This window comes from Tenacibaculum litopenaei (genome assembly GCF_964514025.1).
GTDB classification, from domain to species: Bacteria; Bacteroidota; Bacteroidia; order Flavobacteriales; family Flavobacteriaceae; genus Polaribacter; species Polaribacter litopenaei.
In genome coordinates, this window is the sequence record NZ_CAZEQT010000007.1 from 475,313 (window position 1) to 532,983 (window position 57,671).

A 57,671-nucleotide genomic window follows, 5' to 3' on the forward strand; every position below is an offset into this window, starting at 1 on the left:
TAAATCTGCCATTTTAATTGTTTTTTAAAAATTTTATTATTTTAGTTTATTAGTGCGCTATTTTATTTTTCTGATAAGGTCTTTAAGATACCAGCCAACTTACCTCCACCTGATTGAAGTGCTGAAACAACATTCTTCGCAGGCGATTGTAATAATCCAACGATATCACCGATAAGTTCTTCTCTAGACTTGATGTTAACAAGAGCGTCTAATTGGTCATCTCCAACATAAACAGCTTCCTCAACATAAGCACCTTTTAATAAAGGCTTGTCTGATTTTTTTCTGAACTCTTTAATAACCTTTGCTGGAGCGTTAGACGCCTCAGCGATTAACATTGAAGTGTTACCTTTCAATACGTCTTGTAACTCTCCAAATTCTTTATCAGAAGCTTCCATTGCCTTAGCAAGCAATGTGTTCTTTACAACAGCCAATTGTACGTTAGCTTTAAAACAAGCTCTACGTAAGTTAGATGTAGTGACTGCATCTAAACCAGAAATATCTGCTAAATAGATCGTGTTAGTATCTGCTAATTGTGCTGTTAAATCTTGTATTACTTGTGATTTTTCTTCTCTAGTCATGATAAAAAAGTTTTAACTGCCTTACGATACAGATTTTACATCTACTGCAATACTAGGACTCATAGTAGAAGACATAAAGATGCTCTTCATGTAAGTTCCCTTAGCTGCAGTTGGCTTTAATTTGATAAGTGTTTGAATTAACTCATTTGCATTTTCTTCAATCTTCTTAGCATCGAAAGATACTTTTCCGATTGCAGCGTGTACAATACCAGTTTTGTCAACTTTAAAGTCAATTTTACCAGCTTTAACTTCTTGTACTGCCTTTGCAACATCCATCGTTACTGTACCAGTCTTAGGGTTTGGCATTAAACCTCTTGGTCCTAAAATACGACCTAAAGGACCTAATTTACCCATAACACTAGGCATAGTGATGATTACATCAACATCAGTCCACCCTCCTTTAATCTTTTGTAGGTATTCATCTAATCCTACGTAGTCAGCTCCAGCTTCTTTAGCTTCTGCTTCCTTATCTGGAGTTACTAATGCCAATACTTTTACATCTTTACCTGTTCCGTGTGGTAATGTTACAACCCCACGTACCATTTGATTTGCTTTACGAGGATCTACTCCTAAACGCACAGCTACATCCACTGATGCATCAAACTTAACGGTAGTAATATCTTTTACTAACGCTGATGCTTCTGCTAAACCATAAACTTTAGAGCTATCAATTTTAGCGCGAGCCTCTTTTTGTTTTTTAGTCAATTTTGCCATTTTCTAAAACGCTTTAAAATTTATTCAGGAGCATCACCTGTTACTGTTAATCCCATTGAGCGAGCCGTTCCTGCAATCATTCTTGCTGCTGAAGCGATTTCGAAAGCGTTTAAATCTGCCATCTTATCTTCTGCAATTGCAATACATTGATCCCAAGTAACGCTAGCTACTTTTTTCCTATTAGGTTCTCCAGAACCTTTCTTAATCTTGGCCGCTTCTAATAATTGTACTGCAGCTGGTGGTGTTTTTACAACAAACTCGAAAGATTTGTCTGTATAAACTGTGATAACAACAGGTAATACTTTACCTTGTTTGTCCTGTGTACGAGCATTAAACTGCTTACAGAACTCCATGATGTTAACACCGGCAGCACCTAAAGCGGGTCCAACTGGTGGCGACGGATTCGCAGCACCTCCCCTAACTTGTAGTTTTACTAATTTACTTACTTCTTTTGCCATTGTTTAAGATTTAATGATGTGCTGTTTAGTGGAAGCTAACAGCCATCTTTAATATAGGTGTAACAATTAAATTTTCTCTACTTGCATATAGTTAAGCTCCAATGGTGTTTTTCTACCAAAGATCTTAACCATAACTTCTAGCTTACGCTTTTCTTCATTTACATTTTCAACCGTTCCGTCGAATCCGTTAAATGGTCCGTCAATAACTTTGACAGTTTCTCCAACGTTGTAAGGAATCGCAACGTTCTCATCTTTTACAGACAATTCGTCTACCTTACCTAACATACGATTTACTTCTGATTTACGCATTGGAACAGGATCACCTCCTTTAGTTTCACCTAAAAACCCGATAACTCCAGTTACCGATTTAATTACGTGAGGAACCTCTCCGGCTAAATTAGCTTCAACCATAACGTATCCTGGAAAATAAACGCGTTCGCGGTTTATCTTTTTCCCATTGCGTACTTGAATAACCTTTTCCGTAGGAACAATAACTTGGTTTACATAATCCGCTAACCCATGACGAGCAATTTCAGTCTCGATATACGTCTTTACTTTATTCTCTTGGCCACCAATTGCTCTCACAACGTACCACTTCATCACCGTTTCTGCCATTACTGAGCGATCATGTTAAAAAAGTTATCTAATCCCATCTGAAAAACTTTATCTATGCCAGCTACTACTACAGCGAATATAACTGTAAATGCAGCAACAATTACCGTAGACTTTTGCGCTTCTTCACGAGTTGCCCAGGTCATATTTGTATTTAATTCTTCAAAAGAATCCTTAATGTATTGTACAAAGTTATTCATGATTTAATCCTTTTAACGAGTTACAGTAAGAAACCATAACTCGTTTAGTTTTGCACGGGTTGAGAGACTCGAACTCCCGACACCTGGTTTTGGAGACCAGTGCTCTACCAACTGAGCTAAACCCGTATTTGTTTTATTTGAAAAGAGTCTCCGTCTCGACAGAGACTCTTTTTTTTATATAGGTAAATTATTAGTCTAATAATTCAGTTACCTGACCAGCTCCTACTGTTCTACCTCCTTCACGGATAGCGAACTGTAAACCTACGTTTAATGCGATAGGTTGGATTAAGTCAACAGTAATAGTTAAGTTATCACCAGGCATTACCATTTCAACTCCATCAGGAAGCGCGATGTTTCCAGTTACGTCAGTTGTACGTACGTAGAACTGTGGACGGTAGTTGTTGTGGAATGGAGTGTGACGTCCACCTTCTTCTTTTTTCAAGATATATACCTCAGCTTTAAACTTAGCGTGTGGAGTTACAGAACCTGGCTTACAGATTACCATTCCTCTCTTGATATCATTCTTGTCAATACCTCTTAATAAGATACCAGCGTTATCACCAGCTTCTCCTCTATCTAAGATTTGACGGAACATTTCAATACCAGTTACAGTAGAAGTTAATTTCTCCTCACCCATACCGATGATATCTACAGCATCTCCAGTGTTGATGATACCAGTTTCGATACGTCCAGTTGCAACAGTACCACGACCAGTAATAGAGAATACATCCTCGATAGGCATTAAGAAATCTTTCTCAGTATCTCTTGGTGGCTCCTCGATCCAAGTATCAACAGCCTCCATTAATTCTAATACTGTGTTCACCCACTTCTCTTCACCGTTTAAGGCACCTAAAGCTGAACCAGCGATTACAGGACCATTATCTCCATCGTACTCGTAGAAAGATAATAAATCTCTAACTTCCATTTCTACTAACTCTAATAACTCCTCATCGTCAACCATATCAACTTTGTTTAAGAAAACAACGATACGTGGAATACCTACCTGACGACCTAATAAGATGTGTTCACGAGTTTGTGGCATTGGACCATCAGTAGCAGCAACTACTAAGATAGCACCATCCATTTGTGCAGCACCAGTTACCATGTTCTTTACGTAATCGGCGTGACCTGGACAGTCAACGTGAGCATAGTGACGATTAGCTGTAGCATACTCTACGTGAGAAGAGTTAATTGTAATACCTCTTTCTTTCTCTTCTGGAGCGTTATCAATTTGATCAAATGCTCTTTGCTCAGAGTATCCTGCATCTGCTAAAACTTTAGTGATTGCAGCAGTTAAAGTAGTTTTACCGTGATCTACGTGACCGATAGTACCTACGTTTAAGTGCGGTTTCGAACGATCATAAGTTCCTTTTGCCATGATTATTAATTTTAATTCTTAGTTAAATATATTTAGTGTTACTTTAAAACCTAATTTTTTAAAAAACTCTAAAAGAGCCAATGACGGGACTTGAACCCGTGACCTCATCCCTACCAAGGATGCGCTCTACCAGCTGAGCTACACCGGCTTTAAAATGATTTAGAGCGGGAGACCGGGTTCGAACCGGCGACATTCAGCTTGGAAGGCTGACGCTCTACCAACTGAGCTACTCCCGCTTTAAAATTTAAAAAATATAGTGGGGAGAGCAGGATTCGAACCTGCGAAGTCGAAAGACAACGGAGTTACAGTCCGTCCCATTTGGCCGCTCTGGAATCTCCCCAAATACTTTTTACTATTTTAATGAACTTTTTTTGAGCCGATGGAGGGACTCGAACCCACGACCTGCTGATTACAAATCAGCTGCTCTAGCCAGCTGAGCTACATCGGCTTTCCCTGTATAAAAACAGTCCGCTATTTCTAACGGACTGCAAATGTAAAAAGTTATTTCGAATATTTAAAACTTTTTTTGAATATTTTTTTTTAAACAACGGTTGCCCTCAGTTTTTCTTTGGATTTTCGCAACTGTCTTTTTAGAGATTCCACGCTGATACTCACGCCCTCTTCAAAGGTTTTACACTGTTTTTTTACCATCAATTCATTTCCTGGAATATTTATCTTAACTTCCGTAATCTTATTTTCCTTTTCACTCGTATTTTGAACTTTTAAATAGACTTCTACATCTACAATCTTGTCGTGAAACTTTTCTAAACATCCAACTTTCTTCTCGATGTAGTTGATTAATTTCTTGTCCGCGGTGAAGTTAACAGATTGTGTAAATACCTTCATAATCTTCCTATTTATTTCGACCCCCTAGGGTGAGCCATGTTAAACACTTTTTTAATTTCTTCCAAGTCGTTGTGTGTATAAACTTGGGTAGCGGCTAAACTTTCATGCCCTAGCAATTCCTTAACCGAATTTAATGACGCGCCATGGTTCAGTAAATGGGTCGCAAAAGCATGTCGCAGCATATGCGGACTTTTTTTTACCTTACTTGACACCCTACTAAAATACGAATTAATTATGCGATAAACAAGCGTTTCATACACTTTAACACCGCGCTTGGTCAGAAACAAGTAAGGACTCTCTCCTCGCTCTAAAACAACTTCTTTTCTCTTTGTCAAATACTTATCAAGTACCTCTTCTACAAAAGGCAATAGCAAAACCAAGCGCTCTTTATTTCGCTTGCCCTTTATTTTTATCGTTTTCTTAACAAGATCCATGGATTCCAGCTGTATCCCTATCAGTTCAGATCGCCTGATTCCCGTGGCGTAAAACAATGAAACAATCAAGTGATTGCGAACAGCTTCAAAGTCGTCTCCTTTTCCCAAAAGACGCAAGGCCTCTGTCACTTCTGCTTCCGTAAAGGGCGTGTGCACCTGGCGCTGCATTTTTAGGGATTTGTGTTTGGCCAAAGGGTGTACAGAAACATCTCCTGTTTTCTGGAGAAAATTGTAAAAAGATCTCAGACTGCTGGTCTTTCTATTTACCGACCTGTTGGAAATACCTGAATCTACCAATTCAATCACCCATGCACGCACCTGCACATAGCTTACAACACGTAAGTCATCCACTTCATAAACTTCCTTACAAAACCGCTCAAAACGCTCTAAATCGTTTTTATATGCAAGAACAGTATGCGGCGAGTACTTTTTTTCTATCTCCAAATAATCTAAAAATGCCTGTATCATGGTTATCGTATATCGTTAACGCAAACTAAACTAACAAAAAAACCCATATTGCTAGGCAATATGGGTTCATTTATTGTGTGAAATAGCTTATCCTATTTCTTCTTGTGTTCTTAATCTCTGAACGTAAGCTGCTTTGATTCGCTGAGCTCTGTTCGCTACTGAAGGCTTGGTGAATTGCTTTCTACTACGCAATTGTCTCATTGTCTTCGTACGATCGAATTTACGCTTATAACGCTTTAACGCTCTGTCGATATTCTCTCCTTCTTTAACTGGAATGATTAACATATGTTTGCACCTCCTTTCATTGTAGTATTCTATATTTTAGACGCTTCCCACATCGCTGTGCTTATAGGATCGCGGTTTATTCTATTTTTTCGGTGTGCAAAGATACAGAGAGTTTTATAAATAACAACTTAATTTTAAATTATTTTGGCGCCCACACAGAATAGCTCTTTGGCGGTACTTGAATCTTCACCCATTTTCCTCCTTGAGTTACAGGTTCCCAGCCAGAATGCCCTGTAAAATCCTTAATTCTAGTATTCGACCAGTTGGTTTCAACCCATCGCTCTTGCCAATGATTCGCATTGTTGATATACACAATTAACCCCGCATTGTTATGTCCGTTTCGTTTGGCGATGTATTCATCATTGTCTGTATAGAGTATGTTTGTACTACCTCCGGCCAGATTGTTATGGATCCAAATAAGGTTATTTAGTCGTTCTTTGTTTAACCATTCTTCGTAGTCTCTATAAAATATAGTCGGATACCCTTCATGCGTCAGTATGTAGGCATAAGCCAACATTTTTCCGTGATAAATTTCATTGGTGTCGTGATTGGTTACGAAGGTTACCGCACGTGATGCATTGCGCTTCCAAAGCATATCGTCTTTCAATTTATTGAGGTTATTACCATCAAAAGCATCTCTCATACGGTAATAGCAAGCAAAATCAAAAGCACTGGCCTCTGCTTGACCTGACCACCAGTCTAAGGTCCCAGCATTTCCATCCCAGTATTCTCCTACTGTAAATCCACCGACTTCATTTTTCCAATCTTTAACCACCCATGGTTCGAATCCTTTTACGTAATCGAAACGCCAACCGTCAAAGCCTATGACATTTTTGTAGTACTTAGCTACCGATTCTGGATTTTTCCACAATTCGTTTTGCACGCGTACCTGTTTGTGACTCAAATCAGGGAATCCTCCAAAAACTCCCGTATCACTTTGATAATTACTATTGGGATGGAAGTCTTCGAACGTTCGAATAAATCGTCCGGATTTCGGCTGAAACTTCGTCCAGTAATTTTTACCGCTTACCGGATTAAATTCACTCTGTCCTCCACTGTTGTGATTGATAACAATATCTGCGATAACGCTAAGTTTTGAACCGTGAGCAGCGCTGATCAAGTTCTTTAATTCCGATTCTGACCCAAAACGCGTTTCTACGCTTCCCATCTGATCGTATTTTCCGAAGTCAAAATAATCAAAAGGATCATACCCCATAGACAGGGCTCCATTTTGAGCTTTTGTCGCAGGAGGTAGCCAAATGGCATCAATCCCAGCATTGCTCCAATCTTGTACCTTAGAACGTACCGTATTCCACCAAGTACCTCCAGCGGGAACATCCCAATAGAAGGCCTGCATCATAACTCCTGATCCGATGGGTTTCAATCCAGGGCGTTGATCTGATACGGTTTTTACCTGTCGTTCTTTAGTAGCGATTTGTTCTACCGGATCTTCCGAAGAACAACTCATAAAAAAAGGTGCGGTTGCCAAAAGCAATCCACAAGTATTTAGAAGAGTTTTCATGTGTATAATTTTTAATTCGTAAGGAAATTAGTAAGAGTTCCTGACACTGCGAAATCGTTATCGAAACGAAAACGATTTCGTGTTGAAAACTTATTAAATTCGCAGGATTAGAATCGAAAAATAACACAGTTTACAAAAAAAGCCTTTCGAAATTCGAAAGGCTTTAATCTGTTATATCATTTACCGATTTAGGTTGCCGGCTTGTATTCTTTTTTGTCAATCACCATTTTTGCGATGATCTCCTTTAGGATCTCAGAAGTTCCTCCTCCAATAGGCCCTAATCTACTATCGCGTAGTAACCTCGCCATTGGGTATTCTTCCATATATCCATAACCTCCTAATAACTGCAGTGCATCATAGATAACCTCATCAGCCATTTTAGTTGATAATAACTTACTCATACTCGCTTCTTTTACCACGTACTGCCCATCGTTAAGACGCTTGGTAATGGAGTAGTTATATTCTTTGCACATATCAACACGGCTTGCCATCTCAGCGATTTTATGACGTAAAGCTTGAAACTCATTGAGGTTTTTACCAAAAGCTTGGCGTTCGCTCATGTATTGTAATGCGTAATCTACGGCGTATTCTGCACGCGCATGTGCATTGATTCCCATCACCAATCGTTCAAGAGCAAAGTGTTGCATGATATAAGAAAAACCAAGTCCTTCTTCTCCCATCAAGTTTTCTTTCGGCACTTTAACATTGTCAAAAGCAATTTCTGCTGTATCTGATGCACGCCAACCTAACTTATCGAGTTTTGTCGATGAAATCCCTGGAGTATCTCTATCTACTACAAAAATACTCATTCCTTTGTGCTTTGCATCAGGATCTGTTTTTGCAGCAACTACCAAATAATCCGAATACACTCCATTGGTGATAAATGTTTTTGAACCATTGATTACGTAGTGATCTCCTTCTTTGAGTGCAGTTGTTCTCATCCCGGCAACGTCGCTTCCTCCAAAAGGCTCCGAAATACACAAACACCCTACTTTATCTCCTTCAATACTCGGTGTCAAATAGGCTTTTTTGATTCTGTCATCCCCTTCTTTATTTAAGTGCGTCATCGCTAAATACGCATGCGCCCACATGTTTGCAGCAAACCCTCCAGAATTAACTTTCTGTAGCTCTTCAAGAAATATAACTGTATAGAAAAGATCTAATCCTAGTCCTCCGTACTCCTCAGGTTGGTTTAACCCAAAATATCCCATCTCACCAAACTTCTTCCAAATGAATCTCTCCACGGTACCGTCTTTCTCCCATTTATCAACGTGTGGTACTACTTCTTTTTGTAAGAAATCCCTAAAACTTTGACGAAAAGACTCATGCTCTTCGCTAAAATACATACTATTCATTGACTTTATTTTAGTTGTTGTTTTATTCAGCTAACAAATATAAGACTATTCTATTGTATTTTTTCATAGGGAAATTGCTAATATTTTGCAAATCCTCAATATTTTGAATCTCAGCAACCTCTTCTTTATAGTCCAGAATCATTTTTGCCGTTTTATAATCTACATAGGGAATCCGTAATAGTTCTCTAAAAGTCAAGTCATTTACATTCTTCTTTTCAATATACGGTGGATGTTTTAAGGAGAACACCGTCCATATTTGCTCACAATTAATTTTACTCAGGCCCCACACCTCCTCCAATTGCGACTTGTAAGTAAATCCTATTATTTTACGGCGATAATTTACAATTCTCTTTGCCAAATCTGCTTCGAGTCCTAATGCCCGGATGAAGTCATTGGCTGAAGCTCTGTTAATACTGGTCTCTGCGGGCAAGTAGCGTTTTATCACCCCCCTGGTAGTTCTGGGCTTCTTCTTCGCTGATTGGGTTTGAGCTTCATACTGTTTTCTGCTCGTGAAATACGAATAGGATTGGAGGTATCGCGCCAAACTATCCGTCAATTTAGCTACCGTTTTAAATTGCTGAAATGAATGCAGGTAGCCCCCTTCTTTTCGAAAGGTTTGTAAACGCTCCCATTGCGACAGTGAAAGTCCCCAAAAATACGCACTGCCTTCGTTTAGGTAATTTGGATTAAACGGGTACAACGTCCTTTTTACGCTTGTTTTCAATTGCGACAAACTATCTAACTGCCGTCTTATACGGATCAGCTCTGAAGAATTCGTACTGTCCGTTACCTCTTGAGGGTTTCCGATACTGTAGTAATACCCCTGTAGTACCATAACGAGGAGTACCAAAGCAAAAATCCCATTTCTGTGACGTTTAGAGTACCAGAAATGGGATTTGAATATTTTCATGTTGTTAACCTTTAGCCTCGAATCGCGTCTAAATAGCGTTTGAGTTGTTTTTTAACCACTGGCATCAAGAAGTAGAGTCCTACCATATTCGGGAATACCATTGCGAAAATCATCGCATCTGAGAAGGCCCAAATAGAATTCATACTTGCTGCGGCACCGATTACCACAAAAGTCAAGAACATAATCTTATACACCAAATCAGCAGTCTTACCTCTTCCAAACAAGAACTTCCAAGACTGTAATCCGTAATACGACCATGAAATCATAGTTGAAACGGCAAACAAAACTACTGCGATTGTCAAGAACACATTTGAAAAAGGAATGTATTGTGCAAAAGCTTTTGATGTAATCCCTGCTCCTTCAACACGGATACCGTCAATCAAAACTCCACCAGTTCCATCACCACCGTATTCGAAGAATCCTCCAAAATTGAAGATAATGATCACTAAAGCAGTCATACTACAAATAACTACGGTATCGATAAATGGCTCCAATAAGGCTACTAACCCTTCAGAGGCAGAATATTTCGTTTTTACTGCAGAGTGTGCAATTGAGGCAGAACCAGCACCTGCTTCATTCGAGAAAGCTGCTCTTTTAAATCCTACCAATAAAACACCGATAACTCCACCAACTCCAATAGCTTTTGGATTGAAAGCTTCTGAAACAATCAAAGCAATGGCATCGTCAATCATGCTAAAGTTAGCACCTAAGATATACAAACACGCCAATAAGTATAACAAGGCCATGAATGGCACTACTTTTTCTGTTACTGTTGCAATACGCTTGATTCCACCGATGATGATGATTCCTACTATTAAAGCCAATACAACACCAATAATTGCTCCTGCACTAGATCCTTCTAATCCTAATAATTCTTTAATAACTACGGTCGCTTGGTTTGATTGGGCAGCATTACCTCCACCAAACGATCCACCAATACAGAAAATAGCAAACAACACAGCTGCAATTTTCCCTAATGTTTCAAATCCTTTTTCTTTAAGTCCTTTTGAAAGGTAGTACATCGGTCCACCGTAAACAGTTCCGTCTTCTCCTACATCTCTGTACTGAACTCCTAAAGTACACTCAACAAACTTAGTTGACATCCCTAGTAAACCACAAATAATCATCCAAAACGTAGCACCTGGTCCACCGAGGGCAATTGCCAATGCAACTCCTGCAATATTTCCGTTTCCTACTGTTCCTGAAACTGCGGTTGCTAATGCTTGGAAGTGCGATACTTCTCCTTCATTACTTTCGTCTTTAATAGTCTCTATGGAATCTCCTCCTGGAGTTACATCTCCATAAGCAGGTTCAACAGTTGCGTGATCCAAATCGTCATACTTACCGCGAACTACATTGATTGCGGTTAAAAAGTAACGGATATTTGGGAACCCAAAATAAATCGTAAAAAAAGCGGCACTTGCCACTAACAATATCAATACGAACGGGGTGTCTCCAATAATTGGAAAAAATACTAGACCACTAAAAAAGTCAGAAATAGGTTGAAACTTTTCGTCTATAATTTGGTCTAACCCCTTTTCTTGGGCAAAAGTAATCATGGGTAAAAACACCATGAGAAAGGACAGAAGTTTTGTCTTCATAATATAAAGTGTATGATTAGATTTTTGAATTAGCGGGTTGCAATATCTTAAAAAATTGAAGTTTTCCCAACTTTTAAGCGTTAAATATGAGTTTTTACGTTATACTATGTTTAAATTTTTGTAAATCCTCTTTAAAACTTCTCGTAGCCAACCCGAGTTCCTTTTCCGTTTTATCAAGATTAAAACCTGTTTTTAAAGGCCTTAGGGCTCGTTGATTCAGTACTGATGACGGTATAGGTTTTATTAAATTACCGTCTAATTCGAAGGTTGTTGCAATCTCTTGGGCTATTTCGTAAATGCTCATTAAGGTATTGGAAGAAATGTGAAAAGTACCGTAAGAGGCTTTCGCAATCGCTAGTTCACAAGCTTTGGCCAACTCCACTACATAGGTAGGCATGCGGTATTGATCCGTAACTACGTTAATTTCCTCTCCTCTTTCCAGTGCTCCTTTTACCCAAAGCACGATATTACTACGCGACATATCGAATACCTTACCATATACCAATATTGTACGCAGCACAGTGTACAAACAGTTTGACTCTTGCAAAACCTCTTCAGAGCGCACCTTTGATTTGCCGTAATAACTCAGAGGATTCACGGCGTCCTCTTCTTTGTAGTAGCCCCTTTGTCCATCAAAAACAAAATCAGTTGACAGGTGAATGAGATGACACTTTGTTTTCGCTGCATAATTCGCTAACACTTCTACCAGTGTAATATTTAAAGCATCGCACTGCGCTTTCGCGTCTTCGCACTGATCAACATGGGTCATCGCTGCCGTATTTACGATGACATCCGGTGCCACTTCTTCCAAGGTATCGATTAGTGTTTCGGTAGCCAATAAATCCAGATCTCGGTATTCAAAATCCGTTCGTCCGCTTCTGTTATTGCCTCTTGCAACCCCTATAACGGTATACTGCTCAGGTTTACTGAGCAAGACTTGCAGTAAACTCTGCCCTAAAAGGCCATTACTACCAGTAACTAGTACTTTTTTCATTAAAATAATTCTCTTAGTTTTTGAATTTGCTCAGGACGACCAAGTACGATGAGATTCGCATCGGCAGTTAAGGTTAAGGAGGCATCGGGATTAATGACGTACTCTTGTTCCGGTGATTTATATCCGATTACGGTACATCCCGATTTTCTTCGAAGGTCTAAATCCAAAATCGTTTTACCTATATAAGACGTAGGCAAATCATTGACTGCAATTTCTTCTAGATTCGCAGTAGTATCCCCTTCAATAGTTAAGCGATCTACAAACTCGATAACGTCGGGAGTAACGACTAACATCGCCATATGAGCTCCCCCTAATTTGTCGGGCATGATAACATTGTCAGCCCCTGCTATTTTCAGTTTGCTATTCGAAGTTTCTTTAGAAGCTCTACTGATAATTTTACATTGTTTATTTAACTGCTTTGCAGTAAGTACCACAAACAAATTATCTGCATCAGAAGGCAATACGGTAATTAAATTGGCGGCTCTGTAAATTCCTGCCTTTATTAAAGTCTCATCTAAACTCGCATCACCTTCCACATTTAGAATTCCGCGGCTATCGAGTGCTTCTATGATTTCTTTATCCTGTTCGATGATTACGACCTGCTGTTTGTAGCTATCTAACTTGGCCAGAGCTTGACGCCCATTTCTACCATAACCACAAACGATAGTATGTCCTGTTAATGCCTCAATTTTCTTTTGCACTTGTTTAATTTTTAATTGGTAAAAAAACTGTCCACTAATAAGGTATTCTGAGAATGAAGAAACCGCATAACCAAAGATGATCAAGCTGGACAAGATGAGTCCTATGGTAAAAATCTTCTCTCCTTCACCAAACTCATGCACTTCTCTAAACCCCGTTGTAGACACGGTAATAATGGTCTGATACAAAGCGTCGATAAACGAATAGCCAAAAACGTACTGATACCCAGCCCATCCGGAAACGAGTATAAGCACAGAAAAAGCAATAGCCTTTCGCAAACGCGATTGTAAAAGCCTAGTTATCATAAATCAAATACAGAAGTTCTTTTGGTGTAAATCATATCTTTTAGGCGCAATAAAAAAGCCAAGGTTAAATACACTCCGAACGACAGTCCAATGGTTACAAAGGAAATATAAATAAAAAACAATCGCACATTAACAGCTCGAATTCCCAAACGGTCGGCCAATCGCGCCGAGACATAAAATCCATTTCTCTCAAAAAAATAGCGTACAGAATCAATCACTGAGTTTCTAAATTTAGATTTTAATGCAAGATACTATTTTGTTTAGTTCTAGTAAACTAAAATACATAAGATTGCTTAAATTTGCTACTTCCTGAAAATGACCCACCTTTGAAAGAACAAGAATACATTGAAGTTTACGGAGCCAGAGCTCATAACCTAAAGAATATAGATGTAAAAATCCCAAGAGAAAAGCTAGTTGTAATAACTGGACTCAGTGGTAGCGGAAAGTCATCACTTGCCTTTGACACAATATACGCCGAAGGACAGCGGAGGTATATCGAAACCTTTTCTGCGTATGCACGTCAGTTTCTGGGAGGGTTGGAAAGGCCCGATGTAGATAAAATTGAAGGCCTGTCACCAGTGATTTCTATTGAACAGAAAACGACAAACAAAAGTCCACGTTCAACCGTTGGAACCATAACAGAGATCTACGATTTTCTGCGTTTGTTATTTTCCAGAGCAGCTGATGCCTACTCGTTCAACACAGGTGAAAAAATGGTCAGCTATTCCGATGAGCAAATCAAGGAATTGATCCTACACGATTTCGACGGAAAGAGAATTGCCGTCTTAGCTCCCTTAATCAAATCTAGAAAAGGACATTACCGAGAGCTCTTTGAACAAATTTCTAAACAGGGTTTTGTTCGCGTTCGCGTAGATGGAGAGATCCGGGAAATCGAAAAAGGAATGAAACTCGATCGTTATAAGACGCATGATATTGAAGTCGTAATTGATCGTTTAGTTGTCAACGAAGCTGCCGAAAAGCGCCTTGAAGAAACCATTAAAACGGCCTTGTACACGGGAAACAATATTTTAATGGTTATCGATGTAGACGATGAGAAACCGCGTTATTTCAGTAGAGACCTCATGTGTCCAAGCACCGGAATTGCCTATCCTAACCCGGAACCCAATACCTTTTCGTTCAATTCACCGAAAGGAGCCTGTCCGCAGTGTAATGGATTGGGGATTACCAACGAAATTAACTTACAAAAAGTAATTCCAGACGATACTATTTCTATAAAAAACGGGGGGATCGTTCCGCTAGGAGAGCAAAAAAGCAGTTGGATTTTCAAGCAACTTCAAACCATTGCGGAGCGCTATAACTTTAAATTGACAGATCCTATCAAAAACATCCCTGCTGAGGCCTTACAAGTCATCTTGCACGGAGGTAAGGAAAATTTTTCCGTTCAATCGAAAGCGGCAGGAGTAACGCGCACCTACAATATCGATTTTGAAGGTATCATTGCCTTTATTGAAAATCAATACAAGGCTACTGATAGCTCAAGTATTAAACGTTGGGCCAAAGGATTTATGGAAGAAGTTAGCTGCAATTCTTGTGAAGGAAAGCGACTAAAAAAAGAGGCCTTACATTTTAAAATAGCAACAAAAAACATCAGTGAACTCGCACAAATGGATGTCAGTGAATTGGCCAAATGGTTTCAAAACATCGACGATCAATTGAGCGAAAAACAACATAAAATTGCCGCTGAAATCCTCAAGGAAATCCGCACGCGTATCCAATTTTTATTGGATGTCGGACTGGATTATTTGACCCTTGACCGAAGTTCAAAATCGCTCTCAGGAGGTGAAGCACAGCGCATACGACTGGCTACCCAAATAGGGTCTCAGCTCGTTGGCGTATTGTACATATTAGACGAACCTAGTATTGGCCTTCACCAAAGAGACAATGAAAAACTAATCAACTCATTGGTCAAGCTTAGAGATGTAGGTAATTCTGTACTCGTAGTGGAACACGATGAAGACATGATTAAGCAGGCAGATTACGTGCTGGATATCGGTCCGGGAGCTGGACGACATGGAGGAACCATCGTCAGTGAAGGAAGTTTTGACGAATTAAAAGAACAGCCAACCCTCACTGCTGATTATATTTCTAAAAGAAAAACCATCGAAGTCCCAGCGGAACGAAGAGCAGGAAATGGGAAAACAATTACCTTAAAAGGAGCTACAGGGAATAATCTTAAAAATGTTTCCGTAAGTTTTCCGCTCGGGAAAATGATTTGTGTTACTGGAGTTTCGGGAAGTGGAAAATCGACCCTAATCAACGAAACACTCTACCCCATTCTCAATGCGCATATTTATCGAGGTGTTAAGAAGCCGAAACCTTATAAAAGCATCAAAGGATTGGAGCACATCGATAAGGTGATTGATATTGACCAATCTCCTATTGGGCGAACACCGCGATCGAACCCTGCTACCTATACCGGAGTTTTTAGTGAGATACGCAGTTTATTTGCCAAAACCCCTGAGGCCTCTATTCGAGGATACAAACCGGGACGCTTTAGTTTTAATGTAAAAGGAGGTCGTTGTGAAACCTGCCAAGGAGGCGGATTACGCGTTATAGAAATGAACTTCTTACCCGATGTTCATGTAGAGTGTGAGACCTGCCAAGGAAAGCGTTTCAACAGAGAAACACTAGAAATTCGCTACAAAGGTAAATCCATTGCCGACATCTTAGAGATGACGATTAACGAAGCTGTGGCCTTTTTTGAACACATCCCGAAAATTTATCGAAAACTAAAAACCATACAAGATGTAGGCCTTGGGTACATTACTCTCGGACAACAATCAACAACCTTATCAGGAGGAGAGGCACAGCGCATAAAGTTAGCTACCGAACTCTCCAAAAGAGATACGGGAAATACCTTTTATATACTAGACGAGCCAACAACAGGTTTGCACTTCGAAGACATTCGCGTATTGATGGAAGTTTTAAACCAGCTTACTAACAAAGGAAATACAGTATTGATCATTGAGCACAATCTGGACGTTATTAAACTAGCGGATCATATTATCGATGTCGGATTGGAAGGCGGAAAAGGCGGAGGTCAAATACTCGTTACAGGAACTCCAGAACAAATTGTGGATCATCCGACGAGTTATACCGCGAAGTTTCTCAAGAAAGAATTATAAAAAAAGAGTGATGTTAAATAACATCTCCACTTTATCCTAAATGGATCATAAAATTTTGTCTAAAAAAAATTACCCTATATTTTTGAAGGATATGAAAAATTGCATTCATAAAAAGCTTGAAACTATTTGTTTTAAGCACTAACTCAGCTAAAAATTACATGCTGAGAACGAACCACTCAAAATGCTAAAAGAAGAAACAGGTGAAATATACCTGATAATCAATAATGAATAAAAACAGAAAAATTATGAAAATTAAACTATGGAAAAACCAAAACGGAATCTCTCGTCCTATACTCACAACCCTAGTTGTATGCAGTATGTTCAGTTTTAAGCCTAAAGATTCAACCTGCATCACAGAATATGACAAAACAACTAACCCCCTAATAACTAAAAAAACACAAAAAACTTCTAAAACACTATTAGTTACCTTCGCCCCTGGGACCTCTATGCAATCAATTTATACTCTTCTTAGAGAAACCAATAACAAATTCCATTTTAACGCATCAATTATTGACGATTGCGCAACAACGGCCACTACATTTTTAATTCGGTTCAACAATAGTCTTGTAGGTAATAATGGAGCATTGCCTAGCACGATACTAGATCCAGATCAGTCAGACCCAACAGAACAAAGAACTTCTACAAGGTCTGCAACTTTTAGAACAGCTCTCTTGGAACTTGGTAATGGAATAATTATTAACATTATCGAACAGGACCGATGTAATAAACCAATCAATGGTTCATTTCAAATTAACACCAATCAATAAAAATCTAAATAATTAAAAAGAGTGATGTTCCCATCACTCTTTTTTTATGCTAGTTTTTTTAACAGTGCTGTAGCTTCCAGGTGTTTAAAATAATTGTTCTTTACAATTTCATTGAGCAGGCCAATCCCCTCCTCTTTTTCTCCTGACAACAATAAGTTCAACGCTTTGTACCAATAACCTTTGGAGCTATCTAACAAATCACTATTGATGAGCTGGTCAAGAACGCGATTTGCATCGTCATACTTTTTCAATTGCGTATAACTAACTGCGGTGTACAAATATAAGTTTGAACTATCTTTAGTTACCTCTAAGGCCTTTTCAAAAACCGGTAAAGCCTTTTCAAAATCTCCCTGCTTAAAATAATTCTCAGCCTCAGCCAAACTATTATCTTCTGTTACACTTCTGTGAATCATACTGGGAATTTCACTTGCATTCAAGTATTCCATATACGAATCTTCAACACGTGTCGTTCCGTTACCTGTGGTCGACACCCAGAAAAACCCGATTAAAAAAGCGATACTGGCAGCGACAACAAGCATTTTCATGTTAATGCGTCTGACTTTCGTCGGTGCCTCTTTCGTCGGTTTGGCCGCTTTAATCACGCCTTCGAACTTTTTAAACTCCTCGCTCTTAAAAAAGGCTGTTAGCTCCGCTACCTCCTCTGTGTCGCGCTCCTCAAAATTCCAAGATTCTCCATCATAGGCATTGAAGAGTTCACGCTCTTTCTGATACAGATCACTAAATTCCTTATCGGAAGCGATACGACCTTCCACAAACTTTTGCTGGTCGTTATTCAAGTCTCCTCTCAGGAAACCTGCTATTAATAATTCATCTTCCATACGTACTATACTTTGAGTTTTAGGTAACGGTGATCTCCCCTTACCAAATCGGTTAGCTTCTTTTTACACTTAAATACGCGTTGTCGAATTACAGTTTCTGAGTTGTACTCCGTTCTCTCCAACATTTCTGCATACGATAACTTCGCGAAAAACAAACTCAGAATACTCTTACAATTTTCTGATAACATTCCTAATTTTTCAATAAACAATTCTTGCTTTTTCAATTCAATATACGACAAGGCCGATTCTTGTTCGTCACTCACTTGTTCAACAACCTCGTTATTTGTTACCCTATTTTTTCGTTTGTTTAATTCACGTCGCCATAAATTTTTACAAACGGTATATAAAAATCCACCAAAACTCTGTTTGATTTCGAAATTTTCTCGCTTTAATCTCGCGGCGATTTGTAGTAGTGCTTTTTGAAAAATATCTTCAGCATCTTCGTGATTCCCTTTATTTTGAACAATAAAGGTCTTCACCGTAAAAAAGTTCTCCGTATAGATTTGCTGAATTAATTTCGAGTTATTTTTTTCAAGAGCAGTTAAAAACGTTTTTCCATCCATTCTAAAAAATTATAAACAAAAATAACAAAATTTAATTTTAAGGGTAACATTTCATAAAACACGGAACATTTAGTTAGTTGCCAATAATTTAAATAGAAAAACAGGATTTTTTCTATTTCTTTGCTCAAAACGTACACGGCATAAAAAGCAACTACAACAATGATTTATTAATTAAAAAAAAAGAAAAATGAAGCTTACTACATTCAAACAAAAAATGAACATTTTAAAGCTAGTACTGGTATTCGTGGGGGCGTTTACTATTTACAGTTTTACATCAGCACCCTCTGCAACAACGGATCCAATTACTACCACGGATGTAAAATCGGTAGAAGGTCATTCTGGAAGAGCACTTGTAACTTTTGCTCCAGGGGTTTCACACCGTATCCTTGCCAATTTATTTAGTAATATTCAAACACAATATGGTTATTACAGTACTATCGTTGAACCTTGTATCTCCACGCCAAATACGTACATTATACGTTATGGAAGAGGTAGCTTGAGTAGAAGTCTCCCTACAACATTGTTAGACCCTAACGATGATGATGGTATGGGTGGACCAGTGAGACCACAATTAGATACTTTTAAACAAATACTTAACTATGAAGGTGGAAGTATAGTAATGCGTTATGAAGAAGACGGTGTTTGTAGCAATGACGATTTCGGAGGTGAAGGTCCCAAAAAAATCTTCTTACGATAAACCTCAAAAAGCTGCCGTATTTCGGCAGTTTTTTTTTGCCTGACACTCAAATACAGGTACCAGTCTACCACAAGTGAAGTCTCTTAATTTAGCTATTCGCTTAAAAGGCTGCTTTAAACGTTTTGCCCCACTGTTCTCATCATCCAAAAATACACACGCTCTGTATTAAGAAACCAATCTCCTGGTAGTTCATACAAATTATGCTATAAAATACACATATTTTTAGTAAACTTGTTCCTATTTTACGCATTTCAATTCCTACTGATAACTATGAGATTTCATTTCGTACTACTTTTTCTTACGCTATTCTCGACCTCACCATTTTTTGCTCAATATTCTCGACCCGAAATCGCAAAGCGCCATCAAGTTAAACCATATACAGAACATGAAATCGACAGTATTCTCGATTCACAACCTACAAGAGACTTGGAATTCGCGAAGATCGCCCATAGTTTTTCCTACTTTTTCAAAGGAAAGGACTATGATTTGGCTATAAAATACGGTAAGATTGAACTCAATGTTTATGAAACTCTCGGTGTTGACAACAAAGACTACGCAAATCAACTCTTCAACCTCGGGGTATTTTACTTTTTTAAAAATGACATTGATGAAGCCATCTCTTATTTCCAACAAGCTATTCAATCCAATCAATGGCCGTTAAAAACTGCACAATCCTATTGCATGCTGGCCAGATCGTTCCGAAAAAAAGGAGAATTCTACAAAGCTCTAGAATACTACCACAAAGGACTTCCATTAATGAGGAAACTGAGCCCTGAAAATGGTTATGTTTTTCACGCCACACGATTGGCGGCTACCTGCTTTTACCTCGACGAACCGGAGCACACGGAGTTTGCATTGACTCATTTGAACAGAGTAGATAGCATCTTGCGCTTACATCCTAATTCTAAGGTAGCCAAAAAACACAATATCATTCTCAACAGCAATATCGGTGCACTCTATACGCTACCTCACAACTACAACTACCAAAAAGCAAAAACCTACTATCAAAGAGGAGCTACCTTAGCGAAACAACAAAACAACGCTCTCATGGCTTCCTTCATTTATAACAACCTCGCCGATTTATATCTAAAATCAGGAAATGACAGTTGCCTATATGCAGTAAAGAAAAGTATGGAGTTTGGTAAAAAAAAGAAGCAGTTCTATTTTGAATCAAATCGAATTCTAGCAGAGTACTATCTAAAAAAGCAAGACTACGCAAGGGCTCATCAATACATTACCAAAGCTATTATGCTGAATTTTCAAACTTCCGAGCCTGGAATGATCTTAAAAAGCAGTAAACAAAAAATAATCAATGCCTATGATATTTCTATTGGCCTTTCCTCTTTAAAGACAAAACTCAAGCTACTTCTAAAACTGTATGATGAACAAAAAGACACTGACTTTTTAAACCGAGTTATCACAACCGTAAAGGAAGCAAACTACGTTGCTAACACCATTATCAATCACAGTTCAGAAGCCAACACAAAATACCTTTGGCGAAAAGAAATGGATGAAATTTTCAAACTCGGAATTCACGCCTCTTATCTCATGAATTCCCCTGAGTATACCGTACAATTCATGGAAGCTAACAAAGCCCTTTTGTTAGCCAGTGACATCAAATCAAACGATCAATTCCTTCAACTTCCAAAAAGTGTTGTAAAAAAATACCAATTTTTAAAGAAACAAATACTCACCTTAGAAAATCGATCTCAAAATTCAAAAACTCCTGCTACCAATACCAGAGACTCGCTGTTCAACTTAAAAAAGGAATTCCAACATTTTAAAACTGATATTTCTAAAAAATACGCTACTACCCTTGATCTTACAGAATCAATACCGACGCTTGACTTACGTACTTTAAAAAGTGCACTAAAAAATGATGAAACAGTAATCTATTATTCAATTCTCAACAATGAACAAGAAACAGCATTCAATGGTTTAACAGGATTAATACTCACAAAAGATCAAACCTATTTTTTTAAAGAAGCGAACACCTCTCCTTTCATTAAGGATCTCAACCTTTTTAAGTACTACCTAAAAACTCCTTTAAAAACAAAAACGCAATTTCAATCTTTTGAAAAAAATGCACATCAATTGTTTACCAAGCTGTTTCCTGAAAACTCTTACCAACACTATGTAAAAAATAAAAAGGTAACTTTTATTACGGATACACAATTAGAAAACATCGCACTTGAAGCGCTTAACACCACCGCCCATAAGCTTACGTATTTGGTAAACTCAACCACTATCCACTATGCCTATTCAATGTCGTTTAACGAATTTAATAGACAAAAAACACGAAATCAAAACACGGATTATTGCAGCTTTGCCCCCGAACAGTTTAAATTAAAAAGACTCGCTGGATTACCGAACTCTTCAAAAGAAACAACCCCATTGATCAACGCTACTTACGAAGGGAGTCATTTCCGTGCAGAAGAGGCTTCTAAACAAAATTTCACAAAACTAACTGAAGGAAGTAAAATTATCCATTTGGCAACCCATGCCAGTACTGAGGGAGAACCGACCATTTATTTTCAAAAAGACTCCTTGAGTTTACACGAGCTATACAGTTATAAAAACAATGCTGACTTAGTAGTGCTCAGTGCTTGTGAAACCAATTTAGGTGCCGTTAAAGATGGTGAAGGTGTTTTAAACCTAGCACGAGGCTTCTTTTACTCAGGAGCCAATTCGGTAGTTTCTTCTTTATGGAAAGCCAACAATCAAAGTACGGCTAACATTATGGTTGACTTTTATAAAAACTTGACAAATCACCAATCAAAAGCGACTGCCTTAACACAGGCAAAAAGAGCCTATTTAAAAACTCACACCCTATCGGAGCAATCACCATTTTACTGGGCATCCTTTGTCCTTATTGGAAATGCAGAACCTACATTTAAGAAATCATTAACTCCTTGGATAATTTTAGGGGCTTCGATACTATTATTCCTTTTAATTGGTATGGTATATAAACGCTTAAAAACGTCTAATTCAAAATAATTTCATAAACTTGCATTTTTATTAAGAATACCAACACTTTTATCTTAATTCAATACGATAAAATTGTTTTTTTAACAAAGGGGGACAAAAAAAATTATATGCTAAGAACACTTTTTCGAGAGTTATGGTAAAATTCGTATTACCATACTTTTCAAGTGCTATTGAAATTCAATTCACCTAAAACTGAGTTATTACAATAACACCTTAATTACTAATTCAAAAATTAATGCCATGAATCCTACTACATTCATCAAAAAATCACTCGTATTTAAAATTGCTACGATTCTCTGCTTAAGCATAGGGCTCTACAGCTTTATTCCAAAGGCAGCAAACAACAACCCAATTACCAAAACATTTTCTATCACCGCTGAAGATGAAGCCTTGTTTAAAAAACATCAATACGTACTCATTATGTACGCTCCAAATGTTTCTGAGCTAGAAAAACAACAACTGCGAAACTGTATCGGCGTTATGGACTACAACCCTTGTGGTAATTTTCCGCAAGCTGAGACTGCCTCTTTCCGCGGAAGTTATATCGCAGGAAGAACATTACTCGATCCAAACGATGACGACGGAATTGGCTCACCAGCACCACCGATCAATTTTTATGAAATCATGAGAAAAGTCGATCGTTGCTCAAATGGAAAAATTATTTCTGTAACCCTCGGAGCTCCTTGTTCAAGATTTGACGGACTCGTTCACCTAGGAAATACAGGAATTAAAGAATTCTTTATGAATTAACGGTTCCTTATACCGAAATTATTAGCGTATTAAATTTTTGTTCTCTTAATAACAGCAAAGACCTTCACTTACTAAAAAGTGAAGGTTTTTTTATTACTCATACTGCCGGAGTATCCGAAGAGGATTGGATATCTTTTACATGGGTATCTATTTTTTAAACTACCTCAAATATAGCATCCGTTTCAAATATGCTATTGTTTGATATTTCCTTCTACGTACACAGTTATTATTCTTGATCTTTCATAGTAGAATACAACTTTCCTATAATCTTCTCAGCTCCCAATCAAAACACCCCCAACAAAAACAAAACACAAAACCCTGAAAATCAACAACTTTAACTTTTTATTGTTTTTTTTCTCAAAAAAAGGGTAACAAATAGATCTACAAGGAACATAATAGTAAATAATGTAATTAGTAACACGTTCTTAGACTTATCGATTAATTTTTAGAGTACAAACCACTACAACAATTTTTTATGTTTGAAGAAACTACTTGTTCTCAGGTTTCAAAAAACATATAAGAGATTGCTAAAGGAAATTTGCTTTAAAGAAAATTAAATACGCTATGAAAAAGAGTTTTCATAAAGTTTTCATGAATTTCAAAAATTGCTATGTTTTTATCTCATGAAAGCGGTAGTGAAATGCAATTTTAATATTCAAATCAACGCTAAAAATTGCTATGAAAAAGTTTAGCTTAGAATTAGAAGGGTCTTAAAACCAAATTGCTAGAAATAGGAAAAAATGTATAGTTTAATTTAGTAGATGCAATTAATTGCTATGAATTGCACAAAATTAATCGATTTTCGGGGGAAAATTTGTTACTAAAAAAAGAGCTGCAAAACAGCTCTTTTTTTTTTACAAATCTTTCAATTTTTCCTGAGCTACCAAAGCCACGATACGTCCAGTAGTGTTTCCAGTAAAATACAATTTAATACCACCATCTTGCTGCACTTTAAAGCTCAGTAATCCTGAATTCTGAGGAACCTCCCCTAACTCAAATGGTCGAGAAAACCCTTCTAGTACTGCTTTTTTCAATCCTTTTAACAGGGAATCGTGTCCTACACCCGAAGTATGAATATGCCAATGGGCTAATCGAGCACTCAATTTACAGGCTACTTTTCCGTTGGGATGGGTATCACTTTCAAAAGCTATTTTTAACGTAATCGTATAAGAAGGATTGGGTATAAAAAACACACCACTCTCATAATTACCACTAATTTTAAAGGTTACAGTTCTGTTTTTGCTTCTCGTAAAATGATATCCGGTATCACTTACAGAGGCTATGCGTACACTTTCGATGTTCAGATCTTTTTGGCTGGCAGCCTTTTCTTTAAAAATTTTTTCGAACAAACCACGGACCTTAGCTCCATCCAACCCTGCGGTATAAGGTGCAATCGATTTATTATTAGCCCAGTAAATCACGCCATTTTGAAAATCGCTAAACCATTCACTTTTATCGGGATCAATTCTTATCTCATCAGAAGTAGGATAGCCGTATTGTCCTCGTTCCCATCCTGTCCTTGCCCAAGTTCCTCGAATTCCTCCTCGAACTAATTTGGGACCGGTTGTCGGATGCCAATACACACTCCCATTTCCCGTAAAGTGATTAAACTTCCCCTTACCATCGGGAGTCGTCGTTTCATCGGTAGCTGGTAACCCCAAAGCGTTGTCAGGTCCTCCCACAGCATTGTACTTCTGACGAATAGCTCCATGTATTTCATGAGGTCCTGTTTGTGGCGAACAGTAAATATCACATTTTTGAAAACCAACCATCTTTCCATTTCGAACACTCACCGGACGATCTATGGCTGTTCTTGGGCTTCCTGTAAACCCAGTTCCTAATTCTTGGGCCTTTGCTTTGATACTGTTTTTGCAATCATCAGCCGCAATTGAAGTATTACGAACTTGTAAGGTAATATCGGCATAATCTCCTCCTTCCGCTGTATTGCGAACGCGAAAAGTAATGGTCTTACTCGTATTTTTTTTAATGGTCGTACTTTTACTTGCGGTCCCGTCCAAATCATTTGTATCAGTGCTTATACCTTCAAATAATTTAGCTGACTCTTTTACTTTCACATCGCCATTCGACACTTGTTCAAAATTGATGGTTAGCTCTACACGTACTTCTCCTCCGCATTTCCCAACAAAAAATAACGTGTTTTTCTTTTTTGAAGCGTCCAGTAAAAACACTCCTGTATTGCGAACCCTATTGCGTTCATTTGATCCGAAAAGTTCGTCGTCAACGATATTCATGACCGACGTATACATGATTTTGTTTTGCATAATTAATTTGTTTTTAGTTTGTAATTCACTACAAATCAAGCGCTTTAAGCGCAAAACAAAAACCACAAAACACTGAGAATCAGTACTGAAATCTCCCCATTTTTTTCCGGTGTTTACAACCTGTTTTTAGAGGATTTTCCTTGAATAAAGCACAAAAAAAAACGAGGTTTCCCTCGTTTTTGTTGTGATAACTCGTTCAATTACTTGATACCAATTACGATATCCTTTGCTTCCAATACCTGTTGGATGTAGGTTTTAAATGCTGGATACTCTGCAACCGTAATGTTTTGTTTCGAAGGGCGTCCTTCAATAACTACCTTTAACACGCCTTTTTTGGGCTTGCTATAACGGATGCTATAGCTGTGTTTTTTATAGGTTAAACTGGCATTTTCAGGATACTCCACGATGTCCTTTCCAGCCGGAGCTGTAATCTCGTATTCTGAATAATAGTGATCGTTGTTTTCATAATTCTGGTACACAATTGGGTACGAACGTTTTTCCACATCGATAATACTCGGATTGTACGTGTGTATCACCAAAGGAAGTTTCATAATTTTCATACGACCAATCTTATTCATTTTTTGTTTTGCAGTCAATTCCGCATCAAACACAACAGCACCTTCTGAGGTTTTCACTGCTATGTTTTTTAAGGTATCTAACTGTACCAAGGCCTCTTTCCCCATGGCTCCCTTAAAATCTTTCAGAATAGCTTCTTTTACTGTTTCCTTATTGGCCTCGTTAAACGTTCGGCGATACCAGCTAGTCATCGCTCCACGAACCTCTGTATGTACTTTAATATCTTGAGTTTTATCTTCTTTCAACCTCATCTTAACCTTTGTGATGTACTCACTTTCCTTACCTCTAGGAGCCGTTAAATGAACCAGCTTTGCTCGTTTAAGTGTCTCTTTGGTTGCTTTGTAAGGAATTTCGAGGGTTGTAGCGTTCAATAACGAATTCGGAATTGCTTTAAACGGCAAGTTTTTATTCGTCAATTCCAAGTAATACGCTTTACCATCCATCATTACTTTTACGATACAATGATTAAAATCTTGAGAAGGTAAAATCAATTTTTTCTTACCATAGTCAGAAGTCAATACCAATACCATAGTCGTTTTTAATCCTGCCTTTTGCGCCAAAACTGTAAACAAGGTTGAAAAATCTTTACAATCCCCTAACTTCGTCGTAATGGTTTTAAATGGCTTTTGCGGAACAAAACCACTTTGTTTAAAGTTTACATGGCTGTAATTAAAATTATCCATGATGTACTCATAAATCTTCTTTGCCTTCGCTTCATCCGACATCGTCGATAAACGCTCTTTACTAAACAAGTTATTGAATACTTTATCCACTTCTGCATTCGATTCTAACTGCGAACGTACCAAATCAGAATACCAATTGGCAATTTCTCCCCATGACTTGATGGTACTAATGTGTAACATTCGTGCGTAATCTGAAAACACTGGACCATATGATTCCGATTTTTTCATTTCCTTGGCATTCAACAATTCCCATGAATGTACTTCGTAATCGTCAACCGACTTCTTTTTATACTCCAAATCGCCATTTTCTACTACTGCGTCAAACTTCATTCCTTTCGGAACGATTAAAGTATAATTTGTTTTCAAGCAGAAACTCTCAGAATCAAACTGGTACAAATCCGTAAAATCCTTGTAAAAACGTCCGCTTCCCGTCGAATTCAACTCGTATTCAATGAGTAACAAATCGCCAATTTCCAAGCCATTGAACACAAAACTACTCCCCTTGCGTTCCGCAGTTTTTATGGTCTTATCTTTTTTTACGATTTCTGCCTTTATAATCTGATAATTCCCCGACAATCCTAAATCGTATTCCTTATATCCCTCTACACCCGATTCTGTGGTTACCTCATAGGCCAGAATAGATCGTATTTTAGCACTCCCGTTATCAAACAACTGAGTTACCGTATTGTCTAAAAGGATGTTCACCCCATAATTGTTTTCCGTATACTTCCCGCGGTGTGCTTCGAGGTACTCGTAAATATTTTGAGTAAGCTCTTTCTCTACAAGATTTTCTCGGCGTAACAAAGTCTGTAAACGCTTGTGCAAAGCTCTGTCGGTATTGTTGTAAAATAACGATTTCTCAAAATAGCTAATTGCTTTTTCTTTTTTGCCTGTTTGAACAAGTGCTTCTCCCATTAACTTCATCCCTCTAAAAGAGTACGGGTAATTTTTAAGTATTTGCTCTATATAAGGAATCGACTCCTCGTACATTTTGTAATCGTGTAACTTTTCTACGAGCGTCTTTAAAAAGTAATTGTCGTAGGCAAAGGCTTCCGAATTGCGCTTTAATACGTTAATGGCATCCTCTTTTCGTCCTAACTTATCGTAGTACCTTACCAAAGTGAGAGCCAAGGATGACTTGTATCTCTTTTTTTCTAAGGCTTCTAACAATTGTACCGTTTTTTCCTTATCCCCAAACATCGTATCGTAAAAAGGAATGAACTTGATTTGAATTTGAACGCGATCCTCGTAATTCTCGACCATTTCATCCACTACTTCGCGTAATTGAGCCATATTTTGCGAACGCACTCCCATCATCAAACGGGTATACATGGTCATAATAGGCTGATCCGTAGCCGCTTCCATTTTAGCTAAATAGGCCTCCAAACTCTCCATATCCATACGCTGGAGTTCTTTGAGCTCCGATGATTTTTTTAGCAAAGCGTAATAGTAATCTGGATCTTCTTTCTCGATATTTTTGTTTACCTCCGTCACCAAATCATAGTTCCCTTCGTAAGAGTGTACGTAGGTTTGTAGTAACCTCAACATAGAACTATTCGGATACTTTTTAAGAATCGGATTTAACACAGCTTTAGCCTGCTCGTAATTTTCATTTCTCAAAAAGGTGTGAATCAGACAAAATTGATATAAGAAATTATTAGGGTTCTCTTTAATTTTACGCTGAAAAAACGAAACCACCTCGTGATCTTTTCTCTTCGGATTCACGGATTTCTGCGTAGCCTTCTTGTACTTCTTATAAGCACTACTGTATTGAAGTTCGGGAATTTCATTTCCTGCTAAGTCTGTAATTCTAGCGATAAAATAAGGCGTGCCATCGCGCTCTGCATTTTTGATTAACAAACGGTTGTATCCTTTATCGAGGGTCAGTTCCACAGCATAGGCATCCAAATCCGTTTTCATGTTTTTACTATTCTCAAAAACCTGTACGTCATTCATCCATACTTTAAATGCTGACGAATTTCCTAAAAGTAGTACCACGCGTTGCTTCTTTTCAGAACGAATAAATGTCTGTGCATAATTGACACCATATCCATATTCAAGATGATTACTCAAAAACTGATAGGGCTCTTCTTTAAACATTGCATGGGGAGTATACCAACCGACTTCTCCATTGGAGTTTGCCGAAAATAACTTGTCTGATTTCGGATACTCTTCAGGTTCATAAGCGATGTCCAAACCACTTTGGTTCATATTTTCAAAAGTCCCACAAAACTGCCAATCGTTAATACTTGGTATTTTAGCTAGGGCGCGGTAATAGCCTTCAAAATCTTGATTACTTCTCGCTGCTATTCCTCGTAAATACTCAAAAGAATGCTTTGCTGCGTTCACTTGGATATCTGCGGATGCGACCACATTGATAGCTTCTAAATTTTTTTGATGAAAGCCTGTTCGAATATAATTATCAAAAATAAAAGGCTTGTTCCACAGCGCGTACATATAGTACTCGAAATCCTTTTGTGCGATAAATTTCTTTAAAAAACCATCAGAACCTCCATTGATACGCCCATTCTCATTTCGGAGAATTTCGTTTGTCAATAAACTTTCAAGCGAAGTATTTGCTGTTTTTTTAAATGTTTTCGAGGCCTTTTTACGCTCGTTTTTTAATACTAAATCCCAGTGATCTGCATAAGTTGTTTGTGCACTACTCGGAGTCCATGTTCCCAATATTAAAAGGAACACCAACATACTTTGAAGTCGTTTTATCATAACTAATTTTTCTTAAAACCACGCAAAGCTAAAAAATTAAGAAGCAACTCACAAGCTACTCATAATCAATTAATATGACAAAAAGTAATATTTTATCAACAACAAACTAAAAAAATCAGTAAATTAGCAGGCTTCTTTTGAAGCAACCTAAACATTAAAAAAATTATGAGTATGAGTCCTAATGACGATAGAAAAATTATAGAGAAACTACAACAGAAAACTTGGAATGAAATAAAGACCAACGACTCATGGGCTATTTTTAAAATTATGGCTGAGTTCGTTGATGGGTATGAGCGCCTGAGTAAAATTGGTCCTTGTGTATCAATTTTTGGATCGGCACGTACGAAACCAGATCATCCGTATTACAAGCTTGCAGAAGAAGTTGCTTATAAATTAACACAAAACGGATTTGGAGTAATTACCGGTGGTGGTCCAGGAATCATGGAAGCTGGTAATAAAGGAGCCCATGCAGGTAAAGGAACCTCTGTAGGATTAAACATTGAACTCCCTTTTGAACAACACGACAACCCGTGGATAGACCCAGGTAAAAGTTTAGACTTTGATTACTTTTTTGTTCGTAAAGTAATGTTTGTAAAATATTCACAAGGATTTGTAGTAATGCCGGGTGGATTTGGAACGCTTGATGAGTTGTTTGAAGCTATCACCCTTATCCAAACGAAAAAAATTGGTCGATTCCCGATTGTATTGGTAGGATCAAAGTTTTGGGGAGGCCTCATTGACTGGGTTAAGAACACCTTGTTAGAAGAAGGTAATATCAGTCCTGAAGATTTGAATTTGTTCAGAATTGTCGATACTGCAGACGAAGCGGTAGAGCACTTTAACAAATTCTACGGTAAGTATAAATTAAAACCGAACTTCTAAAAAAATAATATATATTTAGAACTCGTTACTACTAAAGTAACGAGTTTTTTATTTTATATATGTTTCGAATTCCTTTATTTGTCGTGCTGCTCACCCTACTTGGCCCTTTAGTTTGCAAGGGGCAAACCAACGTCATCAAAGCTAACATTCGTCTCATTGACAGCTTACATCGCTTTCAAATCCAACAAAAAATAACCTTTTACAACACCAGTGACACTTTGCTAACACAGCTGTACCTTCACAACTGGGGAAACAGCTTTAAAGACGATAATACACCGCTGGCAAAGCGCTTTATCGAAGATTATCAAAAGGAATTTCATTTTTCAACATCGAAAGATCGCGGGTATTCCAATATAAAAAACTTAGCGGTCAATTATCAACAGGTGCCATTTAGTACCGTAAAAGACCAAGAAGATATTGTAAAAATAACCTTGAACCGACCTCTTTTTCCAAAGGACAGTGTACAAATCACCATGCTGTATGAATTACGAGTTCCCAATGCTCGTTTTACAGGCTATGGAAAAACTAAAAGCGGTTACCATTTAAGGTTTTGGAATATCGTTCCTGCCGTATACAAAAATGGCTGGCAATTGATGAGCAATTTAAATTTGGACGACCTCTATCAAGATGTTGCCAACTACGACATTCACTTGCAACTTCCTAAAAAATACCAACTGCAAAGCAACCTCTTTCAGTACGAATCAATCGCCAAAACTTATCGCGCCTATCATCTGGTAGGTTATCGCAAAAAGGATATCATTCTTCACATCAATCCTAAAAAGAGCTTTAAATCTTTTTTGACCAACACACAGGAAATCAAAACCGATGCGTATAGTTCAAAAATTTCAAACGAGACAACCACTCAAATTATTCGTAAGCAGATCGATTTTATAGAACGGTACTTAGGTAAACATCCGCATACTGAAATCTTTGTTGACCGAAGTACGACGCGTAAAAACTCACTACACGAGCTTTACGGACTCCCGAGCTGGTTAAAGCCCTTTCCTAAAAACTTTAGATGGGACGTCAACTTTTTTAAGGCACTTTGTTCGAAATACATAGACGATGTTGTTTTACACAACAAACGCAAGGAGTACTGGTTTGTAGACGCTTTAGAGACGTTTTTAATGATGGAATACCTAAAAACTTACTATCCAGACATCACCATTCTGGGTAAGTACTCTAATTATTGGCCTTTAAAGCACTACAATATCAGCAAACTGAAGCAGCGTGATCGCTTCGCTTTTATGTATCAATTTAGCGCCCGTAAATTTTACGACCAAGCGCTGAACGTCCCTGCCGATTCATTGTCTAATTTCAATAGGAAAATTGTGAGTAAATACAAATCTGGACTTGGATTCAAATACTTGCAAGATTATTTAGGGAAAGACAATTTCCAAAAAATACTTCGCAGTTATCTCTTTAGTGCCAACCTTAATCTCGACAGTCCTCAGGCCTTTTTGGACAGCTTGGAAGCGAAAAGTCCAAAAGATATTAGTTGGTATCGCACAGATTACCTGCAGACGGACAAAAAAATCGACTATAAAATAAGTGCTATCAAAAAAGTTCCCCATCTAGATTCCTTGGATGTGACCATTAAAAACAAAAGGGATTTTGCGGCACCAGTAGCCCTCTACGGAATTGATAAAAAGAAAATTACGTTTAAACAGTGGATCCCTAAAATACAACATACACAAACGGTACGAATCCCAAAAGGAAACTACACAAAGCTTGCACTCAATTACGAAAATAGTTATCCGGAATACAATTCGCTTGACAACTATAGAACTACTGGAAACAAACTACTCAACAAGCCGCTACAGTTTCGGTTTTTAAAAGATATTGAAGATCCGTATTACAACCAGTTGTTTTACTACCCAGATATTAAGTACAATCTCTACGACGGAGTAATTTTAGGTATGAAAATTAACAACCAACCTATTATTCCTCATAATTTCAGTTTTACGCTCACCCCTAACTACAGTACGCGTAGTAAAAATTTTACTGGGGCTTTCTCGTTAGGCTACGATCATTTTTTTCAAGGTACTTCCATTTATAAAATACGTTACGGTATTCAGGGTAGCAATTTCCACTATGCTCCAGAACTCGGATACAATACTTTTGTTCCGTATGTCAGCATTGCTTTTCGAAGAAAAACACTGCGAGATGTCGGTTTCAAATCGTTTACCACTCGTTTGTTTTACATCCGTAAGGAAGTAGCTCCCGGAGCCCCTGTGACCGAAGAGGACCGTTATAAGGTACTCAATTTCCGATATATTTATAGCAAACCCGATATTATTAGACGTTTGCAATATGCAGTAAACCTCGAACTCGGTAATAATTTCACCAAACTCTCAACAGATATTCGCTATCGAAAATTTTTCACTAACGAAAAGAGATTTGACATTCGCGTATTTGGTGGGATGTTTATCACCAACAACTCCAAAGGTGATTATTTCAGTTTTGGCTTAAACAGAAGTTCGGACTACCTCTTTGAACAAAACCTCTTTGGCCGTTCTGAAAACTCAGGGTTGTTCAGTCAGCAATTCGTAATCTCCGATGCTGGATTTAAGTCTAAATACAGCAGTCCACAACGTGCCAATCAGTTTGCCTTGGCGGTAAACACCAGTGTTAGTGTTTGGAGGTGGGTTGAACTGTACAACGATGTTGCCATGCTCAAAAACAAAAAGAGCGATCCTAAATTCTATTATGAGAATGGAATCCGCCTTAATTTTGTTCCCAATATCTTTGAATTCTACTTCCCCATTTACACCAATGAGGGCTGGGAGTTTAATCAAGGATCCTATCCTAGTAAAATTCGTTTTGTTTTCACAACCAACTTAGATCGTATCTATAATTTTATCCGAAGAGGTATTTTATAATATCCTCAATAAAATATCATTTTTTAACATTTTATTGACAATTATTCAATAAAAAGATTGATTTTTAAAATTCAATTAAAAAAACTATCTTTGTGCACGTACTTAAAATTGATGATTATGACGCATAATACTGAATTGGCTAACGCTCAAAAAATTTCTTTTAACGATTTTAAAAACGAAGTACTTGAAGATTACAAGGTTGCTCGCGTAAGTAGAGAGTGTAGTTTACTAGGTCGGAGAGAAGTTTTAACAGGGAAAGCTAAGTTTGGGATTTTTGGAGATGGAAAAGAAGTACCGCAGTTAGCAATGGCAAAGGCCTTCAAAAATGGAGATTTCAGATCGGGATACTACCGCGATCAAACCTTCATGATGGCCATTGGCGAATTGACTGCTCAGCAATTTTTTGCCGGGCTCTATGCGCACACCAACATCGAAGCAGATCCGATGTCGGCGGGAAGACAAATGGGAGGGCACTTTGCTACCCACTCTTTAGATGAAAACGGGCAGTGGAAAAATTTAACTGCTCAAAAAAATTCATCGTCAGACATTTCACCTACAGCCGGACAAATGCCGAGGTTACTCGGATTGGCACAAGCCTCAAAAATTTATCGCCACGTTGCGGAACTCAACAACCACGAACGTTTTTCTATTGAAGGAAATGAAGTAGCTTGGGGAACCATTGGAAATGCCAGTACTAGTGAAGGACTGTTTTTTGAAACCATCAATGCTGCCGGTGTATTACAAGTTCCTATGGTCATGAGTGTTTGGGATGACGAATACGGTATCTCTGTACATGCAAAACACCAAACTACCAAAGAGAGTATTTCTGAAATCTTAAAAGGTTTTCAACGTGACGAAAAAGGGAAAGGCTATGAAATTTTCGTAGTAAACGGTTGGGATTACGTTCAGTTAATTGACACTTATAACAAGGCTGCCAATATTGCTAGAACAGAACACGTACCCGTATTAATTCACGTAAAAGAATTAACGCAACCACAAGGTCATTCCACTTCAGGTTCACACGAGCGCTATAAGTCAAAAGATCGTTTAGCTTGGGAAGGAGAATTCGATTGTATCGCACAAATGCGTCAATGGATCTTAGATTTCGAATTACAAGATGAAAACGGTGTGACACTCAACATCGTTGAATCAGAAGAAGAACTCATCGCTTTAGAAAAGGCCGCTAAAAAGGAAGTGAGCTTAGCAAAGAGAAATGCTTGGGCTGCCTTTACTGGTGAAATTAAGAACGAAGCACTTCAGGCTGTTGATTTGTTAAACCGCCTAGCAGAAAAAAGTAAAAACGGTACGTTTATCAGTAAATTGAGCAATGACTTAAACGCGATTAACGAACCGATTAGAAAAGATATTTTAGTTGCTGCAAGAAAAGCCTTGCGCTTTGTAAAAGAAGAGCAGTTCGCTGAAAAAAGCCAACTTCAAACTTTTATAAAAAACTATTTGGATTTAGCGTACGACAAGTATTCTAGTAACCTATTAAGCGAAACCGCTCAAACCCCAATGCAAATTGAAGCTGTTCTTCCAACCTATGAAGAGGAAGAAAAGTTAGTCGATGCTCGTATTATCATGCGAGATAATTTCGAAGCGCTCTTAGCCAAGCACCCAGAAGTACTTATCTTCGGGGAAGATGCAGGATATATTGGTGATGTAAACCAAGGACTGGAAGGATTACAAGAGAAGTTTGGAGAATTACGCGTTTCAGATACGGGAATTCGAGAAGCTACCATTTTAGGTCAGGGGATTGGAATGGCCATGAGAGGTCTGCGCCCAATTGCTGAAATTCAATACTTAGACTACTTATTGTATGCCTTGCAAATAATGAGTGATGATTTAGCTACCTTGAGATATCGTACGTACGGAAAGCAAAAAGCACCGTTGATTGTAAGGACTCGAGGACACCGCTTGGAAGGAATTTGGCATGCAGGATCACCTATGGGAGGAATTATCAATAACCTCAGAGGTATGCATGTACTCGTTCCGAGAAACATGACCCAAGCAGCTGGATTCTACAATACTTTATTGGAAGGTGATGATCCTGCCTTAGTTGTTGAATGCCTGAACGGTTATCGTTTAAAAGAGCAACTCCCGAGTAACTTAGGAGAATTTAAAACACCTATCGGGGTAGTAGAAACTATCAAAGAAGGTAGTGATATTACCATTTTATCGTACGGATCTACATTGCGTATCGTAATGGATGCCGCTCATGAGTTAGCTCAAGTAGGTATTGACGTAGAAGTTGTGGACGCGCAAAGTTTATTGCCTTTCGACATCGCTCACGACACCGTGAAGTCCTTACAAAAAACAAATCGCCTACTCGTTGTAGACGAGGATGTTCCAGGTGGAGCATCGGCTTACTTATTGCAAGAAGTTTTGGAAACACAAAACGGATATCGATTCCTTGACAGCAAGCCTGCTACCTTAACTTCAAAAGCACATCGCCCTGCTTATGGTACGGATGGAGATTATTTCTCGAAACCTTCAGCAGAAGATGTTTTTGAAAAAGTCTATGCCATTATGCACGAAGCAAATCCAACGAAATTCCCAAGTTTATACTAGGTAAAATTTCAAACCCATAAAAAAAAGAGCGAGTTGTGTACAACTCGCTCTTTTTTATGTATAGACCTCAGTAGTGATTATTCTTCTTTCTTTTCTTCATCTACCTTAACGTCCTGTACATCTATCGGTGTATTTTTTGATTCGTAATCTTTGATTTTATCCTCGATAACACTTATAAAAGACGACGACGATAGGTCAGAATTCTTTAACAATTCTTGTAACGCTGCAATACGCTCTGTCATGGTAGGCTTAGCCATAGCCATACTCGCAAATTTAGCAGCGGCGATATCCACGGCATTGTTAGAAATATTTGCCGACTTAATCCATCCTTCTTCAATGTATTGTCCTTCGGCTCTTTTACCTTTAACCTTTACCCAATCTCCTTGATTTTCTGTAACCGCGATAATATCCATTACGCTGTACTTCTTTTCTGTTTTGGTAAGTAAATCAGGACGCTTGTAAACGCTTGCAGCCTCTTGCATAACTCCTACTTTACCATCGATTGCTAAAAACCTTGCTGGCGTCCAACCTTCTTTACCATCTGTCAATTGCACCTTTACGTACAATTTTTTAGTAGCTTCATTAGTTTGCTCTTCACCAGTAAGCTTTACTTGTTCTCCTAAACTCATCGAAGTAATCCACTTTCCTTTAGGTTCTGCAGTTTCGCGTATAGAAAGCTTGTCGAGCAAACAAATAGCTCCTTTCTCCTCTGCGTTCTTTTCAGCGGTTTGTACTGTAGCCTCTGATGAGCTTCCTTCTGTCGTTTTTGTTTTACTTTCGCAGCTCAATAACATTACAGAAGCCGCCATAATAGCAATTGTTACTTTTTTCATTGATTTGATATTTGTACAACAAAGATATGATATTCAATGAGTATGACAACTCCAATTAGGGGAAGTTCTCATTATTTTTTCTTTAAAATTTGGTCTCCTATAGCGCAGTACAAACAGCGTTTTTTATCGCAAAACTCCGATTTCAACTCCAACAATCCTTGGCTTTCCATGGCGGTATTTGCCTGCACTTGCAAATCCACAAACTTGGCAATCACGGTATTCTTCTCAGCAGGTACGGCACGCAGTAATGCTATTAACTGTTCTGTGATATCGCCACCTAAAAACCGAGCATATACAAACTTCATAGGAATAATAGTATTGATTACTAACAAATTGATAAAATTTCGTGTCAACCTACGTGATTGTCGCTTTACCGTTTTGTGAAAGCTCACATGAGTATCCCAGAACTCGTGTACTTCTACTTGAAAAATAGCGTAGAATTCCTCGAGTGTTTCCGATTCCCAAACCCGAGAAAACAACTGTTGATGCGCGTGCAATACCGCCGACAGCTGAGCCATTCTCACCGTCGGAAAATTGGCGGGGCGCATTCTAAAAAACTGAAAACCGTATTGCTTGGGTTCCACTAACCTGAACTTGTGTTCCAAGTACTTATATTCGGATTGTAAAAAGCAATAAAAAGGCTCTTCCAACTTGTCGCGTAACATTCCTGCGGTGCCAAAAAGATAGGCCATTAACTGCTCGTGATTCGGTTGCAATTTGCGTAGGGTTTTAACATCCACTTGTCGCGCCCACTGAGAAAAAGCAAAACCATTGACTTTAAGTCCAAAGGCCTGTGCGCAAAACTGAAAGAAAACCGAAGTAAAATCATTCTTACTCCCTAACAGCGCTTGTTGTATTTCTGTAGCTTTTCGTTCCAACCGTCGCACGTACAAATTTTCTAACCAGTGATTCACGTATATACTTTGTACAGAAGCCAATTGTTTTTCACAAGGTATCCAAGAGCGATGTTTCGTCAAAAACACCTGATAATTCCGCAACAGCTTCTTTGAAATAACTCCTTTCAAAACCAAACATTGCAATAAAACCTCTCCTTTCGTAAAAATTTCCATATCGCATTCCCAAACAACGTGTAAAATAACGGAATCATAATTTACATCGCTTTCGTGTTGATGTACATACCAATCCGATGCAGCTACGTGCATTTCTACATTCCCTATCCAAAGGACTCCATCTATGGTTAACTCTGCCGCTAAAAAATCGGGGCCTGCATTAAAATTCTGGATTCCGGGACGAACGATCTGAATCTGTGCGCCTGTTGTACTTTTTAAGTCCTTGTTCATCAGCAATCGTTGCCTCCAAACAAAATGTAATAATTCTTCTTTCAAAGCCTGTAATTTTATTTTTTTTCTACGACCAAAGCACTATGAAACACCTTTCTAAATCACTATTCATCACGGCTTTCCCTACTTGGGCACTCTTGCTAGCACTGTACAGTATCGGCAATTTTTCATTGCAAAAACTAGGCATCCTACTCTCGAGTATGACCGTAATCGTATTTTTTGCTGGCCTATACCTAAAACCAAGGGCAAGAACTTCTGCCTTCCTTCTTCCCTATACCCTACTCATAGGAACAGGGCTGGCTATTGCGCTCTTCTACTTGGACACTTATGCCGTTTTACTTACGAGCTCTTTAGTAGTCCTTTGGTGGGCTTACTTGTCGTGGTATTCGTACCTACCCGCTGTAAAAGACAGTAAATTGCAACTTCATCAACAACTTCCTAAACTGGAATTTGAAACTTCGGATGGAAAAAAAATCAGTACGGACGAACTTCCTGGAGACTTTAAAATTCTCATGTTTTATCGAGGAAATTGGTGTCCGTTGTGCGTGGCTCAAATAAAAGAAGTGGCTGCACACTATCGAGAACTCCAAGAAATGAATACTACTGTACTACTCATCAGCCCCCAACCCTCTCAACACCATTCTAATCTACACAAAAAATTTAACGTTCCGTTTTACTATGTAAAAGACGTCAAGAACCGCGTTGCTCGTGCATTGGGTATAGTCCATCTTCAAGGAATTCCCTTTGGATTTCAACTGCTAGGTTACGATAGTGATACTGTATTTCCGACAGTTATCATCACCGATAAAGAAGGAAATATTATCCATATTGAACAAACCGACAATTACAGAGTACGTCCTGAACCCAGTGCGTACATCTCAATTATCAAACACTATAACTAAAGCCTTCGACACGATTGTTTTTAATAATGCTTTTCCTCGATATAAATCAAAAATCTCACTTACATTTGTTACAAAACAATTCTTATGAACCAATCGATAGAAAATTTACAATGGCGTTATGCCGTTAAAAAATTTGACGATAATAAAAGTCTAAACGACCAACAGATTACCGTACTAAAAGAAGCCTTTAATTTGACAGCTACTTCATACGGTTTACAACCTTTAAAATTAGTTGTTGTACAAAACAAAGACATTCAAGAACAACTCGTAGCGCATTCATGGAACCAACAACAAGTAGCGCAGGCATCACACGTCCTTGTCATTTGTGTTCCTAAAGAACTTACGGTAGCCGATGTAGATGCGTACTTTGCACTCGTGAAGGAAATCAGAAATACTCCTGATGAGATTTTAAATCCATTCAAGGAAATGTTATCTAATAACATTGCCAACAAATCGGCTGAGGAGCTCCAACAATGGATGCGTAGTCAGGCCTATATCGCTTTAGGGAACTTGTTAACTGTTGCGGCAAATGAACGCATTGATTCGTGTCCGATGGAAGGATTTATCCCGGCCAAATACGATGAAATTCTTGGTCTTGATGCTCACAACCTAACGGCAACACTAGTATTACCAGTAGGATTCCGCGCAGAGGATGACTATATGAAAGACCTTAAAAAGGTACGAAAAAATTTAACGGACATCGTTATCGACATCCACTAAGCATTTTCTAGAAATTGCGAATTATGCTGCGAATTTTACGTAATTTAGTACATTCGTAAATCGTAATTCGTAATTTTTTTTCATGCAACCCATACATAGTTTACTCCTCATCATCGCTTATTTTTCGGTATTGGTTTTTATTGCTTACGTCACCGGAAAATCGGCCAACAACGCCACCTTTTTTAAAGCGAATAATAGCTCTCCTTGGTATCTCGTAGCCTTCGGAATGATTGGAGCTTCCTTGTCAGGGGTCACTTTTATTTCAGTTCCTGGATGGGTAGAGAGTGCACAAATGGGCTATATGCAAATGGTGTTGGGGTATGTTTTGGGCTATGCCGTTATTGGTTTGGTATTACTACCGCTGTACTACAAACTCAACTTAACGTCCATTTACACCTATCTTGAAGAACGTTTTGGGAAGTACACCTACAAAACTGGAGCTTCTTTTTTCCTCATATCCAGAACCATAGGCGCTTCATTTCGCTTGTATTTAGTTGCCAATGTCTTACAACTTATCTTATTTGATTCGTACGGCATTCCGTTTTGGGCAACCGTCAGTTTAACCATACTCCTCATCTGGTTGTACACTTTTAAAGGCGGTATAAAAACCATTGTTTGGACTGATACCTTGCAAACCCTCTTTATGCTCATTGCCGTTGGCGTTTGTATCACGAGCATTGCAGACCAGATGAATATTCATAATTTTATTGATTATATCCAACAGAATCCACTGAGTAAAACCTTTTTCTTTGACGATGTAAAAGCTGGGAATTATTTCTGGAAACAATTTTTCTCAGGGGCTTTTATCGCAATTGTCATGACAGGCTTAGATCAGGACATGATGCAAAAAAACTTGAGTTGTCGCAACTTAAAAGATGCTCAAAAAAACATGTTTTGGTTTACCTTGGTATTGGTTGTCGTGAACTTCTTTTTCCTCGCTTTAGGAGTGTTGCTAACAGATTATGCTGCCAATGAAGGTTTAGCTGCACATAAGGATGAATTATTTCCGAAAGTAGCCATGAGTGGAGAACTCGGTCTCGGTACGGCTATCTTCTTTTTACTTGGACTCATTGCCGCGGCCTATTCAAGTGCCGATAGCGCCTTGACTTCACTGACTACTTCCTTTAGTATCGACATCTTAGAAATCGATAAAAAAGAAAGCGCTGCCGAACGAGAAAGTACTCGAAAAAAAATCCATGTACTCTTCTCCTTATTGCTGGTCGCTACCATTTTAGTGTTTAAATATTCTATTGCAAATGCCAGTGTGATCTCTAAAATATTTCAGTTTGCCGGTTATACCTACGGTCCCTTACTCGGACTTTATTCTTTTGGATTGTTCACCAATCAACAGGTAAAAGACCGTTGGGTACCTATAGTATGTATACTCGCTCCTGTTGTTACCTTCTTCATTAGCACTGCGAGCTTAGAACTGTTCAATTTTGACTTTGGATTTTTTATCCTTATCGTCAATGGAATACTCACTTTTACCGGACTAACAGTACTCATTAAAAACAAGACCTATGCCTAAAAAAGGAAAGGAAAAAAATACGGTCAACAAGGCCAAGCACAGTCGATTGATGAAACAAAAACAGAACAAACTACGACTGGAAAAGCAACGTACCAAAGAGCGCCTGAAGGCCATCATAAAAAAAGTAAATGAACACAAAGACAACCAAGATGACAGCACAGCAGATCATTGATAAATTTGAGCTGATAGCTCACCCAGAAGGAGGATATTTTAAAGAAACCTACCGCAGTTCAGAGCTCATAGCAAAAACTGCCTTACCTCCAGTATTTTCAGGACCTAGAAACTATGCTACGAGTATTTATTTTTTACTCACATCAGAAAAATTCTCTGCCTTTCACAAAATAAATCAAGACGAAATCTGGCATTTTTACACCGGAAGTAGTATTTATTTGCACATCATAGCTCCTGACGGTAGCTATACGAAAGTAACTATCGGTAATCGTTTGGAAGATGATGAACTCCCTCAATTTGTCGTTCCTGCCGGGCATTGGTTCGCAGCGGAGGTCAGTACTCCCAATTCTTATGCTTTTACGGGATGTGGCGTTGCTCCTGGATTCGATTTTGAAGACTTTCAACTTCCTTCAAGAGCCGTGTTATGTGAAGAATTCCCACAACACACAGCACTCATTACCCGATTGACACATCATTAAAAGCCCAAAGTAAAGGGCTTTTTATTTTACTACAAATACTACATTAATCAACGCATTCAAATCTGTTGGTTGCCCAATAATTGTATACGTCAATACGCCATTGGCATTTATAGACATGGTATTGACATTGAACACCGTATTATCAGCAAAAGTCACGTAGTAATACAAATCAGTAGCTGCGTACACAGGAATTGCAGCAGGCGCTCCAGTACTACTAGTCACTGGAGTAGCAAACTGTGCGGTATACTGTGCGTATAAATCTAAGGTAAAGGTTCCATTGGTACTCGCATCAATGGCTATCGAAGGCGGATAAAAAACACGAGCTGCTCTCGAGGTAATTGGCGCTATCGCCTGTACAACCTCTTCAACGGTGGTTTCGTTAGTAGCTCCAGGATCACCGGTTACATTGTCAACATCGACATTTGTGACCAAACTCACTTGGGAAGCATTTTGACTATCCGTTTCGGCTTGCCATCCCGTATTGGTAAAGCGATATACTCGTTGATCGGTAGTATTAAACAACAAGGACCCAATTCCAACCCCTGTTGTAAGGGCTGTCATTTCAGCATTCGTGGCTGTCGGTAACCCCATGAGTGAATTACTATCGATTTGAGCATGGGCTCCCCAACCCATCATCATGGCTACAATCAATAATTTCCGTTTCATCTTTCTATTTTTTTTTACTCAGCTTCTTGCCCTAACAATGTGAATGATACAAGAAATTAAGTTCGTGTTATTGCAAGCATAAAAATACAGTATTTTGCACGTACTATAAAAATTGATAGTATATTTATTCCGAATTTAAAGACAATTACATGTTTAAACGTTTAAAACCGATACTTTTAGGCTTATTGAGCCTGTTTGGTATGACTGAGAGTCAGGGTCAAACCGGACCGGGTGGAGTTGGAACGAGAGACGGAAGCTCGTCTCTGAGTATCTGGTTAACGGCAAATGATTTAAATGCCAATGAAAACACTGCAGACAATCCTGCCAATGGTACCCGTGTAAGTACCTGGAATGACTATAGTGGTAACAACAATAACTTTACGCAATCGGGGAACAACCGCCCTACCTATACCACAACTGGTACCTTTAATGCCGTAAATTTCAATGCAGCACCTGGAACCGCACAATTTATGAACGGAACCATCACCGGTACATTTTCGAATGCCAGTGCCTATTTTGTTCTTAATCCTGTCAATAGCGGGAATTCAAACTCCCTGTTTGACAACCCATCGAGTTCTTTACGTGTTGAACAATGGAGTAATACCAATCGCGTAGGATTTACCCGTTATGGTGTAGGAGACTACCGTACTGGAATCGCTCCTCCTTTTAATAACGACGCCATTTTTTCGTACCATAAAAACACCGGGGTAAATACCATTGAAGTACGGGTAAACAACGCCACTGAAAATTTAGGTATCGGATCGACAACTGCTGGAATTCCGGTTGATCGCATAGGTCGTAACTCCAACGGATCGGATGAAGCGAGTGGTAACTTCTACGAGGTGATTTTCTTCAACACCAGCATTAACAACGCTCAAAAAATTATCGTTGACAACTACCTCTCTGCCAAATACAATAGCATTGCTATCCCTACAGATATTTATACGCAAGACAATGCCGCCGCTGGAAACTTTGATTTTGACGTGGCAGGGATTGGACGTGTTGATGCCAGTAACCTACATACCGATGCTCAAGGTACCGGAGTAATCAGAATCCTGAACCCTACGGGGCTTGGCAACAATGAATTCTTATTATGGGGTCACGACAATGGCAATTTTCAACTAAGTAGTACCACCAATGCACCTGACATTATCGCTTCCAGACTACAACGTATTTGGAGAGTCAATGAAGTGAATTCAGGAGGAACAGCAGTCGATGTTGGTGCCGTGGATTTACGCATTGACACCAGCGGACTCACAGGAATTTCTACAGGAAATTTAAGACTCCTAGTGGATACGGATAACGATGGGAGTTTTGCCGATGAAACGCCAATTTCAGGAGCGACCAATTTAGGTAGTAATGTATTTCAATTTGCAGGAATCACTGCACTTACTAACAATGTCCGTTATACCTTTGGACTGGCCACAACTACGATTATCACCAATAGAAGAATCACGATACGCGTCAATAAATAAGTTGACCAAGATCTACATAAAAAACAAGCTACACTGCGAGTAATACAGCACAGTGTAGCTTTTTTCTTTCATATACTCCCCCCAATAATAAAAACAAACAACACTAACAATATAACACTTTTTTAACTTTTTTTAACAAAAAAAACCTCCCTTTACAAAAAAACACCTACAAAAAGTTAACAAGAAAGGTTGAAACCTGCTACTTCATCAACCAACAGATTGCCCAGAAGAAACTATTATTTTTAAGTATAAAATTTAAATCCTAAGGTTTTTGCAGACTTAAAAATTTGTGTTTTTAGCAAAAAATATCATACGCTAGTAAAGCACCGAACGCTTCGGTATAAGATTAGATTGCTAACTAAAAATCAGGATTTACTTTTGAAGAAACAGGAATTGCCATTGTAAAAACATCACAGGCTATGGCGCAAATTGATGTTTAGTGTGTATTCACCATTACAGCAACTACTGATAAAGAACTACAGCAAGGAAGTGCTGTAGCGAATTGTATTGTACTACTCATAAAAAATAAAACCGAGTAACCTCGGTTTTATTTATCTATCGATCCTAAAACGCGACCCATAAAATTATTTAAGGCCTCTTTTTTAGGAGTACCGTCTTTGATCATTTTATCAACCTCGATGGCTCCATACATATTGGAAATTAACTCCCCAATCACGTCCAACTCCTCATCTTTTAATGAAGGAACTTCGGTTAATGCCTCTAGCGTTTCGATGGTCTCCAAAACGTAATCTTGATCATTTTCTTCTATAAATGAAGTCAAATGCTTAATCACTGGTAATTTCATATCCCTAAAGTACTTCGCTTACTAATTCTTTTAACACATCAAATTTGTTGGTTTGTGTTTGGTTCACAAACTTACCATCTACAAAAGTTGCAAATGTAGGTAGGTTATCAACGGTAGCTAATTGTCGGCTTTCCGGAAATTTTTCTGCATCGGCAATGACAAAGGCTACCGATTCATTTTCGTTTGCCAATTTCTTAAACTTAGGCTTCATAATGCGGCAATTACCACACCAAGTTGCTGAATATTGTACCACTACGGTTTTATTATCCGAAACAATTTGAGCCAAATTGTCTTGATTTAATTCTTGTAACATTTTTTAAGTTTTTTTTTAGGATTCTCAAAGAGAATAGTCATGGGCATTAGGCATGCCTCGAAGAGAAAAGTTCGTGTCCGAAAACACGAACTTTGTAATTTATTAGTTTGCTGCTAAGTACTCAGCAGTTGCTTTTGCGTTAGGTTGCATTGCAGTTTTTCCTTCTTCCCAGTTTGCAGGACAAACTTCACCTTTTTCTTGTACGTGCGTGTAAGCATCGATTAAACGTAAGTACTCATTTACATTACGTCCGATTGGCATGTGGTTTACACCTTCGTGTACAACAGTTCCTTCCTCATCAATGATATAAGTAGCTCTGTAAGTTACGTTATCTCCTTCTACTTGAACAGTTCCTGTAGCTTCATCATAAGTTTCGTTAGTGATGTCTAAGATCCCTAAAATTGATGATAAGTTACGGTTGCTATCCGCCAATAAAGGATAAGTAACTCCCTCGATTCCTCCGTTGTCTTTTGATTGGTTTAACCAAGCAAAGTGTACTTCAGGAGTATCACAAGAAGCTCCGATTACGATTGTATTTCTCTTTTCAAACTCTGGTAATGCAGCTTGGAAAGCGTGTAATTCAGTTGGACAAACAAAAGTGAAGTCTTTTGGATACCAAAATAATACTACTTTTTTCTTGTTGTTTACAGCCTCTTCTAAAACATTTACTTTGAACGTATCTCCCATTTCGTTCATTGCATCAACGCTTAAATTTGGAAATTTCTTACCAACTAATGTAGCCATCTTTTTAATTTTTTATATGATTAATAATTTTATTGTGTTCGTTTGAAACACAGGCAAAGGTATTGGGTTTCTATTGATAAAAATTAGATTTCTCCACTTTTTTTCCTATCAAACTATAGAATAAATCAATACCATCAATTAGTAACTATAATTATTTTAAATTAAATTAGTTAAACTTCTACAAAACAAAGAATTAACTTTAAAAAGAAGTACTACTATTAACAAAAACAATTTTACAATAAAAATTATAGATAAAAATTATTGAAACACTTACTGTAATTTTGACCTGAACCTATAAAACGAAACATCATGACAGAATTCAATTCATCAAACAACGCGAGTACTGGTAAATGCCCTTTTGGTTTCGGCCCTCACAATACGGGTGCTGGAGGTGGAACAACCAACAGAGATTGGTGGCCAAATCAACTAAAACTATCGATACTTCGACAACATTCTTCCCTATCGAACCCAATGGGACCTGACTACTCCTACGCGGCTGCCTTTGCTACACTGGATTTAAAAGAATTAGCCGCTGACCTCGATGCTTTAATGACCGATTCAAAAGAGTGGTGGCCTGCTGATTACGGTCATTACGGTCCTTTCTTTATCCGTATGGCTTGGCACAGTGCCGGAACCTATCGTATCCATGACGGAAGAGGTGGTGGTAGTTCCGGATCGCAACGCTTTGCTCCATTAAACAGCTGGCCTGATAACGGAAATCTCGACAAAGCAAGACGATTACTTTGGCCCATTAAACAAAAATATGGAAATAAGTTGTCATGGGCAGATTTGATGATCTATGCCGGAAATAGAGCTTTGGAAACGATGGGCTTTACCACCTTTGGTTTTGGTGGTGGACGCGAAGATATATGGGAACCAGAAGAAGATATCTATTGGGGACCCGAAACGACTTGGTTAGGAGATAAAAGATATACGGGTGACAGAGCATTGGAAAATCCACTCGGTGCCGTTCAAATGGGGTTAATTTACGTGAATCCAGAAGGGCCCAACGGAAATCCTGACCCGATAGCTTCTGCTAGAGATATCAGAGAAACCTTCGGAAGAATGGCTATGAACGATGAAGAAACGGTTGCACTGGTAGCTGGTGGACATACATTTGGTAAAGCTCATGGTGCCGCAGACCCTGATCAATTCGTTGGAAGAGAACCCGAAGGAGCGAGTATCGAAGAACAAGGACTAGGATGGAAAAACAGTTTTAAGTCTGGAAAAGGTGATGATACGATTACCAGTGGTATCGAAGGTGCCTGGACGCCAAACCCTACCCAGTGGGACAACGATTATTTTAGAGTGCTATTAAACTACGACTGGGAACTTACCACAAGTCCGGCTGGTGCACATCAATGGAAGCCTACTGAAGCATCTAAGGCACAACAAGCACCGAGAGCTCACAATCCGAACGAGGGTCAAGATTTAATGATGACCACCGCGGACATGGCCTTAAAACTCGATCCTATTTACGCACCTATTTCAAAGCGATTCTATGAAAATCCAGCAGTCTTTGCCGATGCTTTTGCTCGTGCCTGGTTTAAACTCACCCACAGAGATATGGGGCCTAAAAAACTATACCTAGGAAGTGAAGTGCCCACTGAAGAGCTCATTTGGCAAGATCCAATTCCTGCCATTGATTACCTTCTTATAGACCACGCTGACCAGCAATCTCTCAAAGAACGTATTGCTGACAGTGGCTTGAGCATTCAAGAACTCGTCAGTACGGCCTGGGCTAGTGCTGCTACCTTTAGAGGTTCTGACAAACGTGGAGGTGCTAACGGTGCACGCATCCGTTTCGCCCCACAAAACGACTGGGAAGTCAACAATCCAGCACAGCTTAAACGCGTTCTAAAGCAACTAACACTCCTTCAAAAAGAGTTTAACGCGACACAAAAAGACGCGAAAAAAGTTTCGCTAGCTGACCTTATTGTTCTCGGAGGAGCTGTAGGAATTGAAAAAGCAGCAGCTGCTGCAGGGTTTGACATCGAAGTACCTTTCAAGCCCGGAAGAAATGATGCCTTGGAATCGCAAACAGACGCCAGTTCATTTGCTGTACTCGAACCCAGAGCTGACGGCTTTAGAAACTACAGAAAAGCAGGTGATCTGGTGAGCTCAGAAGAATTGTTGATCGACCGTGCACAACTCCTCGGATTAACTGCTCCGGAAATGACGGTACTTTTAGGAGGTATGCGCGTACTGGACAGCAACTACAATCAGTCTAAACACGGAGTTTTAACCCAACGTCCAGGCACTTTAAGTAACGATTTCTTTATTCATCTCTTAGACGATGGGATTGCGTGGGAACCTACTGATCAGCGTCGTGAATACTTTAATGGAACCCGCCGCTCAACAGGAAAGCTCGAGTGGATGGCTAGCAGAGTTGACCTCGTATTTGGATCGAATTCCGAACTTCGTGCACTGGCAGAAGTATACGCTAGTGAAGATGCGAAAGAAAAATTTATCCGAGACTTTGTAAGCGTTTGGCATAAAGTAATGAATCTCGATCGCTTTTAATCAAGGGCAGCATCCTTAAAATAAAAAAAGAAGAGTATTTTACTCTTCTTTTTTTTTGAAAACTATTTGCTAGCAAATAGCTGTACGTCATTTTCTGAGACTTCTTGCTCTCCGAGAATGATTAAGCGTTCGACTACGTTCCTCAATTCACGTATATTCCCGGTCCAATCGTACTCTTGCAGTAATTTTATGGCAGCTTCCGAAAACTGCTTTTTAGGAGTTCCTTGTTCGCTGGCTATTTTCTCAGCGAAGAATTTCACCAACAAAGGGATGTCTTCACGACGGTCGTTCAACGCGGGTACTTTGATTAAGATTACCGCTAAACGATGGTACAAATCCTCTCGGAAACGACCTTCTGCAATTTCCTTTTTTAGATCTTTATTCGTCGCCGCAACTACGCGTACATTCACTTTAATATCTTTATCCGACCCTACTCTAGAAATTCTATTTTCTTGCAAAGCTCTCAGTACTTTTGCCTGTGCTGACAAGCTCATATCTCCAATTTCATCTAGGAAAATAGTCCCTCCATTGGCAGCCTCAAACTTCCCTGCTCTGTCTTTGTTCGCACCAGTAAAACTCCCTTTTACATGACCGAACAATTCACTCTCTATCAACTCTGAAGGAATTGCAGCACAATTGACTTCGATCATCGGGGCTTTTACCCTACTCGACTTCTCGTGTAACCAATGCGCCACCAACTCTTTTCCCGTTCCGTTTGGACCAGTAATTAATACGCGGGCATCGGTATCAGCTACCTTTTCAATTATCTCTTTGATATGATTGATCGCAGCGCTTTCTCCTACCATTTCGTAGCTCTTGCTCACTTTCTTTTTAAGGCGCTTATTTTCTACGACCAATTCTTTTCTATCCAAGGCATTGCGAACCGTATTGAGTAATCTATTTAAATCTGGCGGTTTAGAAATATAATCGAAAGCTCCGAGTCGCATGGTATTGACAGCAGTATCCAAATCCCCGTGTCCAGAAATCATTACCATTGGGATTTCGGGCTTAATTTTTCGGGCTTTTTCCAGCACCTCAACACCGTCCATCTTCGGCATTTTAATATCACACAATACCAAATCAAAATCGCGATCTTTAATCATTTCAATTCCGGCCAGTCCATCAGCTGCTTCCTCTACTTCGTAACTGTCATTTTCTTCTGAAATGATCTTTTTTAGAACTCTGCGAATTGCAGCTTCGTCTTCTATAATTAATATTTTACTCATATCTATACTCGCAGCTTTACTGCCTTCATTTTTTTATTTTAGTTATACACTGCACCTATCGTGCCAATTTACGGTGCAGCCGTCGGTTAAAAATACAGATTTTTAAAAAAACAGCTCCCTAAATCCTAATACAATCTTTCCGAATGCTTTTACCCCTCGCGTAGAAACCAAAGAAACACCAACACACAACAAACTCATTTTTAAATACTTAAAAATTGGAAAACATAAAAAAAAGAACTATCTTACTTTAGATTGGGTTGAAAATCACAACTAAATCACCCCCTTTTGATATTATTTTCCAAGTCAGATAAACGAATTTAAAAACAACGAACTCTATGGAAATTACATCACCCTCTAACGCACAGTCATCCCCTATTGCTGAAGCTTTTTTCAGACCTCTGAGTTATGAACATCGAGAAATTTTCGCTGCTGCTACCAAATTCATCAACGGATTTGAAATTATCCCAGTAAGCGTCTTTGAAAATGAAAAAACACCCGAGCACCTACAATTTTTATGCAAGGTTAGCTTTCCGTCATCTCCCATTATTTGGGAATGGGTTTTCGGCATCCGCACACAGGAAGAGCAGCATCGCTTGGACGAACATCACTACCCATTAATTCAACTCGCCAACCAGCTCCTCATCAACCCTCAACTCCTCCACAGCATTGAGGAAGCCTTGCAGAAAGCAAAGTTTTACGCCAAACAGCACATCTCAAAACAAGTATACACGAGTATCGATGAACATCTAAACAAAAACGGATGGCCGGAAACTATAGGGCAGTTTTTCCTGTATTTAAACGAAATTTCAAAATCAAGTAGCTTACAGATTACACTGACAGATAACGAGCAACACACAGAACAGTATATTAACCTAGGCCTTCACTTTTATTGGTTGTTGCAACAAGAAATCACTGTTGACCAAAACACGCAGTACCTGTACAATCACCGCAACCACATTAACGGGTTCAACTTTAAACACTGGGCAGAGCAATTTATGTACTCTTGGGGAACCTATTTACAATCTCCGAGTTCCTTAACGCAATTGCGCAACGAAATCAATACCTTCTTTAACGAAAGTATGTATTTGAAAGGCAGCATGGCTACCCATTGGCATTGCTATCAAGATTACCTGGATTTATCACTACCTGATTCCGATCCTAAATCTGGCATTTCTACCTATCGCAGCATTGATACTCCTAACACAAATGACAGTGTATCGGCACCCTCGGATTGCTACTTCAATCAAGAGCAAGTAATCGATAAAAACGGGCAGTTTCACAGTATACTCATCGCCCCGCATTACAAAACACAGTCCATCCATCAACTCCTAGGAAATACACCATACAATCATTATTTCTACAACGGAAAAATCGTTCACTACAGTATTCCGCAAAACAATTACGCCAGTATTCACGCTCCAGTAATTGGGACGCTTTTACACACAGCATTTAGTATTGGAACAGAAAACCAACTCGTGCAATACCGAAAAGGACAATTCACCATTACGGAAACAGAAGCCTATGGAGGATTCTCCTATGCCAGTTCTAAAGGCGTTTTAATTTTCGACACAAAAGACATTGGTAAAGTGGCTTTGATAGCCATTGGAGATTCGGTAAAAAACGGGGTAGCACTCGCTACTGAATTACAAGGTAGGGCCGTTTGCAAAGGGTACCAATTAGGAAGTTTTAAAAGTAATCACGGGCAACTACTCTTGCTCTTTGAAAATCCTGATATTGCTATCTTTCAACATAAAAACTCCATCAATTCCCAATACGAATACGGAAATAGTATCGGAAAATACCGTTAACATCAATGTTTGATAAGATGGATATCGCGCTGAGGGAAAGGAATACTAATATTGTGTTCTCTAAACAAAGCATCGATGGCAAAGCGCAGCTCGCTCTTGGCTATCATCGCTAAAAAGCTATCATCGATAGTAAACACCAGCTTAAACAGCAAAGCACTATCGCCAAAATCTTCAAACAATACCATCGGCTCTGGAGCACTCAATACTTTTGGGTGTTCTTTAGCCGCTAACAACAACAACTCTTTTACCTTTTCTACATCGCTTCCGTAAGCGACACCAATACTCACATACTCTCGAACAGTACTGCCGTTTTGCGTCCAATTAAACAGACTACTGGTAAGGTATTTGTGATTGGGAATTACCAAAACTTTGTTCTCTATGGTAACCGTACGGGTGGTGCGTAACTTGATTTCTACGACGCGACCGACTTTACCATCGAGCTCAATAACGTCGCCCACGTGAACACTCTGGTCAACGATGATAAATATCCCCGAAATAATATCTTGAAAAAAAGTTTGCAAAGCCAAACCCACACCGATCAATAAGGCTGCGGAAGCCGCAAAAATCGCCGTAACATTCACCCCTGAAGAACTCAGTGTTACGAGGAAGATGACAATGTATACCAACCAGCTCGCAAATGAAAATACGGTATCAAATTTATTTTGGTCTTCGCGTTCCAACCTTCGAACCACAAATTTCTTAAACGACCTCAATAGTACCGAAGCTACTACAAGAACGATTAACAACAGTAATATTGACTTGATACTGATGCTTATTTCCTTACTAAACTTAAAGGAATAATTTAAAAAGTTGTTAATTTCTTTCACGAGTTAAAAGTACAAATAGCACAGGATAAAAAAAAGCAGTTACTCAAGTAACTGCTTTTTGATATGTTTAACCGCTGTAACGCATCCATTTCCACAAATCTTTATAGGTTGGCTTTTTACCGTACATCAAAATACCTACTCGGTAAATTTTTGAAGCGATCCAAACCATAAAAACAAAGGTTACGATGAGTAACACCATCGATATGAGAATTTCCCACCATGAAACTCCGAACGGAATTCTCATAAGCATCACTATTGGTGATGTAAAGGGTACATAGGAGAAGATTACTGAAATAGGACCGTGAGGATCGTTAATTACAGTAGCAAAACCGACGTATACTCCTAATATCAAAGGCAACATAATTGGCATCATAAACTGCTGGGTATCCGTTTCATTATCCACGGCAGCACCTACAGCAGCAAACAGCGAACTGTATAACATATACCCTCCGAGGAAGTAAAAGATAAATAGGAAGAACATCTTTACCAAAGGCAACTCAAAAATTGCCTTAAAAATCTCTTGCTCTTTTCCTCCTGCCATCTGTTGCATGTCAGCCACTTGTTCTGGATTTAATTTAGCAGCTTGCATCTCGGTCATATCTATCCCGAATACTGTACTCGCCACTACGCTAATCACCAAGAGGAGTATCCCCCAAATGACAAACTGTAACAATCCTGCACTTGCATTCCCTATAATTTTCCCCATCATCAACTGAAACGGCTTTACCGAAGACACTATGACCTCGATAATTCTACTCGTCTTCTCTTCAATCACGCTTCGCATTACCGAAGTACCGTAAATCATTACGAACATCATGAGTAGGTAACCTGCGATGGCTCCAACTCCAATCTTTAATCCATTGATGAGCTTCGAAGACTTTTCTCCTGAAAAATTGTACATTTTTATTTCGGAAGAAATACGTGACGCTTTAATCTTATTCAAATCGATCCCGAAAGACTCTAACTTCTCATTGCGAATCTTCTTATCGATTTTATCTTCTAAAGAACCGATGACGTTTAAACTAGGAGATTCTTTAGAATAGAAGGTTATGTTCTTTGCCAACAACTCTAAGCTATCTACTTTCGGAATGTGTACCACCCCGTAATAGTCTCCCTCCTTAACTTTTTCTTTGGAATCGTCAATCCCCATTTTAGTAAAATCTTGGAATTTTACCGTTTTGGTATCCTTAAACACATCCTGTGCAAACAATCCTGATTCATCTACAAACACAATTTGCTTCACCTTCTCGTCGTTCTTTTTCATCAGGAAGAAGACCAAGAATCCCATTCCGACCATTATGAGCGGACTCAAAAAGGTCATTACGATAAACGATTTATTACGCACCTTGGCAATAAACTCTCTCTGAATAATTAACTGTAACTTTTTCATCACTAACTATTTTTTTGGATTGCTTGAATAAAGATATCGTTGGCACTAGGCACGAGTTCTACAAAATGCTGTACTTCTCCTCTACTCGTTAAAAAAGACAGTAGCTCATTAGGTGAATCGTTTGCTGATAACTGTACATTCACAGTCAACCCATTTGAGAGCATTTCAAAATCAGCTGGACTTACCTTAAAACGTTCTTTTAACTCGGCATTTACCTGAGTTTGATTAGCCGTGTTTAAACCTACCTGGTAGGTGAACGACCTAAACTCCTTTTTGATATCCGTTAATTTTCCGTCGAGAATTTTATTCGATTTATTGATGAGTGCTATATAATCGCACATCTCCTCTACGCTCTCCATTCTGTGGGTAGAAAAGATGATGGTCGCCCCTTCGTCTCTTAACTGCAAAATTTCTTTGGCAATCAACTGCGCATTAATAGGATCGAACCCTGAAAATGGTTCGTCAAAAATTAACAATTTAGGACGGTGTAATACTGTTACTATGAACTGTACTTTTTGTGCCATCCCTTTGGAAAGCTCTTCAATTTTCTTACCCCACCACGCACCGATTTCAAACTTGTCAAACCAGTATTTCAAGCGCTTTTTTGCCTCTGACTTTGACAAGCCTTTCAGTTGCGCCAGGTACAGCGCTTGTTCACCTACCTTCATACTTTTGTACAAACCGCGCTCTTCTGGCAAGTAGCCAATATGCTCTACGTGATGTGGGGCCAAAGCCTCTCCATCTAAGTACACCGATCCGCTGTCGGGTATGGTAATTTGATTGATTATACGAATGAGCGAAGTCTTTCCAGCTCCGTTAGGACCTAACAATCCGAAAACACTACCTTTCGGAATTTGCATAGACACCCCGTTTAATGCAGTATGGTCTCCGTAATTCTTTACTACATTGTCTATTGCTAATAATGTATCCATTACTATGTTTTAGTTGATTAATTGTTTTTCATATCTGATAGCGTAAACAAACTTACAGCTTTTTACACTTTGTTAGTCCTCAATTTTAACAATATGTTACGAAATCTATTCAAATTTTAAACAAAATAGATTTACAGGGCTTAAAAATTGCATTATAATTTACTATGCATGCATAATTTTTTATCAATTTACTATGCATGCATAATATTTTTTTATATATTTGACCCTGTATGGATAAAAACAAATCAATAGATCACCAGCTAAGAGCAACTTGGCAGGCCGTTGCTAAAATGTACAACGAGCAAGCTGCGAAACACAACAGCACCATGGCCACCGCTTTTGCTTTACTCAATATTGATTTCGACGCAGGAACACCTTCCACTGCACTAGGACCATTAATGGGAATGGAGCCGACTAGTTTATCGAGGTTACTCAAAACTATGGAGGACAAAAAACTCATTTACAGAATGAAAAATCCAAATGACGGAAGGAGTGTGATTTTGAAACTTACCGATTTCGGAAAAGAAATGCGAGAAGTTTCTAAAGGTCATGTTTATCAGTTCAACAACAAAGTGCGCGAATACATCACAGATGCAGAGCTGGAAAATTTTTTCAAAGTAACAACAACAATCAATAAACTTATTACAGACAAGTTAGTGTATGAAGACATTAACAAAGACGCTGTATAAAAACAAATATACAAATGACAAGAAGAATTAAAAAAGTAGCAATTGTTGGTTCTGGTATCATGGGATCTGGTATTGCGTGTCATTTTGCCAACATTGGCGTTGAGGTTTTATTATTAGACATTATTCCCCGAGAACTTAACGACAAAGAAAAAGCAAAAGGATTAACTTTAGAAGACAAAGTTGTACGTAACCGATTGGTAAACGATGCCTTGACTGCCTCGTTAAAATCAAAACCATCTCCGATTTACAACAAGAAATTTGCAGATCGAATTACTACTGGAAACATAGAAGACGACTTACACAAAATCAAGGATGTTGATTGGATTATGGAGGTTGTTGTTGAGCGTCTTGACATTAAGCAAAGTGTTTTTGAGAAAATCGAACAATACAGAACTCCTGGAACTATCGTTTCTTCGAATACCTCAGGAATTCCTATCAAGTTCATGAACGAAGGAAGAAGTGAAGACTTCCGTCAACACTTTGCCGTAACGCACTTTTTTAACCCACCGCGTTACTTAAAGTTATTTGAAGTAGTTCCGGGACCAGACTGTAAACAAGAAATCACTGATTTCTTAATGGATTACGGTTCTAAGTTCTTAGGAAAAACTTCTGTATTAGCGAAAGATACTCCTGCTTTTATCGGAAACAGAATTGGAATCTTCGGAATTCAATCACTTTTCCACCAGGTAAAAGAATTAGGATTAACCATAGAAGAAGTTGATAAATTAACAGGACCAGTAATTGGACGTCCTAAATCAGCTACTTTCCGTACCGTAGATGTAGTTGGACTCGATACGCTAGTACACGTAGCCAACGGTATTTACGAAAACTGTCCTAACGACGAAGCGCACGAATTATTCAAGCTTCCTGATTTCATCGAAAAAATGATGGAAAACAAATGGTTAGGAAACAAAACCAAACAAGGTTTTTACAAAAAGACGGTGAATGCCGAGGGGAAAAAAGAAATTTTATCACTCGACTTAAACACACTAGAATACCGTCCGAAACAGCGTGCTAAATTCGCAACGCTAGAGTTGACAAAAACTATTGATAAACCTATCGATCGCTTTAAAGTATTGGTAGGAGGAAAAGATAAAGCAGGAGCGTTCTACCGCAAAAACTTTGCCGCTATGTTCGCTTATGTTCAAAACCGTATTCCTGAAATTTCAGACGAATTGTACCGTATCGACGATGCGATGAAAGCTGGTTTTGGATGGGAAAATGGACCTTTCGAAATCTGGGATGCCGTAGGTGTTGAAAAGGGGATCGAATTGATGAAAGCAGAAGGATTAACACCAGCTGCTTGGGTAACTGAAATGTTGGCCAAAGGAGAAACTGCTTTCTATACAGTAAAAGACGGTGCAACGTATTACTACGACGTAACCCAACAAGCTCAAGTGAAGAAACCAGGACAGGATGCATTTATCATCCTCGACAACATCCGTAAAACAAAAGAAGTTTTCAAAAACTCAGGTGTAGTGATTGAAGATTTGGGTGACGGTATCTTAAACTGTGAGTTCCAATCAAAAATGAACACCATCGGTGGAGATGTTTTAGCAGGATTAAACAAAGCGGTTGATTTAGCTGAAAAAGATTTCCAAGGTTTAGTGATCGGTAACCAAGGAGCTAACTTCTCTGTAGGAGCGAATATCGGAATGATTTTTATGATGGCTGTAGAGCAAGAATACGACGAGCTCAACATGGCGATTAAATACTTCCAAGATACGATGATGCGTATGCGTTATTCATCGATTCCAACGATTGCAGCACCACACGGAATGACGTTAGGTGGAGGATGTGAATTATCATTACACGCCGACAAAGTAGTTGCCGCAGCAGAAACGTATATCGGATTGGTAGAATTCGGTGTAGGTGTGATTCCTGGTGGAGGTGGATCTAAGGAAATGGCCGTTCGCGCTCAAGACTTATTCCATCAAGGGGATGTACAATTAAACGTTTTACAAGAGCACTTCTTGACCATCGGTATGGCTAAAGTGGCTACTTCAGCACACGAAGCTTTCGACCTAAACTTATTACAAAAAGGTAAAGATGTCGTAGTGGTAAACAAAGAGCGTCAGATTGCAGAAGCTAAGAAACACGCTATCTTACTTGCTGAATCTGGGTATACGCAACCCGTAAAACGCAAAGATGTACTTGTTTTAGGTAAACAAGCACTCGGAATGTTCTTAGTTGGTACGGATGCGATGAATGCATCAAAATACATTTCTGAACACGATCAGAAAATTGCCAACAAACTCGCTTATGTAATGGCTGGAGGTGACTTATCAGAGCCTACCAAAGTTACAGAGCAGTATTTATTAGACCTTGAACGTGAGGCTTTCTTAAGTTTAACAACGGAGCGCAAGACATTAGAGCGTATTCAGCACATGTTAAAAACTGGTAAACCACTAAGAAACTAAAATCATGAAAACAGCATATATAGTAAAAGGATATAGAACCGCCGTTGGAAAATCAAAAAAAGGTGTGTTCCGTTTTAAAAGAGCCGATGAAATGGCTGCTGAGACCATCAAATTTATGATGGATAAGTTACCGGAATTTGACGTGACTCGTATTGATGATGTCATCGTAGGTAACGCAATGCCAGAAGGATCGCAAGGATTGAACAT

50 protein-coding genes and 5 tRNA genes (2 of these 55 running past the window's edge) are annotated in these 57,671 nt (G+C 38.7%); 19 read left to right on the forward strand and 36 right to left on the reverse strand.

Annotated elements, in window-relative coordinates; genetic code table 11:
• The 22 genes from rplL to ACKTS5_RS16835 form a co-directional block, all read right to left on the reverse strand.
• A protein-coding gene (rplL, locus tag ACKTS5_RS16730; protein ID WP_408045032.1) for a 50S ribosomal protein L7/L12 crosses the window boundary here: on the reverse strand, window positions 1–12 show its beginning. 363 nt of this gene lie to the left of the window's left edge; 12 of the gene's 375 nt are visible here — the first part of the coding sequence; the start codon lies at window positions 10–12; its stop codon lies beyond the left edge, outside the window.
• Between the two features lie 50 nt (window positions 13–62).
• Window positions 63–578, reverse strand: a complete 516-nt coding sequence (gene rplJ / locus ACKTS5_RS16735) for a 50S ribosomal protein L10 (RefSeq protein ID WP_408045033.1) — start codon at window positions 576–578, stop codon at window positions 63–65.
• Between the two features lie 21 nt (window positions 579–599).
• Entirely contained in the window at window positions 600–1,292 is a 693-nt protein-coding gene (gene rplA, locus ACKTS5_RS16740) for a 50S ribosomal protein L1 (RefSeq protein WP_408045034.1), read from the reverse strand.
• A gap of 20 nt (window positions 1,293–1,312) precedes the next feature.
• Entirely contained in the window at window positions 1,313–1,750 is a 438-nt protein-coding gene (rplK, locus tag ACKTS5_RS16745) for a 50S ribosomal protein L11 (protein ID WP_408045035.1), read from the reverse strand.
• Window positions 1,751–1,816: 66 nt separating this feature from the next.
• Entirely contained in the window at window positions 1,817–2,365 is a 549-nt protein-coding gene (nusG, locus tag ACKTS5_RS16750; protein WP_408045036.1) for a transcription termination/antitermination protein NusG, read from the reverse strand.
• Window positions 2,365–2,562, reverse strand: a complete 198-nt coding sequence (gene secE, locus ACKTS5_RS16755) for a preprotein translocase subunit SecE (RefSeq protein ID WP_408045037.1) — start codon at window positions 2,560–2,562, stop codon at window positions 2,365–2,367. The genes nusG and secE overlap by 1 nt, the downstream gene beginning before the upstream one ends.
• 53 nt (window positions 2,563–2,615) lie before the next feature.
• Window positions 2,616–2,688 (reverse strand) — tRNA-Trp (locus ACKTS5_RS16760).
• A 64-nt stretch (window positions 2,689–2,752) separates the two neighbouring features.
• Window positions 2,753–3,940 carry an elongation factor Tu gene (tuf, locus tag ACKTS5_RS16765; protein WP_408045038.1) on the reverse strand — a complete coding sequence of 396 codons (1,188 nt, stop codon included), beginning with the start codon at window positions 3,938–3,940 and terminating at the stop codon, window positions 2,753–2,755.
• A gap of 75 nt (window positions 3,941–4,015) precedes the next feature.
• Window positions 4,016–4,088, reverse strand: a tRNA-Thr gene (locus tag ACKTS5_RS16770).
• Window positions 4,089–4,103: 15 nt separating this feature from the next.
• A tRNA-Gly gene (locus ACKTS5_RS16775) sits at window positions 4,104–4,176 on the reverse strand.
• A 21-nt stretch (window positions 4,177–4,197) separates the two neighbouring features.
• A tRNA-Tyr gene (locus ACKTS5_RS16780) sits at window positions 4,198–4,280 on the reverse strand.
• Between the two features lie 34 nt (window positions 4,281–4,314).
• Window positions 4,315–4,388 (reverse strand) — tRNA-Thr (locus ACKTS5_RS16785).
• Window positions 4,389–4,480: 92 nt separating this feature from the next.
• Window positions 4,481–4,786, reverse strand: coding sequence for a ribosome hibernation-promoting factor, HPF/YfiA family (gene hpf, locus ACKTS5_RS16790; protein ID WP_408045039.1), 306 nt, complete (start codon window positions 4,784–4,786; stop codon window positions 4,481–4,483).
• Between the two features lie 11 nt (window positions 4,787–4,797).
• Window positions 4,798–5,688 (reverse strand): tyrosine-type recombinase/integrase, encoded by an 891-nt coding sequence (locus tag ACKTS5_RS16795; protein ID WP_408045040.1) that lies wholly within the window; start codon window positions 5,686–5,688, stop codon window positions 4,798–4,800.
• A gap of 87 nt (window positions 5,689–5,775) precedes the next feature.
• Window positions 5,776–5,973, reverse strand: a complete 198-nt coding sequence (gene rpsU / locus ACKTS5_RS16800; protein ID WP_408045041.1) for a 30S ribosomal protein S21 — start codon at window positions 5,971–5,973, stop codon at window positions 5,776–5,778.
• 139 nt (window positions 5,974–6,112) lie between these two features.
• Window positions 6,113–7,495 carry an alpha-amylase gene (locus ACKTS5_RS16805; RefSeq protein WP_408045042.1) on the reverse strand — a complete coding sequence of 461 codons (1,383 nt, stop codon included), beginning with the start codon at window positions 7,493–7,495 and terminating at the stop codon, window positions 6,113–6,115.
• 188 nt (window positions 7,496–7,683) lie between these two features.
• Window positions 7,684–8,850, reverse strand: a complete 1,167-nt coding sequence (locus tag ACKTS5_RS16810) for an acyl-CoA dehydrogenase family protein (RefSeq protein WP_408045043.1) — start codon at window positions 8,848–8,850, stop codon at window positions 7,684–7,686.
• 22 nt (window positions 8,851–8,872) lie between these two features.
• A complete protein-coding gene (locus tag ACKTS5_RS16815) occupies window positions 8,873–9,760 on the reverse strand; it encodes a ComEA family DNA-binding protein (RefSeq protein ID WP_408045044.1) in 888 nt (295 codons plus the stop codon).
• An 11-nt stretch (window positions 9,761–9,771) separates the two neighbouring features.
• Complete coding sequence (locus ACKTS5_RS16820; RefSeq protein WP_408045045.1) at window positions 9,772–11,361, reverse strand: alanine/glycine:cation symporter family protein; 1,590 nt, start codon at window positions 11,359–11,361, stop codon at window positions 9,772–9,774.
• 94 nt (window positions 11,362–11,455) lie between these two features.
• Entirely contained in the window at window positions 11,456–12,355 is a 900-nt protein-coding gene (locus tag ACKTS5_RS16825) for an SDR family oxidoreductase (protein ID WP_408045046.1), read from the reverse strand.
• Window positions 12,355–13,359 carry a potassium channel family protein gene (locus tag ACKTS5_RS16830; RefSeq protein WP_408045047.1) on the reverse strand — a complete coding sequence of 335 codons (1,005 nt, stop codon included), beginning with the start codon at window positions 13,357–13,359 and terminating at the stop codon, window positions 12,355–12,357. Before ACKTS5_RS16830 ends, ACKTS5_RS16825 begins: the two co-directional genes overlap by 1 nt.
• Window positions 13,356–13,577: a PspC domain-containing protein gene (locus ACKTS5_RS16835; protein ID WP_408045048.1), complete on the reverse strand. Its 222-nt coding sequence runs from the start codon at window positions 13,575–13,577 to the stop codon at window positions 13,356–13,358. The genes ACKTS5_RS16830 and ACKTS5_RS16835 overlap by 4 nt, the downstream gene beginning before the upstream one ends.
• A gap of 108 nt (window positions 13,578–13,685) precedes the next feature.
• Here ACKTS5_RS16835 and uvrA point away from each other — a divergent pair, with 108 nt between their 5' ends.
• Complete coding sequence (uvrA, locus tag ACKTS5_RS16840) at window positions 13,686–16,505, forward strand: excinuclease ABC subunit UvrA (protein ID WP_408045049.1); 2,820 nt, start codon at window positions 13,686–13,688, stop codon at window positions 16,503–16,505.
• Between the two features lie 245 nt (window positions 16,506–16,750).
• Window positions 16,751–17,272 (forward strand): hypothetical protein, encoded by a 522-nt coding sequence (locus tag ACKTS5_RS16845; protein ID WP_408045050.1) that lies wholly within the window; start codon window positions 16,751–16,753, stop codon window positions 17,270–17,272.
• A 44-nt stretch (window positions 17,273–17,316) separates the two neighbouring features.
• On the opposite strand, the gene ACKTS5_RS16850 is transcribed toward ACKTS5_RS16845, so the two are convergent.
• On the reverse strand, window positions 17,317–18,111 hold the full coding sequence (locus ACKTS5_RS16850; protein WP_408045051.1) for a tetratricopeptide repeat protein: 795 nt from the start codon (window positions 18,109–18,111) through the stop codon (window positions 17,317–17,319).
• A 5-nt stretch (window positions 18,112–18,116) separates the two neighbouring features.
• Entirely contained in the window at window positions 18,117–18,674 is a 558-nt protein-coding gene (locus ACKTS5_RS16855; RefSeq protein ID WP_408045052.1) for an RNA polymerase sigma factor, read from the reverse strand.
• Between the two features lie 187 nt (window positions 18,675–18,861).
• Here ACKTS5_RS16855 and ACKTS5_RS16860 point away from each other — a divergent pair, with 187 nt between their 5' ends.
• The 3 genes from ACKTS5_RS16860 to ACKTS5_RS16870 all read left to right on the forward strand — a co-directional run bounded on the left by ACKTS5_RS16860 (window position 18,862) and on the right by ACKTS5_RS16870 (window position 23,109).
• The gene (locus tag ACKTS5_RS16860) at window positions 18,862–19,371 is read left to right on the forward strand and encodes a hypothetical protein (RefSeq protein WP_408045053.1); all 510 of its coding nucleotides are present in this window, start codon (window positions 18,862–18,864) and stop codon (window positions 19,369–19,371) included.
• 270 nt (window positions 19,372–19,641) lie between these two features.
• Entirely contained in the window at window positions 19,642–22,368 is a 2,727-nt protein-coding gene (locus ACKTS5_RS16865; protein WP_408045054.1) for a CHAT domain-containing protein, read from the forward strand.
• Window positions 22,369–22,599: 231 nt separating this feature from the next.
• Window positions 22,600–23,109, forward strand: coding sequence for a hypothetical protein (locus tag ACKTS5_RS16870; protein ID WP_408045055.1), 510 nt, complete (start codon window positions 22,600–22,602; stop codon window positions 23,107–23,109).
• Window positions 23,110–23,963: 854 nt separating this feature from the next.
• Here ACKTS5_RS16870 and ACKTS5_RS16875 read toward each other — a convergent pair.
• Window positions 23,964–25,391, reverse strand: a complete 1,428-nt coding sequence (locus ACKTS5_RS16875; RefSeq protein ID WP_408045056.1) for an LGFP repeat-containing protein — start codon at window positions 25,389–25,391, stop codon at window positions 23,964–23,966.
• Between the two features lie 200 nt (window positions 25,392–25,591).
• Window positions 25,592–29,377 carry a transglutaminase domain-containing protein gene (locus tag ACKTS5_RS16880; RefSeq protein WP_408045057.1) on the reverse strand — a complete coding sequence of 1,262 codons (3,786 nt, stop codon included), beginning with the start codon at window positions 29,375–29,377 and terminating at the stop codon, window positions 25,592–25,594.
• 165 nt (window positions 29,378–29,542) lie between these two features.
• Here ACKTS5_RS16880 and ACKTS5_RS16885 point away from each other — a divergent pair, with 165 nt between their 5' ends.
• The 3 genes from ACKTS5_RS16885 (at window position 29,543) to ACKTS5_RS16895 (ending at window position 35,712) form a co-directional block, all read left to right on the forward strand.
• Window positions 29,543–30,259 carry an LOG family protein gene (locus ACKTS5_RS16885; RefSeq protein WP_408045058.1) on the forward strand — a complete coding sequence of 239 codons (717 nt, stop codon included), beginning with the start codon at window positions 29,543–29,545 and terminating at the stop codon, window positions 30,257–30,259.
• A gap of 59 nt (window positions 30,260–30,318) precedes the next feature.
• Window positions 30,319–33,141, forward strand: coding sequence for a gluzincin family metallopeptidase (locus ACKTS5_RS16890; protein WP_408045059.1), 2,823 nt, complete (start codon window positions 30,319–30,321; stop codon window positions 33,139–33,141).
• 117 nt (window positions 33,142–33,258) lie between these two features.
• Window positions 33,259–35,712, forward strand: coding sequence for an alpha-ketoacid dehydrogenase subunit alpha/beta (locus tag ACKTS5_RS16895; protein ID WP_408045060.1), 2,454 nt, complete (start codon window positions 33,259–33,261; stop codon window positions 35,710–35,712).
• Window positions 35,713–35,789: 77 nt separating this feature from the next.
• Here the strand turns inward: ACKTS5_RS16895 and ACKTS5_RS16900 are convergent, their stop codons facing one another.
• Window positions 35,790–36,545, reverse strand: a complete 756-nt coding sequence (locus ACKTS5_RS16900; RefSeq protein ID WP_408045061.1) for an SH3 domain-containing protein — start codon at window positions 36,543–36,545, stop codon at window positions 35,790–35,792.
• A 71-nt stretch (window positions 36,546–36,616) separates the two neighbouring features.
• Complete coding sequence (locus ACKTS5_RS16905; protein WP_408045062.1) at window positions 36,617–37,891, reverse strand: DUF2851 family protein; 1,275 nt, start codon at window positions 37,889–37,891, stop codon at window positions 36,617–36,619.
• Between the two features lie 38 nt (window positions 37,892–37,929).
• Here ACKTS5_RS16905 and ACKTS5_RS16910 point away from each other — a divergent pair, with 38 nt between their 5' ends.
• The 5 genes from ACKTS5_RS16910 to ACKTS5_RS16930 all read left to right on the forward strand — a co-directional run bounded on the left by ACKTS5_RS16910 (window position 37,930) and on the right by ACKTS5_RS16930 (window position 41,646).
• Window positions 37,930–38,748 carry a peroxiredoxin family protein gene (locus ACKTS5_RS16910; protein ID WP_408045063.1) on the forward strand — a complete coding sequence of 273 codons (819 nt, stop codon included), beginning with the start codon at window positions 37,930–37,932 and terminating at the stop codon, window positions 38,746–38,748.
• A gap of 84 nt (window positions 38,749–38,832) precedes the next feature.
• Window positions 38,833–39,468, forward strand: coding sequence for an NAD(P)H-dependent oxidoreductase (locus ACKTS5_RS16915; protein ID WP_408045064.1), 636 nt, complete (start codon window positions 38,833–38,835; stop codon window positions 39,466–39,468).
• Between the two features lie 82 nt (window positions 39,469–39,550).
• Entirely contained in the window at window positions 39,551–40,996 is a 1,446-nt protein-coding gene (locus ACKTS5_RS16920) for a sodium:solute symporter (protein WP_408045065.1), read from the forward strand.
• On the forward strand, window positions 40,989–41,168 hold the full coding sequence (locus ACKTS5_RS16925) for a hypothetical protein (protein WP_408045066.1): 180 nt from the start codon (window positions 40,989–40,991) through the stop codon (window positions 41,166–41,168). The genes ACKTS5_RS16920 and ACKTS5_RS16925 overlap by 8 nt, the downstream gene beginning before the upstream one ends.
• Entirely contained in the window at window positions 41,125–41,646 is a 522-nt protein-coding gene (locus ACKTS5_RS16930) for a cupin domain-containing protein (RefSeq protein ID WP_408045067.1), read from the forward strand. Before ACKTS5_RS16925 ends, ACKTS5_RS16930 begins: the two co-directional genes overlap by 44 nt.
• Before the next feature lie 21 nt (window positions 41,647–41,667).
• Here the strand turns inward: ACKTS5_RS16930 and ACKTS5_RS16935 are convergent, their stop codons facing one another.
• Window positions 41,668–42,312, reverse strand: a complete 645-nt coding sequence (locus ACKTS5_RS16935) for a hypothetical protein (RefSeq protein ID WP_408045068.1) — start codon at window positions 42,310–42,312, stop codon at window positions 41,668–41,670.
• Between the two features lie 149 nt (window positions 42,313–42,461).
• On the opposite strand from ACKTS5_RS16935, the gene ACKTS5_RS16940 reads away from it, so the two are divergent.
• Window positions 42,462–43,787, forward strand: a complete 1,326-nt coding sequence (locus ACKTS5_RS16940; RefSeq protein ID WP_408045069.1) for a hypothetical protein — start codon at window positions 42,462–42,464, stop codon at window positions 43,785–43,787.
• A 547-nt stretch (window positions 43,788–44,334) separates the two neighbouring features.
• Here the strand turns inward: ACKTS5_RS16940 and ACKTS5_RS16945 are convergent.
• From ACKTS5_RS16945 to ACKTS5_RS16955, 3 genes are all read right to left on the reverse strand, one after another.
• Window positions 44,335–44,592 carry a DUF6952 family protein gene (locus ACKTS5_RS16945; protein ID WP_408045070.1) on the reverse strand — a complete coding sequence of 86 codons (258 nt, stop codon included), beginning with the start codon at window positions 44,590–44,592 and terminating at the stop codon, window positions 44,335–44,337.
• A gap of 4 nt (window positions 44,593–44,596) precedes the next feature.
• On the reverse strand, window positions 44,597–44,905 hold the full coding sequence (locus ACKTS5_RS16950; protein ID WP_408045071.1) for a thioredoxin family protein: 309 nt from the start codon (window positions 44,903–44,905) through the stop codon (window positions 44,597–44,599).
• Window positions 44,906–45,007: 102 nt separating this feature from the next.
• The gene (locus ACKTS5_RS16955; RefSeq protein ID WP_408045072.1) at window positions 45,008–45,649 is read right to left on the reverse strand and encodes a peroxiredoxin; all 642 of its coding nucleotides are present in this window, start codon (window positions 45,647–45,649) and stop codon (window positions 45,008–45,010) included.
• A 309-nt stretch (window positions 45,650–45,958) separates the two neighbouring features.
• On the opposite strand from ACKTS5_RS16955, the gene katG reads away from it, so the two are divergent.
• Window positions 45,959–48,172 (forward strand): catalase/peroxidase HPI, encoded by a 2,214-nt coding sequence (gene katG / locus ACKTS5_RS16960; RefSeq protein WP_408045073.1) that lies wholly within the window; start codon window positions 45,959–45,961, stop codon window positions 48,170–48,172.
• Window positions 48,173–48,234: 62 nt separating this feature from the next.
• Here the strand turns inward: katG and ACKTS5_RS16965 are convergent, their stop codons facing one another.
• Complete coding sequence (locus ACKTS5_RS16965; protein ID WP_408045074.1) at window positions 48,235–49,398, reverse strand: sigma-54-dependent transcriptional regulator; 1,164 nt, start codon at window positions 49,396–49,398, stop codon at window positions 48,235–48,237.
• Window positions 49,399–49,733: 335 nt separating this feature from the next.
• Between ACKTS5_RS16965 and ACKTS5_RS16970 the strand changes: the two genes are divergently transcribed.
• A complete protein-coding gene (locus ACKTS5_RS16970; protein WP_408045075.1) occupies window positions 49,734–51,206 on the forward strand; it encodes a phosphatidylserine decarboxylase in 1,473 nt (490 codons plus the stop codon).
• Between the two features lie 2 nt (window positions 51,207–51,208).
• Here ACKTS5_RS16970 and ACKTS5_RS16975 read toward each other — a convergent pair whose 3' ends face one another.
• From ACKTS5_RS16975 to ACKTS5_RS16985, 3 genes are all read right to left on the reverse strand, one after another.
• Complete coding sequence (locus ACKTS5_RS16975) at window positions 51,209–52,033, reverse strand: mechanosensitive ion channel family protein (protein WP_408045076.1); 825 nt, start codon at window positions 52,031–52,033, stop codon at window positions 51,209–51,211.
• 67 nt (window positions 52,034–52,100) lie between these two features.
• Window positions 52,101–53,423 (reverse strand): ABC transporter permease, encoded by a 1,323-nt coding sequence (locus tag ACKTS5_RS16980; RefSeq protein ID WP_408045077.1) that lies wholly within the window; start codon window positions 53,421–53,423, stop codon window positions 52,101–52,103.
• Between the two features lie 2 nt (window positions 53,424–53,425).
• Window positions 53,426–54,355 carry an ABC transporter ATP-binding protein gene (locus ACKTS5_RS16985; RefSeq protein WP_408045078.1) on the reverse strand — a complete coding sequence of 310 codons (930 nt, stop codon included), beginning with the start codon at window positions 54,353–54,355 and terminating at the stop codon, window positions 53,426–53,428.
• Window positions 54,356–54,585: 230 nt separating this feature from the next.
• On the opposite strand from ACKTS5_RS16985, the gene ACKTS5_RS16990 reads away from it, so the two are divergent.
• The 3 genes in view from ACKTS5_RS16990 to ACKTS5_RS17000 are tightly spaced (at most 14 nt apart) and all read left to right on the forward strand, a layout consistent with a single transcriptional unit that may run on beyond the window.
• Window positions 54,586–55,044 (forward strand): MarR family winged helix-turn-helix transcriptional regulator, encoded by a 459-nt coding sequence (locus ACKTS5_RS16990; protein WP_408045079.1) that lies wholly within the window; start codon window positions 54,586–54,588, stop codon window positions 55,042–55,044.
• A gap of 14 nt (window positions 55,045–55,058) precedes the next feature.
• Complete coding sequence (locus tag ACKTS5_RS16995) at window positions 55,059–57,464, forward strand: 3-hydroxyacyl-CoA dehydrogenase/enoyl-CoA hydratase family protein (protein WP_408045080.1); 2,406 nt, start codon at window positions 55,059–55,061, stop codon at window positions 57,462–57,464.
• A gap of 4 nt (window positions 57,465–57,468) precedes the next feature.
• Window positions 57,469–57,671: the beginning of an acetyl-CoA C-acyltransferase gene (locus ACKTS5_RS17000; RefSeq protein WP_408045081.1), read on the forward strand. The gene runs 988 nt beyond the window's last position; only the first 203 of its 1,191 coding nucleotides appear in the window; its start codon is at window positions 57,469–57,471; its stop codon lies off the right edge, out of view.

Coding starts and splice junctions, on each gene's coding strand:
- rplK (WP_408045035.1), bottom strand. CDS start 1,750: ATGGCAAAAGAAGTAAGTAAATTAGTAAAACTACAAGTTAGGGGAGGT.
- katG (WP_408045073.1), top strand. CDS start 45,959: ATGACAGAATTCAATTCATCAAACAACGCGAGTACTGGTAAATGCCCT.
- ACKTS5_RS16870 (WP_408045055.1), top strand. CDS start 22,600: ATGAATCCTACTACATTCATCAAAAAATCACTCGTATTTAAAATTGCT.
- ACKTS5_RS16795 (WP_408045040.1), bottom strand. CDS start 5,688: ATGATACAGGCATTTTTAGATTATTTGGAGATAGAAAAAAAGTACTCG.
- ACKTS5_RS16940 (WP_408045069.1), top strand. CDS start 42,462: ATGTTTAAACGTTTAAAACCGATACTTTTAGGCTTATTGAGCCTGTTT.
- nusG (WP_408045036.1), bottom strand. CDS start 2,365: ATGGCAGAAACGGTGATGAAGTGGTACGTTGTGAGAGCAATTGGTGGC.
- ACKTS5_RS16860 (WP_408045053.1), top strand. CDS start 18,862: ATGAAGCTTACTACATTCAAACAAAAAATGAACATTTTAAAGCTAGTA.
- ACKTS5_RS16915 (WP_408045064.1), top strand. CDS start 38,833: ATGAACCAATCGATAGAAAATTTACAATGGCGTTATGCCGTTAAAAAA.
- ACKTS5_RS16985 (WP_408045078.1), bottom strand. CDS start 54,355: ATGGATACATTATTAGCAATAGACAATGTAGTAAAGAATTACGGAGAC.
- ACKTS5_RS16885 (WP_408045058.1), top strand. CDS start 29,543: ATGAGTATGAGTCCTAATGACGATAGAAAAATTATAGAGAAACTACAA.
- ACKTS5_RS16990 (WP_408045079.1), top strand. CDS start 54,586: ATGGATAAAAACAAATCAATAGATCACCAGCTAAGAGCAACTTGGCAG.
- ACKTS5_RS16965 (WP_408045074.1), bottom strand. CDS start 49,398: ATGAGTAAAATATTAATTATAGAAGACGAAGCTGCAATTCGCAGAGTT.
- rpsU (WP_408045041.1), bottom strand. CDS start 5,973: ATGTTAATCATTCCAGTTAAAGAAGGAGAGAATATCGACAGAGCGTTA.
- rplJ (WP_408045033.1), bottom strand. CDS start 578: ATGACTAGAGAAGAAAAATCACAAGTAATACAAGATTTAACAGCACAA.
- ACKTS5_RS16995 (WP_408045080.1), top strand. CDS start 55,059: ATGACAAGAAGAATTAAAAAAGTAGCAATTGTTGGTTCTGGTATCATG.
- ACKTS5_RS16880 (WP_408045057.1), bottom strand. CDS start 29,377: ATGATAAAACGACTTCAAAGTATGTTGGTGTTCCTTTTAATATTGGGA.
- ACKTS5_RS16935 (WP_408045068.1), bottom strand. CDS start 42,312: ATGAAACGGAAATTATTGATTGTAGCCATGATGATGGGTTGGGGAGCC.
- ACKTS5_RS16875 (WP_408045056.1), bottom strand. CDS start 25,391: ATGCAAAACAAAATCATGTATACGTCGGTCATGAATATCGTTGACGAC.
- ACKTS5_RS16925 (WP_408045066.1), top strand. CDS start 40,989: ATGCCTAAAAAAGGAAAGGAAAAAAATACGGTCAACAAGGCCAAGCAC.
- hpf (WP_408045039.1), bottom strand. CDS start 4,786: ATGAAGGTATTTACACAATCTGTTAACTTCACCGCGGACAAGAAATTA.
- ACKTS5_RS16825 (WP_408045046.1), bottom strand. CDS start 12,355: ATGAAAAAAGTACTAGTTACTGGTAGTAATGGCCTTTTAGGGCAGAGT.
- ACKTS5_RS16820 (WP_408045045.1), bottom strand. CDS start 11,361: ATGAAGACAAAACTTCTGTCCTTTCTCATGGTGTTTTTACCCATGATT.
- ACKTS5_RS16830 (WP_408045047.1), bottom strand. CDS start 13,359: ATGATAACTAGGCTTTTACAATCGCGTTTGCGAAAGGCTATTGCTTTT.
- ACKTS5_RS16945 (WP_408045070.1), bottom strand. CDS start 44,592: ATGAAATTACCAGTGATTAAGCATTTGACTTCATTTATAGAAGAAAAT.
- ACKTS5_RS16900 (WP_408045061.1), bottom strand. CDS start 36,545: ATGAAAAAAGTAACAATTGCTATTATGGCGGCTTCTGTAATGTTATTG.
- ACKTS5_RS16865 (WP_408045054.1), top strand. CDS start 19,642: ATGAGATTTCATTTCGTACTACTTTTTCTTACGCTATTCTCGACCTCA.
- rplA (WP_408045034.1), bottom strand. CDS start 1,292: ATGGCAAAATTGACTAAAAAACAAAAAGAGGCTCGCGCTAAAATTGAT.
- ACKTS5_RS16815 (WP_408045044.1), bottom strand. CDS start 9,760: ATGAAAATATTCAAATCCCATTTCTGGTACTCTAAACGTCACAGAAAT.
- ACKTS5_RS16980 (WP_408045077.1), bottom strand. CDS start 53,423: ATGAAAAAGTTACAGTTAATTATTCAGAGAGAGTTTATTGCCAAGGTG.
- ACKTS5_RS16920 (WP_408045065.1), top strand. CDS start 39,551: ATGCAACCCATACATAGTTTACTCCTCATCATCGCTTATTTTTCGGTA.
- ACKTS5_RS16950 (WP_408045071.1), bottom strand. CDS start 44,905: ATGTTACAAGAATTAAATCAAGACAATTTGGCTCAAATTGTTTCGGAT.
- ACKTS5_RS16845 (WP_408045050.1), top strand. CDS start 16,751: ATGAAAATTAAACTATGGAAAAACCAAAACGGAATCTCTCGTCCTATA.
- ACKTS5_RS16850 (WP_408045051.1), bottom strand. CDS start 18,111: ATGGAAGATGAATTATTAATAGCAGGTTTCCTGAGAGGAGACTTGAAT.
- tuf (WP_408045038.1), bottom strand. CDS start 3,940: ATGGCAAAAGGAACTTATGATCGTTCGAAACCGCACTTAAACGTAGGT.
- ACKTS5_RS16955 (WP_408045072.1), bottom strand. CDS start 45,649: ATGGCTACATTAGTTGGTAAGAAATTTCCAAATTTAAGCGTTGATGCA.
- ACKTS5_RS16805 (WP_408045042.1), bottom strand. CDS start 7,495: ATGAAAACTCTTCTAAATACTTGTGGATTGCTTTTGGCAACCGCACCT.
- ACKTS5_RS16890 (WP_408045059.1), top strand. CDS start 30,319: ATGTTTCGAATTCCTTTATTTGTCGTGCTGCTCACCCTACTTGGCCCT.
- ACKTS5_RS16970 (WP_408045075.1), top strand. CDS start 49,734: ATGGAAATTACATCACCCTCTAACGCACAGTCATCCCCTATTGCTGAA.
- ACKTS5_RS16810 (WP_408045043.1), bottom strand. CDS start 8,850: ATGAATAGTATGTATTTTAGCGAAGAGCATGAGTCTTTTCGTCAAAGT.
- secE (WP_408045037.1), bottom strand. CDS start 2,562: ATGAATAACTTTGTACAATACATTAAGGATTCTTTTGAAGAATTAAAT.
- ACKTS5_RS16855 (WP_408045052.1), bottom strand. CDS start 18,674: ATGGATGGAAAAACGTTTTTAACTGCTCTTGAAAAAAATAACTCGAAA.
- ACKTS5_RS16910 (WP_408045063.1), top strand. CDS start 37,930: ATGAAACACCTTTCTAAATCACTATTCATCACGGCTTTCCCTACTTGG.
- ACKTS5_RS16930 (WP_408045067.1), top strand. CDS start 41,125: ATGAACACAAAGACAACCAAGATGACAGCACAGCAGATCATTGATAAA.
- ACKTS5_RS16895 (WP_408045060.1), top strand. CDS start 33,259: ATGACGCATAATACTGAATTGGCTAACGCTCAAAAAATTTCTTTTAAC.